General features: G+C 61.5%; 59 protein-coding genes and 1 tRNA gene (1 of these 60 running past the window's edge). 54 read left to right on the top strand and 6 right to left on the bottom strand.

The features are described from left to right. From rpoB to bfr, 36 genes are all read left to right on the top strand, one after another. Window positions 1–489, top strand: partial view of a DNA-directed RNA polymerase subunit beta gene (gene rpoB, locus ACIPG5_RS24490; RefSeq protein ID WP_401378619.1) — the final stretch only. 3585 nt of this gene lie to the left of the window's left edge; the window shows 489 of its 4074 coding nt (coding positions 3586–4074); its start codon lies beyond the left edge, outside the window; the stop codon is at window positions 487–489. Window positions 490–553: 64 nt separating this feature from the next. Further along, window positions 554–4753 carry a DNA-directed RNA polymerase subunit beta' gene (gene rpoC / locus ACIPG5_RS24485; protein WP_176518108.1) on the top strand — a complete coding sequence of 1400 codons (4200 nt, stop codon included), beginning with the start codon at window positions 554–556 and terminating at the stop codon, window positions 4751–4753. A gap of 211 nt (window positions 4754–4964) precedes the next feature. Continuing rightward, the gene (rpsL, locus tag ACIPG5_RS24480; RefSeq protein ID WP_003255492.1) at window positions 4965–5336 is read left to right on the top strand and encodes a 30S ribosomal protein S12; all 372 of its coding nucleotides are present in this window, start codon (window positions 4965–4967) and stop codon (window positions 5334–5336) included. A 106-nt stretch (window positions 5337–5442) separates the two neighbouring features. Beyond that, on the top strand, window positions 5443–5913 hold the full coding sequence (gene rpsG, locus ACIPG5_RS24475; protein WP_008089143.1) for a 30S ribosomal protein S7: 471 nt from the start codon (window positions 5443–5445) through the stop codon (window positions 5911–5913). Between the two features lie 30 nt (window positions 5914–5943). Next, window positions 5944–8091 carry an elongation factor G gene (gene fusA, locus ACIPG5_RS24470; protein WP_176518107.1) on the top strand — a complete coding sequence of 716 codons (2148 nt, stop codon included), beginning with the start codon at window positions 5944–5946 and terminating at the stop codon, window positions 8089–8091. Window positions 8092–8118: 27 nt separating this feature from the next. After that, window positions 8119–9312: an elongation factor Tu gene (gene tuf / locus ACIPG5_RS24465; protein ID WP_401378617.1), complete on the top strand. Its 1194-nt coding sequence runs from the start codon at window positions 8119–8121 to the stop codon at window positions 9310–9312. 141 nt (window positions 9313–9453) lie between these two features. Next, window positions 9454–9765 carry a 30S ribosomal protein S10 gene (rpsJ, locus tag ACIPG5_RS24460; RefSeq protein WP_003186070.1) on the top strand — a complete coding sequence of 104 codons (312 nt, stop codon included), beginning with the start codon at window positions 9454–9456 and terminating at the stop codon, window positions 9763–9765. An 80-nt stretch (window positions 9766–9845) separates the two neighbouring features. Continuing rightward, complete coding sequence (gene rplC / locus ACIPG5_RS24455) at window positions 9846–10481, top strand: 50S ribosomal protein L3 (protein ID WP_003257089.1); 636 nt, start codon at window positions 9846–9848, stop codon at window positions 10479–10481. A 12-nt stretch (window positions 10482–10493) separates the two neighbouring features. Then, window positions 10494–11096, top strand: a complete 603-nt coding sequence (gene rplD, locus ACIPG5_RS24450; RefSeq protein WP_003255485.1) for a 50S ribosomal protein L4 — start codon at window positions 10494–10496, stop codon at window positions 11094–11096. Next, entirely contained in the window at window positions 11093–11392 is a 300-nt protein-coding gene (gene rplW, locus ACIPG5_RS24445) for a 50S ribosomal protein L23 (RefSeq protein ID WP_003255484.1), read from the top strand. Before rplD ends, rplW begins: the two co-directional genes overlap by 4 nt. A 14-nt stretch (window positions 11393–11406) precedes the next feature. Further along, window positions 11407–12231 carry a 50S ribosomal protein L2 gene (rplB, locus tag ACIPG5_RS24440; RefSeq protein WP_016393391.1) on the top strand — a complete coding sequence of 275 codons (825 nt, stop codon included), beginning with the start codon at window positions 11407–11409 and terminating at the stop codon, window positions 12229–12231. Window positions 12232–12247: 16 nt separating this feature from the next. Next, entirely contained in the window at window positions 12248–12523 is a 276-nt protein-coding gene (rpsS, locus tag ACIPG5_RS24435) for a 30S ribosomal protein S19 (protein ID WP_003255482.1), read from the top strand. An 11-nt stretch (window positions 12524–12534) separates the two neighbouring features. Then, window positions 12535–12867, top strand: coding sequence for a 50S ribosomal protein L22 (rplV, locus tag ACIPG5_RS24430; protein WP_003103908.1), 333 nt, complete (start codon window positions 12535–12537; stop codon window positions 12865–12867). A 13-nt stretch (window positions 12868–12880) separates the two neighbouring features. Beyond that, window positions 12881–13567 (top strand): 30S ribosomal protein S3, encoded by a 687-nt coding sequence (gene rpsC / locus ACIPG5_RS24425; protein ID WP_003255481.1) that lies wholly within the window; start codon window positions 12881–12883, stop codon window positions 13565–13567. Window positions 13568–13579: 12 nt separating this feature from the next. Then, the gene (rplP, locus tag ACIPG5_RS24420; RefSeq protein WP_003255479.1) at window positions 13580–13993 is read left to right on the top strand and encodes a 50S ribosomal protein L16; all 414 of its coding nucleotides are present in this window, start codon (window positions 13580–13582) and stop codon (window positions 13991–13993) included. Continuing rightward, entirely contained in the window at window positions 13993–14184 is a 192-nt protein-coding gene (gene rpmC, locus ACIPG5_RS24415; RefSeq protein WP_002555481.1) for a 50S ribosomal protein L29, read from the top strand. The genes rplP and rpmC overlap by 1 nt, the downstream gene beginning before the upstream one ends. Before the next feature lie 2 nt (window positions 14185–14186). Then, entirely contained in the window at window positions 14187–14453 is a 267-nt protein-coding gene (gene rpsQ / locus ACIPG5_RS24410; protein WP_008089812.1) for a 30S ribosomal protein S17, read from the top strand. A 23-nt stretch (window positions 14454–14476) separates the two neighbouring features. Next, a complete protein-coding gene (gene rplN, locus ACIPG5_RS24405; protein ID WP_008089810.1) occupies window positions 14477–14845 on the top strand; it encodes a 50S ribosomal protein L14 in 369 nt (122 codons plus the stop codon). A gap of 11 nt (window positions 14846–14856) precedes the next feature. Beyond that, window positions 14857–15171, top strand: a complete 315-nt coding sequence (gene rplX, locus ACIPG5_RS24400; RefSeq protein ID WP_003255476.1) for a 50S ribosomal protein L24 — start codon at window positions 14857–14859, stop codon at window positions 15169–15171. A gap of 20 nt (window positions 15172–15191) precedes the next feature. Further along, window positions 15192–15731: a 50S ribosomal protein L5 gene (rplE, locus tag ACIPG5_RS24395; protein WP_012316517.1), complete on the top strand. Its 540-nt coding sequence runs from the start codon at window positions 15192–15194 to the stop codon at window positions 15729–15731. A 13-nt stretch (window positions 15732–15744) separates the two neighbouring features. After that, window positions 15745–16050, top strand: coding sequence for a 30S ribosomal protein S14 (gene rpsN / locus ACIPG5_RS24390; protein ID WP_012316516.1), 306 nt, complete (start codon window positions 15745–15747; stop codon window positions 16048–16050). 209 nt (window positions 16051–16259) lie between these two features. Next, on the top strand, window positions 16260–16652 hold the full coding sequence (gene rpsH / locus ACIPG5_RS24385; RefSeq protein ID WP_008089805.1) for a 30S ribosomal protein S8: 393 nt from the start codon (window positions 16260–16262) through the stop codon (window positions 16650–16652). Window positions 16653–16664: 12 nt separating this feature from the next. Beyond that, window positions 16665–17198: a 50S ribosomal protein L6 gene (gene rplF, locus ACIPG5_RS24380; RefSeq protein WP_009681972.1), complete on the top strand. Its 534-nt coding sequence runs from the start codon at window positions 16665–16667 to the stop codon at window positions 17196–17198. 10 nt (window positions 17199–17208) lie between these two features. Then, complete coding sequence (gene rplR / locus ACIPG5_RS24375) at window positions 17209–17559, top strand: 50S ribosomal protein L18 (protein ID WP_008089801.1); 351 nt, start codon at window positions 17209–17211, stop codon at window positions 17557–17559. Between the two features lie 3 nt (window positions 17560–17562). After that, window positions 17563–18063, top strand: a complete 501-nt coding sequence (gene rpsE, locus ACIPG5_RS24370; RefSeq protein ID WP_003255465.1) for a 30S ribosomal protein S5 — start codon at window positions 17563–17565, stop codon at window positions 18061–18063. A gap of 2 nt (window positions 18064–18065) precedes the next feature. Then, window positions 18066–18242, top strand: a complete 177-nt coding sequence (gene rpmD / locus ACIPG5_RS24365; protein ID WP_008089798.1) for a 50S ribosomal protein L30 — start codon at window positions 18066–18068, stop codon at window positions 18240–18242. 3 nt (window positions 18243–18245) lie between these two features. Further along, window positions 18246–18680, top strand: a complete 435-nt coding sequence (gene rplO / locus ACIPG5_RS24360) for a 50S ribosomal protein L15 (RefSeq protein ID WP_008089796.1) — start codon at window positions 18246–18248, stop codon at window positions 18678–18680. Continuing rightward, window positions 18681–20012 carry a preprotein translocase subunit SecY gene (gene secY, locus ACIPG5_RS24355; RefSeq protein ID WP_003255459.1) on the top strand — a complete coding sequence of 444 codons (1332 nt, stop codon included), beginning with the start codon at window positions 18681–18683 and terminating at the stop codon, window positions 20010–20012. Window positions 20013–20040: 28 nt separating this feature from the next. Continuing rightward, on the top strand, window positions 20041–20157 hold the full coding sequence (gene rpmJ, locus ACIPG5_RS24350; protein WP_002555468.1) for a 50S ribosomal protein L36: 117 nt from the start codon (window positions 20041–20043) through the stop codon (window positions 20155–20157). Between the two features lie 131 nt (window positions 20158–20288). Continuing rightward, a complete protein-coding gene (gene rpsM / locus ACIPG5_RS24345; protein ID WP_003255457.1) occupies window positions 20289–20645 on the top strand; it encodes a 30S ribosomal protein S13 in 357 nt (118 codons plus the stop codon). An 18-nt stretch (window positions 20646–20663) separates the two neighbouring features. Then, window positions 20664–21053 (top strand): 30S ribosomal protein S11, encoded by a 390-nt coding sequence (gene rpsK, locus ACIPG5_RS24340; protein ID WP_003255454.1) that lies wholly within the window; start codon window positions 20664–20666, stop codon window positions 21051–21053. Window positions 21054–21068: 15 nt separating this feature from the next. Continuing rightward, window positions 21069–21689, top strand: coding sequence for a 30S ribosomal protein S4 (rpsD, locus tag ACIPG5_RS24335; protein WP_008089778.1), 621 nt, complete (start codon window positions 21069–21071; stop codon window positions 21687–21689). Window positions 21690–21711: 22 nt separating this feature from the next. Continuing rightward, the gene (locus tag ACIPG5_RS24330) at window positions 21712–22713 is read left to right on the top strand and encodes a DNA-directed RNA polymerase subunit alpha (protein WP_003255452.1); all 1002 of its coding nucleotides are present in this window, start codon (window positions 21712–21714) and stop codon (window positions 22711–22713) included. Between the two features lie 42 nt (window positions 22714–22755). Then, the gene (rplQ, locus tag ACIPG5_RS24325; RefSeq protein WP_003255451.1) at window positions 22756–23142 is read left to right on the top strand and encodes a 50S ribosomal protein L17; all 387 of its coding nucleotides are present in this window, start codon (window positions 22756–22758) and stop codon (window positions 23140–23142) included. A gap of 171 nt (window positions 23143–23313) precedes the next feature. Continuing rightward, the gene (locus ACIPG5_RS24320; protein WP_401378615.1) at window positions 23314–24753 is read left to right on the top strand and encodes a catalase; all 1440 of its coding nucleotides are present in this window, start codon (window positions 23314–23316) and stop codon (window positions 24751–24753) included. Window positions 24754–24917: 164 nt separating this feature from the next. Then, window positions 24918–25382: a bacterioferritin gene (gene bfr / locus ACIPG5_RS24315; RefSeq protein WP_012316512.1), complete on the top strand. Its 465-nt coding sequence runs from the start codon at window positions 24918–24920 to the stop codon at window positions 25380–25382. 69 nt (window positions 25383–25451) lie between these two features. Here bfr and uvrA read toward each other — a convergent pair whose 3' ends face one another. Then, the gene (gene uvrA / locus ACIPG5_RS24310) at window positions 25452–28286 is read right to left on the bottom strand and encodes an excinuclease ABC subunit UvrA (RefSeq protein ID WP_176515237.1); all 2835 of its coding nucleotides are present in this window, start codon (window positions 28284–28286) and stop codon (window positions 25452–25454) included. Window positions 28287–28415: 129 nt separating this feature from the next. Between uvrA and ACIPG5_RS24305 the strand changes: the two genes are divergently transcribed. Together ACIPG5_RS24305 and ACIPG5_RS24300 are read left to right on the top strand one after the other, a co-directional pair. Further along, on the top strand, window positions 28416–29810 hold the full coding sequence (locus ACIPG5_RS24305; RefSeq protein WP_176515238.1) for an MFS transporter: 1395 nt from the start codon (window positions 28416–28418) through the stop codon (window positions 29808–29810). 9 nt (window positions 29811–29819) lie between these two features. Then, window positions 29820–30371, top strand: a complete 552-nt coding sequence (locus ACIPG5_RS24300) for a single-stranded DNA-binding protein (RefSeq protein WP_176515240.1) — start codon at window positions 29820–29822, stop codon at window positions 30369–30371. Between the two features lie 76 nt (window positions 30372–30447). Here the strand turns inward: ACIPG5_RS24300 and ACIPG5_RS24295 are convergent, their stop codons facing one another. Beyond that, window positions 30448–31845 (bottom strand): PLP-dependent aminotransferase family protein, encoded by a 1398-nt coding sequence (locus ACIPG5_RS24295; RefSeq protein ID WP_176515242.1) that lies wholly within the window; start codon window positions 31843–31845, stop codon window positions 30448–30450. Window positions 31846–32264: 419 nt separating this feature from the next. Here ACIPG5_RS24295 and ACIPG5_RS24290 point away from each other — a divergent pair, with 419 nt between their 5' ends. Genes ACIPG5_RS24290 through ACIPG5_RS24280 form a run of 3 tightly spaced genes read left to right on the top strand, consistent with a single transcriptional unit; the run spans window position 32265 to window position 34897 of the window. Beyond that, window positions 32265–33290, top strand: a complete 1026-nt coding sequence (locus tag ACIPG5_RS24290; RefSeq protein WP_176515244.1) for a TauD/TfdA family dioxygenase — start codon at window positions 32265–32267, stop codon at window positions 33288–33290. 29 nt (window positions 33291–33319) lie between these two features. Then, window positions 33320–34105: a TSUP family transporter gene (locus tag ACIPG5_RS24285; RefSeq protein WP_176515246.1), complete on the top strand. Its 786-nt coding sequence runs from the start codon at window positions 33320–33322 to the stop codon at window positions 34103–34105. A gap of 24 nt (window positions 34106–34129) precedes the next feature. Further along, window positions 34130–34897 carry an SDR family NAD(P)-dependent oxidoreductase gene (locus ACIPG5_RS24280; protein WP_176515248.1) on the top strand — a complete coding sequence of 256 codons (768 nt, stop codon included), beginning with the start codon at window positions 34130–34132 and terminating at the stop codon, window positions 34895–34897. A 12-nt stretch (window positions 34898–34909) separates the two neighbouring features. Here ACIPG5_RS24280 and ACIPG5_RS24275 read toward each other — a convergent pair whose 3' ends face one another. Further along, window positions 34910–35350: a heme-binding protein gene (locus ACIPG5_RS24275; RefSeq protein WP_401378611.1), complete on the bottom strand. Its 441-nt coding sequence runs from the start codon at window positions 35348–35350 to the stop codon at window positions 34910–34912. Between the two features lie 170 nt (window positions 35351–35520). After that, the gene (locus ACIPG5_RS24270) at window positions 35521–36417 is read right to left on the bottom strand and encodes a LysR substrate-binding domain-containing protein (protein WP_176515252.1); all 897 of its coding nucleotides are present in this window, start codon (window positions 36415–36417) and stop codon (window positions 35521–35523) included. Window positions 36418–36601: 184 nt separating this feature from the next. Between ACIPG5_RS24270 and ACIPG5_RS24265 the strand changes: the two genes are divergently transcribed. The 12 genes from ACIPG5_RS24265 (at window position 36602) to ACIPG5_RS24210 (ending at window position 52828) form a co-directional block, all read left to right on the top strand. Then, complete coding sequence (locus tag ACIPG5_RS24265; protein WP_401378609.1) at window positions 36602–37522, top strand: ABC transporter permease; 921 nt, start codon at window positions 36602–36604, stop codon at window positions 37520–37522. 10 nt (window positions 37523–37532) lie between these two features. Next, window positions 37533–38393 (top strand): ABC transporter permease, encoded by an 861-nt coding sequence (locus tag ACIPG5_RS24260; RefSeq protein ID WP_401378607.1) that lies wholly within the window; start codon window positions 37533–37535, stop codon window positions 38391–38393. A 60-nt stretch (window positions 38394–38453) separates the two neighbouring features. After that, window positions 38454–40025: an ABC transporter substrate-binding protein gene (locus ACIPG5_RS24255; protein ID WP_176515258.1), complete on the top strand. Its 1572-nt coding sequence runs from the start codon at window positions 38454–38456 to the stop codon at window positions 40023–40025. Window positions 40026–40039: 14 nt separating this feature from the next. Continuing rightward, the gene (argH, locus tag ACIPG5_RS24250; protein WP_401378605.1) at window positions 40040–41545 is read left to right on the top strand and encodes an argininosuccinate lyase; all 1506 of its coding nucleotides are present in this window, start codon (window positions 40040–40042) and stop codon (window positions 41543–41545) included. Window positions 41546–41559: 14 nt separating this feature from the next. Further along, window positions 41560–43389, top strand: a complete 1830-nt coding sequence (locus ACIPG5_RS24245) for an ABC transporter ATP-binding protein (protein ID WP_401378603.1) — start codon at window positions 41560–41562, stop codon at window positions 43387–43389. Between the two features lie 252 nt (window positions 43390–43641). Continuing rightward, on the top strand, window positions 43642–46710 hold the full coding sequence (gene fdnG, locus ACIPG5_RS24240; RefSeq protein WP_176515264.1) for a formate dehydrogenase-N subunit alpha: 3069 nt from the start codon (window positions 43642–43644) through the stop codon (window positions 46708–46710). Then, window positions 46710–47660, top strand: coding sequence for a formate dehydrogenase subunit beta (gene fdxH / locus ACIPG5_RS24235; RefSeq protein WP_313395278.1), 951 nt, complete (start codon window positions 46710–46712; stop codon window positions 47658–47660). The genes fdnG and fdxH overlap by 1 nt, the downstream gene beginning before the upstream one ends. After that, window positions 47657–48313 (top strand): formate dehydrogenase subunit gamma, encoded by a 657-nt coding sequence (locus ACIPG5_RS24230; protein WP_236237286.1) that lies wholly within the window; start codon window positions 47657–47659, stop codon window positions 48311–48313. Before fdxH ends, ACIPG5_RS24230 begins: the two co-directional genes overlap by 4 nt. Window positions 48314–48317: 4 nt before the next feature. Continuing rightward, window positions 48318–49244 (top strand): formate dehydrogenase accessory protein FdhE, encoded by a 927-nt coding sequence (gene fdhE / locus ACIPG5_RS24225; RefSeq protein WP_401378600.1) that lies wholly within the window; start codon window positions 48318–48320, stop codon window positions 49242–49244. A 135-nt stretch (window positions 49245–49379) separates the two neighbouring features. Continuing rightward, window positions 49380–50807, top strand: a complete 1428-nt coding sequence (gene selA / locus ACIPG5_RS24220) for an L-seryl-tRNA(Sec) selenium transferase (RefSeq protein ID WP_176515271.1) — start codon at window positions 49380–49382, stop codon at window positions 50805–50807. Beyond that, window positions 50804–52726: a selenocysteine-specific translation elongation factor gene (gene selB / locus ACIPG5_RS24215; RefSeq protein ID WP_401378598.1), complete on the top strand. Its 1923-nt coding sequence runs from the start codon at window positions 50804–50806 to the stop codon at window positions 52724–52726. The genes selA and selB overlap by 4 nt, the downstream gene beginning before the upstream one ends. Window positions 52727–52732: 6 nt before the next feature. Then, window positions 52733–52828, top strand: a tRNA-Sec gene (locus ACIPG5_RS24210). 6 nt (window positions 52829–52834) lie between these two features. Here the strand turns inward: ACIPG5_RS24210 and ACIPG5_RS24205 are convergent. Beyond that, a complete protein-coding gene (locus ACIPG5_RS24205) occupies window positions 52835–53821 on the bottom strand; it encodes an asparaginase (protein WP_401378596.1) in 987 nt (328 codons plus the stop codon). Between the two features lie 72 nt (window positions 53822–53893). Beyond that, on the bottom strand, window positions 53894–55336 hold the full coding sequence (locus ACIPG5_RS24200; protein ID WP_286912002.1) for a sodium:alanine symporter family protein: 1443 nt from the start codon (window positions 55334–55336) through the stop codon (window positions 53894–53896). Between the two features lie 178 nt (window positions 55337–55514). On the opposite strand from ACIPG5_RS24200, the gene ACIPG5_RS24195 reads away from it, so the two are divergent. Then, complete coding sequence (locus ACIPG5_RS24195) at window positions 55515–56324, top strand: helix-turn-helix domain-containing protein (RefSeq protein WP_401378594.1); 810 nt, start codon at window positions 55515–55517, stop codon at window positions 56322–56324. The last annotated feature ends 132 nt before the right edge of the window (window positions 56325–56456 follow it).

Below are 56456 nucleotides of genomic sequence, written 5' to 3'. Positions count from 1 at the left end.
CCAATGGCAACTCCGGTCTTCGACGGTGCCAAGGAGCGCGAGATCAAGGCCATGCTGAAACTGGCAGACCTGCCAGAAAGCGGCCAGATGGTGCTGTTCGATGGCCGTACCGGCAACAAGTTCGAGCGTCCTGTGACCGTTGGTTACATGTACATGCTCAAGCTGAACCACTTGGTGGACGACAAGATGCACGCGCGTTCCACTGGTTCCTACAGCCTGGTTACCCAGCAGCCGCTGGGTGGTAAGGCGCAGTTCGGTGGTCAGCGTTTCGGGGAGATGGAAGTGTGGGCGCTGGAAGCATATGGCGCGGCATACACCCTGCAAGAAATGCTCACAGTGAAGTCGGACGACGTGAACGGCCGTACCAAGATGTACAAGAACATCGTGGATGGCGATCACCGTATGGAGCCGGGCATGCCCGAGTCCTTCAACGTGTTGATCAAAGAGATCCGTTCGCTCGGTATCGATATCGATCTGGAAACCGAATAACACGTGACGCGAAGGGGAGTGGGGCAGGTAATGCCCGCTCCCTGCTCCGCCAGGAGGAAAGGCCTTGAAAGACCTACTGAATTTGCTGAAAAACCAGGGTCAAGTCGAAGAGTTCGACGCCATCCGCATCGGTCTGGCGTCGCCTGAAATGATCCGTTCGTGGTCGTTCGGTGAAGTTAAGAAGCCGGAAACCATCAACTACCGTACGTTCAAACCTGAGCGTGACGGCCTGTTCTGCGCCAAGATCTTTGGCCCAGTCAAGGACTACGAGTGCCTGTGCGGCAAGTACAAGCGCCTCAAGCACCGCGGCGTGATCTGCGAGAAGTGCGGCGTTGAAGTTGCCCTGGCCAAGGTTCGTCGTGAGCGCATGGCGCACATCGAACTGGCCTCGCCGGTTGCCCACATCTGGTTCCTGAAGTCGCTGCCGTCCCGTATCGGCCTGCTGATGGACATGACCCTGCGTGATATCGAGCGCGTGCTCTACTTCGAGAGCTACGTCGTTATCGACCCGGGCATGACCACCCTGGAAAAGGGCCAGCTGCTGAACGACGAGCAGTACTTCGAAGCGCTGGAAGAGTTCGGTGACGACTTCGACGCCCGCATGGGTGCCGAGGCTGTCCGCGAGCTGCTGCACGCTATCGACCTGGAGCACGAGATCGGCCGCCTGCGCGAAGAGATTCCGCAGACCAACTCGGAAACCAAGATCAAGAAGCTTTCCAAGCGCCTGAAGCTGATGGAAGCTTTCCAGGGCTCGGGCAACCTGCCTGAGTGGATGGTCCTGACCGTCCTGCCAGTACTGCCGCCGGACCTGCGTCCGCTGGTACCGCTGGATGGCGGCCGCTTCGCGACCTCCGACCTGAACGACCTGTATCGTCGGGTGATCAACCGTAACAACCGTCTGAAGCGCCTGCTCGATCTGTCGGCGCCGGACATCATCGTGCGCAACGAAAAGCGCATGCTGCAGGAAGCGGTCGACGCCCTGCTGGACAACGGCCGTCGCGGTCGCGCCATCACTGGCTCGAACAAGCGTCCGCTGAAGTCCCTGGCCGACATGATCAAAGGTAAGCAAGGTCGCTTCCGTCAGAACTTGCTCGGCAAGCGCGTGGACTACTCCGGCCGTTCGGTAATTACCGTAGGCCCGACCCTGCGTCTGCACCAGTGCGGTCTGCCGAAGAAGATGGCCCTCGAGCTGTTCAAGCCGTTCATTTTCGGCAAGCTGGAAATGCGTGGTCTGGCGACCACCATCAAGGCTGCCAAGAAGATGGTCGAGCGCGAGCTGCCAGAGGTGTGGGACGTTCTCGCCGAAGTGATTCGCGAACACCCCGTACTGCTCAACCGTGCGCCGACCCTGCACCGTCTGGGTATCCAGGCGTTCGAGCCGGTGCTGATCGAAGGCAAGGCCATCCAGCTGCACCCGCTGGTCTGTGCCGCGTACAACGCCGACTTCGACGGTGACCAGATGGCCGTTCACGTGCCGCTGACCCTGGAAGCTCAGCTCGAAGCGCGCGCGCTGATGATGTCGACCAACAACATTCTGTCGCCAGCCAACGGTGAGCCAATCATCGTTCCGTCGCAGGACGTTGTACTGGGTCTGTACTACATGACCCGTGAAGCCATCAACGCCAAGGGCGAAGGTCGCGTATTCGCCGACCTGCAGGAAGTCGACCGCGTATTCCGCGCCGGCGAAGCCGCCCTGCACGCGAAAATCAAGGTCCGTATCAACGAGACCGTGAACGACCGTGATGGCAGCGTCACCAAGAACACCCGTATCGTCGACACCACCGTCGGCCGTGCGCTGCTGTTCCAGGTTGTACCGGCAGGCCTGCCGTACGACGTGGTCAACCAGCCGATGAAGAAAAAGGCGATCTCCAAGCTGATCAACCAGTGCTACCGCGTGGTTGGTCTGAAAGAGACCGTCATCTTCGCCGACCAGTTGATGTACACCGGTTTCGCCTACTCCACCATCTCTGGCGTGTCCATTGGTGTGAACGACTTTGTCATCCCGGATGAGAAAGCGCGCATCATCAACAGCGCCACCGATGAAGTGAAGGAAATCGAGAGCCAGTACGCCTCCGGCCTGGTAACCCAGGGCGAGAAGTACAACAAGGTCATCGACTTGTGGTCCAAGGCGAACGACGAAGTGTCCAAGGCGATGATGGCCAACCTCTCGAAAGAGAAGGTCATCGACCGCGAGGGCAAGGAAGTCGAGCAAGAGTCCTTCAACTCGATGTACATGATGGCTGACTCGGGTGCGCGGGGTTCCGCAGCCCAGATCCGTCAGCTGGCCGGTATGCGTGGCCTGATGGCCAAGCCGGACGGCTCGATCATCGAGACGCCGATCACCGCGAACTTCCGTGAAGGTCTGAGCGTACTCCAGTACTTCATCTCGACCCACGGTGCTCGTAAAGGTCTGGCGGATACCGCACTGAAGACTGCGAACTCCGGTTACCTGACCCGTCGTCTGGTAGACGTTGCCCAGGATCTGGTCGTGACCGAGATCGACTGCGGCACCGACCAGGGCCTGGTCATGACCCCGCACATCGAAGGCGGCGACGTTGTAGAGCCGCTGGGTGAGCGTGTACTGGGTCGTGTCATCGCCCGTGACGTGTTCAAGCCAGGCACCGAGGACGTCATCGTTCCGGCCGGTACCCTGGTCGACGAGCAATGGGTCGAGTTCATCGAGCTGAACAGCATCGACGAAGTAGTCGTGCGTTCGCCGATCAACTGCGAAACCCGCTACGGTATCTGCGCCAAGTGCTACGGTCGTGACCTGGCGCGTGGTCACCAGGTGAACATCGGTGAAGCTGTTGGCGTTATCGCTGCACAGTCGATCGGTGAGCCGGGTACCCAGCTGACCATGCGTACGTTCCACATCGGTGGTGCTGCAAGCCGTACTTCGGCTGCCGACAGCGTCCAGGTGAAGAACGGCGGTATGGTACGTCTGCACAACCTGAAGCAGGTCGAGCGTGCCGATGGCAACCTGGTTGCTGTTTCGCGTTCCGGCGAGCTGGCCATTGCCGACGAGTTCGGCCGTGAGCGTGAGCGCTACAAGCTGCCTTACGGTGCGGTGATTTCGGTCAAGGAAGGTGACAAGGTCGAAGCTGGCGCAATCGTCGCCAAGTGGGACCCGCACACCCACCCGATCGTTACCGAGCTCAAAGGTACCGTGACCTTCGTGGGCATGGAAGAAAACATCACCATCAAGCGCCAGACCGACGAACTGACCGGTCTGACCAACATCGAGGTTCTGGACGTCAAGGATCGCCCTGCCGCAGGCAAGGAAATCCGTCCGGCAATCAAGATGGTCGACGCCAATGGCAAGGACCTGTACCTGCCAGGTACCGACGTACCTGCCCAGTACTTCCTGCCGGCGAACGCCTTGGTGGGTGTGGCTGACGGTGCACAGATCGGCGTTGGTGACGTTATCGCGCGTATCCCGCAAGAAACGTCGAAGACCCGTGACATCACCGGTGGTCTGCCACGCGTTGCCGACCTGTTCGAAGCGCGCCGTCCGAAAGAAGCCTCGATTCTGGCTGAAGTCAGCGGCACCATCGCGTTCGGTAAAGAGACCAAGGGCAAGCGTCGTCTGGTCATTACCCCGACCGACGGTAGCGATCCGTACGAAGAGCTGATTCCGAAGTGGCGCCACCTGAACGTCTTCGAAGGCGAACAGGTAAACCGCGGCGAAGTTATCTCCGACGGCCCGAGCGATCCGCACGACATCCTGCGTCTGCTGGGTGTGAGCGCGCTGGCGAAGTACATCGTCAACGAGATCCAGGACGTTTACCGTCTGCAAGGCGTTAAGATCAACGACAAGCACATCGAGACCATCCTGCGTCAGATGCTGCGCAAGGTCGAGATCTCCGAGTCGGGCGATTCCAGCTTCATCAAGGGCGACCAGATGGAACTGACCCACGTACTGGTAGAGAACGAGCGTCTCGCCGGCGAGGACAAGTTCATCTCCAAGTTCACCCGAGTGCTGCTGGGTATCACCAAGGCCTCGCTGTCGACCGAGTCGTTCATCTCCGCGGCTTCCTTCCAGGAAACCACCCGCGTACTGACCGAAGCGGCGGTAACCGGCAAGCGCGACTACCTGCGCGGCCTGAAGGAGAACGTGGTCGTGGGTCGTCTGATCCCGGCGGGTACCGGTCTGGCCTACCACAGCGAGCGCAAGCGTCGCCGTGATGCCGACAAGCCGCTGCGTGTGAGCGCCAGTGAGGTGGAAGCCGCACTGACCGAAGCGCTGAACTCCAGCGGTAACTAAGTACAGGGCAGGGCCCCGGCACGCCACGTGCGGTCATCGGTGACATCCAATGTTACCGATGATCGGACGGGGAGGGCCGGGGCCTTGTCTTGACTGGGTGCAAGATCCTCTTTAGACTTTTGTACCCTTAAATTTGGTGAGGCTCCGTCTCGCCAATTTTTGGCTTTCTTGCAAGACAATAGAGTCGCAAGACAATCAGTGGAGCTAGTAGATGGCAACTATCAACCAGCTGGTACGTCAGCCGCGTAAGCGTTCGGTCGAAAAGTCCGACGTTCCTGCGCTGCAGAACTGCCCGCAACGTCGTGGCGTGTGCACCCGCGTGTACACCACCACGCCGAAAAAACCTAACTCGGCACTGCGTAAAGTATGCCGTGTGCGTCTGACCAACGGTTTCGAGGTTTCCTCGTACATCGGCGGTGAAGGCCACAACCTGCAAGAGCACAGCGTCGTCCTGATCCGTGGCGGCCGTGTAAAAGACTTGCCAGGTGTTCGTTACCACACCGTTCGCGGCTCTCTGGATACTTCGGGCGTCAAAGGCCGTAACCAGGGTCGTTCGAAGTACGGTACCAAGCGTCCGAAGTAATCGGCCGTTTGCAGACATCCATTTTTTTGAGTCGATAAGAGTAAGGTCGGGCAGGGGTCGAAGACCCACGTCCCGGGCTAACCTGAAGACCGTTTGAGGGCTTATCATGCCAAGACGTCGTGTAGCAGCAAAACGTGAGATTCTGGACGATCCTAAATACGGATCCCAAATCCTCGCCAAGTTCATGAACCACGTGATGGAAAGCGGCAAAAAGGCCGTGGCCGAGCGCATCGTTTACGGTGCACTGGACAAGGTCAAAGAGCGCAAGAACAGCGACCCCCTGGAAATCTTCGAGAAAGCTCTCGACGCCATCGCTCCGCTGGTCGAAGTAAAGTCCCGCCGTGTAGGCGGTGCCACTTACCAGGTCCCGGTTGAAGTTCGTCCATCCCGTCGTAACGCTCTGGCAATGCGCTGGCTCGTAGACTACGCCCGCAAGCGCGGCGAGAAGTCGATGGCCCTGCGCCTGGCTGGCGAGCTGCTGGATGCTGCCGAAGGCAAAGGTGCTGCAGTCAAGAAGCGTGAAGACGTTCACCGTATGGCTGAAGCCAACAAAGCGTTCTCGCACTACCGCTTCTAATTCAAGCATCAATCATTTTGCGAGGGCTTTATGGCTCGTACTACAGCAATTAACCGCTACCGTAACATTGGTATCTGTGCCCACGTTGACGCGGGCAAGACCACCACTACCGAGCGGATCCTGTTCTACACAGGTCTGAGCCACAAGATGGGCGAGGTGCATGACGGCGCCGCGACCACCGACTGGATGGTGCAGGAGCAGGAGCGCGGTATCACCATTACCTCCGCTGCCGTTACCACCTTCTGGAAAGGTTCCCGTGGTCAGTACGACAACTACCGCGTAAACGTCATCGATACCCCCGGCCACGTTGACTTCACCATTGAAGTAGAGCGTTCGCTGCGTGTACTCGACGGCGCGGTCGTTGTGTTCTGCGGTACCTCCGGCGTTGAGCCGCAGTCCGAAACCGTATGGCGTCAGGCCAACAAGTACGGCGTTCCACGTGTTGTCTACGTGAACAAGATGGACCGTGCCGGTGCAAACTTCCTGCGCGTCGTAGGTCAGATCAAGAACCGTCTGGGTCACACCCCGGTTCCTGTTCAGCTGGCCATCGGTTCGGAAGATAACTTCCAGGGTCAGGTCGACCTGATCAAGATGAAGGCTATCTACTGGAACGACGACGACAAAGGCACCACCTACCGCGAGGAAGAAATTCCTGCGGACATGCTCGAGCTGGCCGAAGAATGGCACGCGAACATGGTGGAAGCTGCTGCCGAAGCCAACGAAGAGCTGATGAACAAGTACCTTGAAGAAGGTGAGCTGACCGTCGAAGAGATCAAGGCAGGCCTGCGCGCGCGCACCCTGGCCAGCGAGATCGTTCCGGCTGTCTGCGGTTCGTCGTTCAAGAACAAGGGCGTTCCCCTGGTTCTCGACGCCGTCATCGACTTCCTGCCTGCTCCGACCGAGATCCCGGCGATCAAGGGTATCCACCCTGACCTGATCGACGTGCCGAAGGACGAAGTCAAGCCAGAACAGTACGACGAGCGTCCTGCTGACGACAACGAGCCGTTCTCGGCTCTGGCGTTCAAGATTGCCACCGACCCGTTCGTTGGTACTCTGACCTTCGTCCGCGTCTACTCGGGCTTCCTGAGTTCCGGTGACTCCGTCATCAACTCGGTCAAGGGCAAGAAAGAGCGCGTTGGTCGTATGGTGCAGATGCACGCCAACCAGCGTGAAGAAATCAAGGAAGTACGTGCAGGCGACATCGCTGCTCTGATCGGCATGAAGGACGTCACCACCGGTGACACCCTGTGCAACGCCGACAAGCCGATCATCCTCGAGCGTATGGACTTCCCGGAGCCTGTGATTTCGCTCTCCGTAGAGCCGAAAACCAAGGCTGACCAGGAGAAGATGGGTATCGCACTGGGCAAGCTGGCCCAGGAAGACCCGTCGTTCCGCGTCAAGACCGACGAAGAAACCGGCCAGACCATCATCTCCGGTATGGGCGAGCTGCACCTGGACATCCTCGTTGACCGCATGAAGCGCGAGTTCAACGTCGAAGCCAACGTCGGCAAGCCGCAGGTTTCGTACCGCGAGAAGATCACCAAGTCCAACGTCGAGATCGAAGGCAAGTTCGTTCGTCAGTCGGGCGGTCGTGGTCAGTTCGGTCACTGCTGGATCCGTTTCTCGGAGCCGGAAGTCGACGAGAAGGGCAACATCACCGAAGGTCTGGTGTTCACCAACGAAGTCGTTGGTGGCGTGATTCCTAAGGAATTCATCGCCCCGATCCAGAAGGGTATCGAAGAGCAGATGAAGAACGGCGTTGTCGCCGGCTATCCGCTGATCGGCCTGAAGGCTACCGTATTCGACGGTTCGTACCACGACGTCGACTCGAACGAAATGGCGTTCAAAATCGCTGCTTCGATGGCAACCAAGCAACTGGCCCAGAAGGGTGGTGGCGTGGTCCTCGAACCGATCATGAAGGTCGAAGTTGTAACCCCGGAAGAATACCTGGGTGACGTGATGGGTGACCTGAGCCGTCGTCGTGGGATGATCCAGGGTAATGAAGACTCGGTGTCCGGCAAGGTAATCACTGCTGAGGTGCCGCTCGGAGAGATGTTCGGTTACGCAACCGACGTTCGTTCCATGTCTCAGGGTCGCGCAAGCTACTCCATGGAATTCTCCAAATACGCCGAAGCTCCGTCGAACATCGTCGAAGCACTCGTTAAAAAACAAGGCTAATCCCCTTTAGGCAAGAGGTTCACTGTCGTGGCTAAAGAAAAATTTGATCGTTCCCTTCCCCACGTTAACGTCGGCACTATCGGCCACGTTGACCACGGTAAGACCACTCTGACCGCAGCTCTGACTCGCGTCTGCTCCGAAGTTTTCGGTTCGGCAGTCGTTGAGTTCGACAAGATCGACTCGGCTCCGGAAGAAAAAGCGCGCGGTATCACCATCAACACCGCTCACGTCGAGTACAACTCGAACATTCGTCACTACGCTCACGTTGACTGCCCAGGTCACGCTGACTACGTGAAGAACATGATCACCGGTGCTGCCCAGATGGACGGCGCGATCCTTGTTTGCTCGGCCGCCGATGGTCCGATGGCACAAAGCCGTGAGCACATCCTGCTGTCCCGTCAGGTTGGCGTTCCGTACATCGTGGTCTTCCTGAACAAGGCTGACCTGGTAGATGACGCTGAGCTGCTGGAACTGGTCGAGATGGAAGTTCGCGACCTGCTGTCCACCTACGACTTCCCAGGCGACGACACTCCGATCATCATCGGTTCCGCTCGTATGGCCCTGGAAGGCAAAGACGACAACGAAATGGGCACCACCGCTGTCAAGCGTCTGGTTGAAACTCTGGACAGCTACATCCCAGAGCCAGAGCGTGCTATCGACAAGCCGTTCCTGATGCCGATCGAAGACGTATTCTCGATCTCGGGTCGTGGTACCGTTGTTACCGGCCGTATCGAGCGTGGTATCGTCCGCGTTCAAGACCCGCTGGAAATCGTTGGTCTGCGTGACACCACCACCACCACCTGCACCGGCGTTGAGATGTTCCGCAAGCTGCTGGACGAAGGTCGTGCTGGCGAGAACTGCGGCGTGCTGCTGCGCGGCACCAAGCGTGACGACGTTGAGCGTGGCCAGGTTCTGGTCAAGCCAGGTTCGGTCAAGCCGCACACCAAGTTCACCGCAGAAGTCTACGTCCTGTCGAAGGAAGAAGGCGGCCGTCACACTCCGTTCTTCAAAGGCTACCGTCCTCAGTTCTACTTCCGTACCACTGACGTGACCGGTAACTGCGAACTGCCGGAAGGCGTTGAAATGGTAATGCCAGGTGACAACATTCAGATGACTGTCACCCTGATCAAGACCATCGCAATGGAAGACGGTCTGCGCTTCGCTATCCGTGAAGGCGGTCGTACCGTCGGCGCCGGCGTCGTAGCCAAAATCATCGAGTAATCACTCGACCGATTGAAAAAACCCCCGCTCAGCGGGGGTTTTTTTTATTGGGTTGACACTAAATTGGGGCGTCTATAGAATCACGCCTCCTTTTAGCGGGCGTAGTGCGTCCGTTGGGAACAGCCTGGAGTCTGAAATCCAATGCAAAATCAGCAAATCCGTATCAGGTTGAAGGCTTTCGACCATCGCCTGATCGACCAATCCACCCAGGAAATCGTGGAAACCGCGAAACGTACTGGTGCACAAGTGCGTGGTCCTATTCCACTGCCTACCCGCAAAGAGCGTTTCACCGTTCTGGTCTCCCCGCACGTCAACAAAGACGCGCGTGACCAGTACGAGATTCGCACTCATAAGCGTGTTCTGGACATCGTCCAGCCAACGGATAAAACCGTTGACGCGCTGATGAAGCTTGATCTGGCGGCAGGTGTGGAAGTACAGATCAGCCTCGGCTAAGACTTCGGTCTAGTCGTGTAACGCTCTGAAATGGGCGGCCATAGCGGGTGAAAGCCCCGTACACTCATGAGGTTTACAACATGACTATTGGTGTAATCGGTCGCAAATGCGGTATGACCCGCATTTTCACCGAAGAAGGTGTCTCCATTCCGGTCACGGTCATTGAGATCGAGCCGAATCGCGTCACCCAGTTCAAAACTGAAGAAACCGATGGCTACCGTGCAGTGCAAGTCACTGTCGGCGAGCGTCGTGCTTCGCGTGTGACTGCCGCTCAGGCAGGCCACTTCGCCAAGGCCAACGTTGCCGCTGGTCGCGGTGTCTGGGAGTTCCGTCTTGAAGAAGGCGATTTCCAGGCTGGCGATCTGATCAAAGCTGAACTCTTCACTGCAGGCCAGCTGGTAGACGTAACCGGTCAGTCCAAAGGTAAAGGCTTTGCCGGTACCATCAAGCGCTGGAACTTCCGTGGCCAGGACAACACCCACGGTAACTCCGTGTCGCACCGTGTCCCAGGTTCCATCGGCCAGTGCCAGACTCCTGGTCGTGTGTTCAAGGGCAAGAAAATGTCCGGTCACATGGGCGCCGAGCGCGTGACTGTTCAGTCCCTGGAAGTAGTTCGCGTAGACGCTGAACGCAACCTGCTGCTGGTCAAGGGTGCCGTTCCTGGCGCTACTGGCGGCGACGTGGTTGTACGTCCAGCTGTCAAGGCTCGCGGTTAAGGGGAAACTGACATGCAACTTAATGTAAATGACGCTCAGGCGATCGAAGTTTCCGAACTGACCTTCGGTGGCGAATTCAACGAGACGCTGGTACACCAAGCAGTCGTGGCCTACATGGCCGGCGGTCGTCAGGGCACCAAGCAGCAGAAGACCCGTTCCGACGTGGCTGGTGGCGGTAAGCGCCCATGGCGTCAGAAGGGTACTGGCCGTGCTCGTGCTGGTACCACTCGTGGTCCGATCTGGCGTGGCGGTGGTGTAACCTTCGCAGCTCGCCCTCAAGATCACTCGCAGAAGCTCAACAAGAAGATGTACCGCGCAGCCCTGCGCTCCATCCTCGCTGAGCTGGTGCGTAGCGACCGTCTGGTCGTGGTTCAGGACTTCGCTGTTGAAGCGCCGAAAACCAAAGATCTGCTGAACAAGCTGAACGGCATGGGTCTGAGCGATGTTCTCATCGTTTCCGACGCTGTTGATCAGAACCTGTACCTGGCTGCTCGTAACCTGCCGCACGTCGACGTACGTGACGTACAAGGTTCCGACCCGGTCAGTCTGATCGCATACGAGAAAGTGTTGATCACTGTCTCGGCCGTGAAGAAATTCGAGGAGCTGCTGGGATGAACCAGGAACGCGTATTCAAAGTCCTCCTTGGCCCGCACGTTTCCGAGAAGGCTACCGTTCTGGCTGAGAAAAAAGGCCAGTTCGTATTCAAGGTTGCTACTGACGCAACCAAGCTGGAAATCAAGAAAGCTGTCGAAGGCCTGTTCAACGTAAAAGTTGAAAACGTGTCGACTGTTAACGTTCTGGGTAAAACCAAGCGTACCGCACGTGGTCTGGGCAAGCGTAATGACTGGAAGAAGGCGATCGTCTCCCTTCAGCCAGGCCAAGATCTCGATTTCAGCAGCAGTGCTGAGTAAGGAAGGGGTGCATCATGGCAATCGTTAAATGCAAACCGACTTCCCCTGGCCGCCGTTTCGTGGTCAAGGTGGTCAACAAGGAGCTGCACAAAGGCGCTCCTCACGCACCGCTGCTCGAGAAGAAATCGAAGTCTGGTGGTCGTAACAACAATGGCCGCATTACCACTCGTCACGTTGGTGGTGGTCATAAGCAGCATTACCGTCTGGTCGACTTCCGTCGCAACGACAAAGATGGCATCCCAGCCACTGTCGAGCGTATCGAATACGATCCAAACCGTACTGCTCACATCGCCCTGCTGTGCTACGCAGACGGTGAGCGTCGCTACATCATCGCCCCTAAAGGCGTGAGCGCTGGCGACCAGCTGATCGCAGGTGCCCTGGCCCCAATCAAGGCCGGTAACTCCCTGCAACTGCGCAACATCCCAGTAGGTAGCACCATTCACGGCATCGAACTGAAGCCGGGTAAAGGTGCTCAGATCGCTCGTTCCGCTGGCGCTTCGGCTCAGCTGATCGCTCGTGACGGCGTATACGTGACCCTGCGTCTGCGCTCCGGTGAGATGCGTAAAGTACTGGCTGAGTGCCGTGCGACCCTGGGCGAAGTCTCGAACTCCGAGCACAGCCTGCGTTCGCTGGGCAAAGCGGGTGCCAAACGCTGGCGCGGCGTTCGCCCAACCGTTCGTGGTGTTGCCATGAACCCGGTTGACCACCCACATGGTGGTGGTGAAGGTCGTACCTCCGGTGGTCGTCATCCGGTATCGCCATGGGGCTTCCCAACCAAGGGTGCTAAAACCCGCGGTAATAAGCGTACCGACAACATGATCGTCCGTCGTCGCAAGTAACTAGAGGGATACGACAGTGCCACGTTCTCTGAAAAAAGGTCCTTTTATCGATCTTCACCTGTTGAAGAAGGTCGAAGTGGCGGTGGAGAAGAACGATCGCAAGCCAGTTAAAACCTGGTCGCGTCGTTCGATGATCCTGCCACAAATGGTCGGTCTGACCATCGCGGTTCACAACGGTCGCCAGCATGTCCCAGTTCTCGTGAACGAAGACATGGTCGGCCACAAACTGGGCGAGTTCGCCGGTACCCGCACCTATCGCGGGCACGTGGCTGACAAGAAAGCCAAGCGTTAAGGGGTAAGGAAATGGAAGTAGCCGCTAAGTTGTCGGGCGCTCGCATCTCCGCCCAGAAAGCCCGCTTGGTCGCCGACCAGATCCGCGGGAAGAAGGTGGGCGAAGCGCTCAACCTGTTGGCCTTCAGCAGCAAAAAAGCCGCTGAAATCATGAAGAAAGTCCTCGAGTCGGCCGTTGCCAACGCCGAACACAACGAAGGCGCAGACGTTGATGACCTGAAGGTCTCCACCGTCTTCGTCAACGAAGGGCGTTCGCTGAAGCGCATCATGCCACGTGCCAAAGGCCGTGCTGATCGCATCGTCAAGCGGTCTTGCCATATCACTGTCAAGGTTGCGGACAAGTAACGGAGTCGATCAGATGGGTCAGAAAGTACATCCCACTGGCATTCGCCTGGGAATCGTCAAGGAGCACACCTCCGTCTGGTACGCAGACGGTGCTACTTACGCAGATTACCTGTTGAAGGATCTGAAAACGCGTGAGTACCTCCAAGACAAACTAAAAAGCGCGTCCGTAAGCCGTATCGATATTCATCGTCCGGCTCAAACTGCACGCATCACCATCCACACCGCTCGTCCCGGTATCGTTATCGGCAAGAAAGGTGAAGATGTTGAGAAGCTGCGTCAGGACCTGACCAAGCAGATGGGTGTGCCTGTGCACATCAACATCGAAGAGATCCGCAAGCCGGAACTCGACGCTATGCTGGTTGCGCAGAGCGTAGCTCAGCAGCTGGAACGCCGCGTAATGTTCCGTCGCGCCATGAAGCGCGCCGTACAGAACGCCATGCGTATTGGTGCCAAGGGCATCAAGATCCAGGTGAGCGGTCGTCTCGGCGGTGCTGAGATTGCTCGTACCGAGTGGTATCGCGAAGGTCGTGTGCCTCTGCACACCCTGCGTGCCGATATCGACTACAACACCTACGAAGCTCACACCACTTACGGTGTGATCGGTGTGAAGGTTTGGATCTTCAAAGGCGAAGTTATTGGTGGTCGCCAAGAAGAACTGAAACCACAAGCACCAGCGCCTCGTAAAAAAGCTGCTAAGTAAGGGGTACGCCAAATGTTGCAACCAAAGCGTACAAAATTCCGCAAGCAGATGACTGGCCACAACCGTGGTCTGGCACTGCGCGGTAGCAAAGTCAGCTTCGGCGAATTCGCCCTGAAAGCTGTTGCTCGCGGTCGCCTCACCGCTCGCCAGATCGAGTCCGCACGTCGTGCGCTGACCCGTCACGTAAAACGTGGCGGCAAGATCTGGATCCGTGTGTTCCCGGACAAGCCGATCTCCAAGAAGCCTCTCGAGGTTCGTATGGGTAAAGGTAAGGGTTCCGTGGAATACTGGGTTGCCCAGATCCAGCCAGGCAAAGTCCTGTACGAGATCGAGGGTGTTTCTGAAGAGCTGGCGCGCGAAGCTTTCGCCCTGGCTGCTGCAAAGCTGCCTCTCGCCACCTCCTTTGTTAAGCGGACGGTGATGTGATGAAAGCGAATGAACTTCGTGAAAAATCTGCACAGCAACTGAATGAGCAACTGCTCGGCTTGCTGCGCGACCAGTTCAATCTGCGTATGCAGAAAGCAACTGGCCAGTTGGGTCAGTCGCACCTGCTCTCGCAAGTTAAGCGTGACATCGCTCGCGTGAAAACTGTGCTCAACCAGCAGGCAGGTAAGTGATCATGGCTGAAGCTGAAAAAACCGTCCGTACGCTGACTGGCCGTGTCGTCAGCGACAAAATGGACAAGACCATCACCGTTCTGATCGAGCGTCGCGTAAAGCACCCGATCTACGGTAAATACGTTAAGCGTTCGACTAAGCTGCACGCGCACGACGAATCCAACCAGTGCAAGATCGGCGACAAGGTTTCCATCCGTGAAACCCGTCCGCTGGCCAAGACCAAGTCCTGGGCACTGGTTGAAGTCCTCGAACGCGCTGTTGAAGTCTAAGGGCTAGGGGTCGGAGAAATTTTATGATTCAGACTCAATCCATGCTCGATGTGGCCGATAACAGCGGCGCTCGTCGCGTCATGTGCATCAAGGTGCTCGGCGGTTCCCACCGCCGTTACGCCGGCATCGGTGACATCATCAAGGTAACCGTCAAGGAAGCAATTCCGCGCGGTAAGGTCAAAAAAGGCCAAGTGATGACCGCTGTTGTCGTCCGTACCCGTCACGGTGTACGTCGCGCTGACGGTTCCATCATTCGTTTCGACGGCAACGCTGCTGTTCTGCTGAACACCAAGCAAGAGCCGATCGGCACTCGCATCTTCGGGCCAGTGACCCGTGAACTTCGTACTGAGAAGTTCATGAAGATCGTCTCGCTCGCCCCTGAAGTGCTGTAAGGAGATCCGACATGCAAAAGATTCGTCGTGACGACGAGATCATCGTGATCGCCGGCAAAGACAAAGGTAAGCGCGGTAAGGTGCTGAAGGTTCTCGCTGATGACCGTCTGGTCATCGGTGGTGTGAACCTGGTCAAGCGTCATACCAAGCCTAACCCGATGGCGGGCGTTCAGGGCGGTATCGTCGAAAAAGAAGCGCCTCTGCACGCTTCCAACGTTGCCATCTTCAACGGCGAAACCAACAAGGCTGACCGCGTTGGTTTCAAAGTAGAAGACGGTAAGAAAATTCGTGTCTTCAAGTCGACCCAAAAAGCGGTTGATGCTTGAACACTGCTAGGTAGAAGACCATGGCACGACTGAAAGAGATTTACCGGAACGAAATCGCTCCTAAGCTTAAGGAAGAACTTAAGCTGTCGAACGTGATGGAAGTTCCGCGCGTTACCAAGATCACCCTGAACATGGGTCTGGGCGAAGCGATCGGCGACAAGAAAGTCATCGAGCACGCTGTTGCCGACCTGGAAAAGATCACCGGTCAAAAGCCGGTTGTGACTTTCGCTCGTAAATCCATCGCGGGCTTCAAAGTCCGTGAAGGATGGCCGATCGGTGTCAAGGTGACCCTGCGTCGCGAAAAAATGTACGAATTCCTGGACCGCCTGCTGGCGATCTCCCTGCCTCGGGTTCGCGACTTCCGCGGCCTGAATGCCAAGTCCTTCGATGGTCGTGGCAACTACAGCATGGGCGTGAAAGAGCAGATCATCTTCCCGGAAATCGATTACGACAAGATCGATGCTCTGCGCGGTTTGGACATCACCCTGACCACCACTGCTCGTTCGGACGACGAAGGCCGCGCTCTGCTGCGTGCTTTCAAGTTCCCGTTCCGCAACTGATTGGAGTAGGAAAATGGCCAAGAAGAGCATGAAAAACCGCGAGCTGAAGCGTCAGCTCACGGTAGCCAAGTTCGCCAAAAAGCGTGCTGAGCTGAAAGCGACCATCGTCAACCTGAACGCCTCTCCAGAAGAGCGTTTCGCTGCCGTTGTCGCTCTGCAGAAGCAGCCACGTGATGCCAGCGCTGCGCGCCTGCGCAACCGTTGCCGCCTGACCGGTCGTCCTCACGGTGTATACCGTAAGTTCGGCCTGGGCCGTAACATGCTGCGTCAAGCTGCAATGCGTGGCGACGTACCAGGTCTGGTCAAGGCCTCCTGGTAATCGCTGCAGGTGTGATCCCGACGGACGGGGAGCAATCTTCCGACCGTCGGTGACCTCGCCAACAAACAAGCCCCTATATGGGGCTTGTTTCGTTTCTGCCTTGTGTCTAGAATGACCGGCTCACCCGAGCCTGGGTTTTTTACCCTGCCCGTTCGGGTGGTTGTGATAGCCGCAAGGCTAATAATTCTTGTATCAGGAGCATCTAGCCCATGAGTATGCAGGACCCGTTAGCGGACATGCTAACTCGCATCCGTAATGCCCAGATGGCTGAAAAGTCCGTCGTAAGCATGCCTTCCTCCACCCTGAAGGTCGCGGTTGCCAAAGTTCTGAAAGACGAAGGTTACATCGCTGGCTACCAGGTTACTGGTGAGGCCAAGCCGTCCCTGTCGATCGAACTCAAGTACTTCGAAGGCCGTCCGGTCATCGAGGAACTGAAGCGTTCCAGCCGTCCTGGCCTGCGCCAGTACAAGTCCGTCACAGACCTGCCGAAAGTTCGTGGCGGCCTGGGCGTGTCTATCGTCTCCACCAACAAAGGTGTGATGACTGACCGCGCTGCGCGCGCTGCCGGTGTCGGCGGCGAAGTTCTGTGCACAGTGTTCTAAGGGGAGATAGGCATGTCTCGCGTCGCTAAGAACCCCGTTAAGCTGCCAGCAGGCGTCGAAGTCAAATTCGCCGGCCAGCAGCTTTCGGTGAAGGGTGCCAAAGGCACTCTCGAACTGAACGTTCACTCGTCTGTTGAAGTTACCGAAGAGTCCGGCGAACTGCGTTTCGTCGCTCGCAACGGTGACCAGCAAGCTCGCGCCATGGCCGGTACTACCCGTGCTCTGGTCAACAACATGGTCCAAGGCGTAAGCCAAGGCTTCGAGCGCAAGCTCCAGCTGGTCGGTGTTGGTTACAAGGCACAGGCAAAAGGCACCGTCCTGAACCTGGCTCTGGGCTTCTCGCATCCAGTGGACTACGAACTGCCAGCCGGTATCACCGCTGAAACTCCTAGCCAGACCGACATCCTGATCAAGGGTATCGACAAGCAGCTGGTAGGTCAGGTGGCCGCTGAAATCCGCGACTTCCGTCCGCCAGAGCCGTACAAAGGCAAAGGTGTGCGTTACGCGGACGAAGTAGTCCGTCGTAAAGAAGCCAAGAAGAAGTAGGGCCTAGCAAATGACCGACAAAAAAGTTACTCGACTGCGTCGCGCTCGCAAAGCACGTCTCAAGATGCACGAACTCGAAGTCGTGCGCCTGTGCGTGTTCCGCTCCTCGCAGCACATCTATGCCCAGGTCATTTCGGCCGACGGCAGCAAGGTTCTGGCAAGCGCCTCGACCTTGGACAAAGACCTGCGTGATGGCGCCACTGGCAACATCGACGCGGCCACTAAGGTTGGCAAGCTGGTAGCTGAGCGCGCGAAAGCCGCCGGTGTATCTCAAGTTGCCTTTGACCGTTCCGGCTTCAAGTACCATGGCCGCGTCAAAGCGCTGGCTGATGCTGCTCGTGAAGGCGGGCTGGAGTTCTAAGTTATGGCAAATAACGATCAAAAGCGCGACGAAGGCTACATCGAGAAGCTGGTTCAAGTTAACCGCGTAGCCAAAACCGTTAAAGGCGGCCGTATCTTCACCTTCACCGCGCTGACCGTGGTGGGTGATGGCAAGGGTCGCGTTGGTTTCGGCCGTGGCAAATCGCGCGAAGTACCTGCTGCGATCCAGAAAGCCATGGAAGCTGCTCGTCGCAACATGATCCAGGTTGACCTGAAAGGCACCACCCTGCAGTACGCCACCAAGGCCGCCCATGGCGCCTCGAAGGTTTACATGCAGCCTGCCTCGGAAGGTACCGGTATCATCGCCGGCGGCGCCATGCGTGCTGTCCTGGAAGTTGCTGGTGTTCAGAACGTCCTGGCCAAGTGCTACGGTTCGACCAACCCAGTGAACGTGGTTTACGCCACCTTCAAGGGTCTGAAAGCCATGCAATCTCCTGAGTCCATTGCTGCCAAGCGCGGCAAGAGCGTTGAGGAGATCTTCTGATCATGGCTACCGTAAAAGTAACGCTGATCAAGAGCGTCTCGGGCCGTATCCCTAACCACAAACTGTGCGTTAAGGGTCTGGGTCTGCGTCGCATCGGTCACACTGTAGAAGTCCAGGATACTCCCGAGAACCGCGGGATGATCAACAAGGCTTACTACATGCTGCGCGTCGAGGGTTAATCGATGAAACTCAATGATCTGAGTCCAGCGCCGGGTTCCCGTCGCGAAAAGCATCGTCCGGGTCGTGGTATCGGTAGCGGTCTGGGTAAGACCGGCGGCCGTGGCCACAAAGGTCAGACCTCCCGTTCGGGTGGTTCGATCGCTCCGGGCTTCGAAGGCGGTCAACAGCCGCTGCACCGTCGCCTGCCGAAGTTCGGCTTCGTTTCCCTGAAAGCCATGGACCGCGCAGAAGTGCGTCTGTCCGAGCTGGCCAAAGTGGAAGGCGACGTGATCTCCGTGCAATCCTTGAAGGATGCCAACGTGATCAACCAGAACGTACAGCGTGTGAAAATCATGCTGTCTGGCGAAGTCACTCGCGCAGTCACCATCAAGGGCATCGCAGCCACCAAGGGTGCGCGTGCGGCTATCGAAGCAGCTGGCGGCAAGTTCGAGGAATAAATGGCTAAGCAAGGTGCTCTCTCTTCGCTCGGTAAGGGCGGGATGTCGGAACTCTGGGCTCGTCTGCGCTTTCTGTTCATGGCGATCATCGTCTATCGGATAGGTGCGCATATCCCGGTTCCCGGCATCAATCCGGACCGTCTGGCGGATCTGTTTCGGCAGAATGAGGGGACCATTCTTAGCTTGTTCAACATGTTTTCCGGTGGCGCGCTCGAGCGCATGAGCATCTTTGCACTGGGGATCATGCCGTACATCTCGGCATCGATCATCATGCAGCTGATGACGGCGGTCAGCCCGCAACTGGAGCAGTTGAAGAAGGAAGGTGAAGCTGGCCGTCGTAAGATCAGCCAGTACACCCGCTACGGCACCGTTATCCTGGCACTGGTTCAAGCCATTGGCATGTCCATTGGCTTGGCCAACCAGGGCGTGGCGTTTTCTGCGGGCCTGGGCTTCCATGTCGTTGCCGTCTCCACGTTCGTGGCAGGCGCAATGTTCATGATGTGGCTGGGCGAGCAGATCACCGAGCGCGGTGTGGGCAACGGTATCTCGATGTTGATCTTCGCAGGTATCGTTGCCGGTCTTCCGAGAGCAATCGGGCAGTCTTTCGAGTCTGCACGCACAGGCGATATCAACATTTTCGCCCTGGTCGCAATCGGTTTGCTGGCAGTAGCGATCATCGGTTTCGTGGTGTTCATTGAGCGTGGTCAGCGTCGTATCGCCGTTCACTACGCCAAGCGTCAGCAGGGCCGCAAGGTCTTCGCTGCGCAGACCAGCCACTTGCCGCTGAAGGTGAACATGGCGGGGGTTATCCCGGCCATTTTCGCGAGCAGCATCTTGCTGTTCCCGGCTTCGCTGGGTGCCTGGTTCGGTCAGTCCGAAGGTATGGGCTGGCTGCAGGACATCTCGCAGTCGATCGCTCCTGGTCAGCCGTTGAACATTCTGCTGTTTAGTGCAGGGATCATTTTCTTCTGCTTCTTCTACACAGCGCTGATGTTCAACCCGAAAGACGTAGCGGAAAACCTGAAGAAGTCCGGTGCCTTTATTCCGGGTATCCGTCCTGGTGAGCAGTCGGCGCGCTACATTGATGGCGTTCTGACCCGTTTGACCATGTTCGGTGCTCTTTACATGATGGCCGTCTGCCTTCTGCCCCAGTTCCTGGTGGTGGCAGCAAATGTGCCGTTCTACCTTGGCGGGACCTCGTTGCTGATTGTGGTAGTGGTTGTGATGGACTTCATGTCCCAAGTACAATCGCACCTCGTTTCGCACCAGTACGAATCCCTGATGAAGAAAGCCAACCTGAAAGGCTACGGTGGCAGCGGTCTGCTGCGCTGATACGCCCCTAAGGTTCGAGGAGTCGGTAATGAAAGTTCGTGCATCGGTGAAAAAGCTGTGCCGTAACTGCAAGATCATCCGTCGCGAAGGCGTCGTACGAGTGATCTGCAGCGCGGAACCGCGTCACAAACAGCGCCAAGGCTGAGTGTGATCTGCGCTTCAAACCCAGCAGCTAGTGTGCTGCTGGGTTGATTATTCGTTTCTACAGCGATATTATCTCGCGCCCTATTTCTTGGCTTCCGGGGCGTAGGTAGCTGTCAATTGGAGTCCCACTGAATGGCCCGTATTGCAGGCGTCAACATTCCAGATAACAAGCATACTGTTATCTCGCTGACCTACATCTATGGTGTCGGTCGCACAACTGCACAGAAGATTTGTGCAGACGCTGGTGTCAACCCAGCCGCAAAGATCAAGGATCTGAGCGACGAGCAAATCGAAACCCTGCGTGGCGAAGTCGCGAAGTTCACCACTGAAGGTGACCTGCGTCGTGACATCAACATGAAGATCAAGCGCTTGATGGACCTGGGTTGCTACCGCGGCCTGCGCCATCGTAAAGGTCTGCCGGTTCGCGGTCAGCGCACCAAGACCAACGCACGCACCCGTAAGGGCCCGCGTAAGCCGATCCGCAAGTAATCGCCCAGGAATATAGACATGGCAAAACCTGCTGCTCGTCCTCGTAAGAAAGTCAAAAAGACAGTGGTTGATGGCATCGCCCACATCCACGCTTCTTTCAACAACACCATCGTGACCATCACCGACCGTCAGGGCAATGCTTTGTCCTGGGCGACCTCCGGTGGTTCGGGTTTCCGTGGTTCGCGCAAATCCACCCCGTTCGCAGCCCAGATCGCTGCTGAGCGTGCTGGTCAAGCTGCGCTGGAATACGGTCTGAAGAACCTCGACGTTAACGTCAAGGGTCCAGGTCCAGGTCGTGAGTCCGCCGTTCGTGCACTGAACAGCTGTGGCTACAAGATCGCCAGCATCACCGACGTGACGCCAATCCCGCACAACGGGTGCCGTCCGCCGAAGAAGCGCCGCGTGTAATCAGGAGACAGAAGAATGGCACGTTACATTGGTCCAAAATGCAAACTGTCTCGTCGTGAAGGCACCGATCTGTTCCTGAAGAGCGGCGTTCGCGCTCTGGAATCGAAGTGCAACATCGAAGCAGCCCCAGGTATCCACGGCCAGCGCCGTGGCCGTCAGTCCGACTACGGTACCCAGCTGCGCGAGAAACAAAAAGTCCGTCGTATCTACGGTGTTCTGGAGCGTCAGTTCCGCGGTTACTACCAAGCTGCTGCCTCGAAAAAAGGCGCAACCGGTGAGAACCTGCTGCAACTGCTCGAGTGCCGTCTGGATAACGTCGTTTACCGTATGGGCTTCGGCTCGACTCGTTCCGAGTCCCGTCAGCTGGTTTCGCACAAAGCGATCAGCGTCAACGGTAAGACTGTAAACATTCCATCCTACCAAGTTCGTCCGGGTGACGTGGTCGCGGTTCGCGAGAAGTCGTCGAACCAGCTGCGCATTGTTCAAGCCCTTGAACTGTGCGCCCAGCGTGGCCGCGTTGAGTGGGTAGACGTAGATGCTGCTAAAAAGTCGGGCGTTTTCAAGAACGTTCCTGCTCGCGGCGACCTGTCTGCCGACATCAACGAAAACCTGATTGTCGAGCTCTACTCCAAGTAAGGGCTAGAAAATAGGTGCATCCATGCAGATTTCGGTAAATGAGTTCCTGACTCCCCGCCACATTGATGTGCAGGTAGTCAGTCCGACCCGCGCCAAGATTACGCTCGAGCCTCTCGAGCGTGGTTTCGGCCATACCCTGGGCAACGCGCTGCGCCGCATCCTGTTGTCCTCCATGCCTGGCTGTGCAGTAGTCGAGGCCGAGATCGATGGCGTACTCCATGAGTACTCCGCGATCGAAGGTGTACAGGAAGACGTCATTGAAATCCTGTTGAACCTGAAAGGCCTGGCTATCAAGCTGCACGGTCGTGACGAAGTTACGCTGACCTTGTCGAAAAAGGGTTCGGGGGTGGTTACCGCTGCCGATATTCAGCTGGATCACGATGTCGAGATCGTCAACCCCGATCACGTAATCGCGAACCTGGCGTCGAATGGCGCCCTGAACATGAAGCTCACTGTAGCTCGTGGTCGCGGTTACGAGCCGGCCGACTCCCGTCAAACCGACGAAGACGAAAGCCGTAGCATTGGCCGTCTGCAGTTGGACGCTTCGTTCAGCCCGGTGCGTCGTATCGCCTATGTGGTCGAAAACGCCCGTGTTGAACAGCGTACCAACTTGGACAAGCTGGTCATTGATCTGGAAACCAACGGCACCCTGGATCCTGAAGAGGCTATCCGCCGCGCTGCGACCATCCTGCAACAGCAGCTGGCCGCGTTCGTCGACCTCAAAGGTGACAGCGAGCCTGTCGTAGTCGAGCAGGAAGACGAGATCGATCCGATCCTGCTGCGTCCGGTTGACGACCTGGAACTGACTGTACGTTCGGCCAACTGCCTCAAGGCGGAGAACATCTACTACATCGGCGACCTGATTCAGCGTACCGAAGTAGAGCTGTTGAAGACTCCTAACCTGGGCAAGAAGTCCCTGACTGAAATCAAGGACGTCCTGGCCTCTCGTGGTCTGTCTCTCGGCATGCGCCTCGACAACTGGCCGCCTGCAAGTCTTAAGAAAGACGACAAGGCGACCGCCTGATCGTCGTAATCACCGAACGTAGTGTTTGGTAAGGAATGAATCATGCGTCATCGTAAAAGTGGACGTCACCTGAGCCGTACCAGCTCTCACCGCAAGGCTATGTTCCAGAACATGGCAGTGTCGTTGATCGAGCACGAGCTGATCAAAACCACCCTGCCGAAAGCCAAGGAACTGCGCCGCGTTGCCGAGCCGCTGATCACCCTGGCCAAGGAAGACAGCGTTGCTAACCGTCGTCTGGCCTTCGACCGTACCCGTTCGAAGTCCGCTGTTGGCAAACTGTTCAACGACCTGGGCAAGCGTTACGCCACCCGTCAGGGCGGCTACCTGCGCATCCTGAAGTGCGGTTTCCGCGCTGGCGACAACGCGCCTATGGCGTACGTCGAGCTGGTTGATCGTCCGGTCGGCGGTGCTGTAGAAGCTGCTGAGTAAGACGTTCTGTCTGCTACAAAGAACCGGGCCTAGTGCCCGGTTTTTTGTGCGCGCATGTATTGTTTGTTTCTATTGATGCAAGTCAATCAATGAATTTGTTTGTGTAACCTTGCTCGACGATACTCCTCTTCAAGCCGATAGCCGGCACCTGAAGACCGATAAGGAGAGCCCATGAGCAAGATACTCACCACCGCCAGCGGTGCACCTGTAGCTGACAACCAGAACTCCCGTTCCGCCGGCCCTCGCGGCCCGCTGCTGCTCGACGACTTTCACCTGATCGAGAAACTCGCGCACTTCAACCGCGAGAACATCCCCGAGCGCCGTGTGCACGCCAAGGGTTCAGGTGCCTACGGAAGCTTCACCGTCACCCGCGACATTACCGAATACACCAGCGCCAAGCTGTTCGAACAGATTGGCAAGCAGACCGAAACCTTCCTGCGCTTCTCCACCGTGGGTGGCGAACGCGGTTCGGCAGACACCGAGCGCGACCCGCGCGGCTTCGCCGTGAAGTTCTACACCGAGGAAGGCAACTGGGACATCGTTGGCAACAACACTCCAGTGTTCTTCATCCGTGACCCGCTCAAATTCCCTGACTTTATCCACACCCAGAAGCGTCACCCGCAAAGCAACCTGAAAAATGCCCAGATGATGTGGGACTTCTGGTCGCACTCCCCCGAGGCGCTGCACCAGGTCACCATCCTGTTCTCTGATCGCGGTATTCCGGATGGCTACCGCCACATGCACGGCTTTGGCAGCCACACCTACAGCCTGATCAACGCACAGGGCGAACGCACCTGGGTCAAGTGGCACTTCAAGACCCAGCAAGGCATCAAGAACCTTGCTCCGGCCGAGGCTGCGCGCCTGGCAGGCACTGACCCGGACTACGCTCAGCGCGACCTGTTCGAAGCCATCGAGCGCGGTGACTTCCCGCGCTGGACCGTGTGCATCCAGGTCATGAGCGAAGCCGAAGCGGCCAGCCGCAACGAGAACCCGTTCGACGTGACCAAGACCTGGTCGCAGAAGGACTACCCGCTGATCGAAGTGGGTGTGCTGGAGCTCAACCGCAACCCGCTCAACTACTTCGCCGAAGTCGAGCAAGCTGCATTCGGCCCGAGCAACATGGTGCCCGGCGTCGGCCTGTCGCCTGACCGTATGCTGCAAGGCCGTGTATTCGCCTATGCCGATGCGCACCGCTACCGCGTGGGTACCAACCACCAGCAACTGCCCGTCAACGCCCCGCGTTGCCCGGTCAACAGCTACCAGCGTGATGGTTCCATGGCGGCCGGCAGCTACGGCAGCGCGCCTAACTACGAGCCCAACAGCTTCGCCGATGCGCCGAAGCAGTCGCCGCGCCACGCCGAGCCCGCCTTGGCGCTCAACGGTTCGGCCGACCGCTACGACCACCGCGAGGATGATGACTACTACAGCCATGCCGGCGCACTGTTCCGCCTGATGAGCGATGAGCAGAAAGCACTGTTGATCAGCAACATCGCAGGCACCATGGCCGGCGTCAGCGAAGATGTGATCCAGCGGCAGCTGCAGTACTTCTTCAAGGCCGACCCGGCCTATGGCGAAGGCATCGCCAAAGCGTTGGGGTTGAATCTCGCCTAAGTCGAAGTGATAAGAAGAACCGCCCTCATTTGGGCGGTTTTTCAATGAATATCACTACTGTTTAACCGATTTTTTGCTTCTAATTGCGCGTTTTTCAGTGACCGCGACGAAAACCTGGTTCACACTATGCGGTATTGAAGTTATTCACAGGGAGAAGCAGGGCGATGCAAGGTCACCCGGACGTAATCAACTACCTCGTCACGTTGCTGAAGGGCGAACTGGCAGCACGCGACCAGTACTTCATTCACTCGCGCATGTATGAAGACTGGGGCCTGTCCAAGCTCTACGAGCGTATCAACCACGAGATGGAAGAAGAGACGCAGCACGCCGATGCACTGATGCGCCGTATCCTGATGCTCGAAGGCACCCCGGACATGCGTGCCGATGACCTCGAAGTGGGCAGCACCGTACCGGAAATGATCGAGGCCGACCTCAAGCTCGAGTACAAGGTGCGCGCCGCGCTGTGCAAAGGCATCGAACTGTGCGAACTGCACAAGGACTACATCAGCCGCGACATCCTGCGCGCGCAATTGGCCGATACCGAAGAAGATCACACCTACTGGCTGGAAAAGCAGCAGGGCCTGATCAAAGCCATCGGCCTGGAAAACTACCTGCAGTCGCAGATGTAAGTTATCCACACGCAATAAAAAAGCCCCTGGCACCGTCTGTACCAGGGGCTTTTTTTATCCACAGGCCAATCAGGCCCGGTCACGCTCAAGCAATGGCTTGAGGTAATGCCCGGTGTAGGACTGCTTCATCTTGGTCAGCTCCTCCGGCGTGCCGCTGGCAATGATCTGCCCACCTTTGGAACCACCCTCCGGCCCCAGGTCCACCAGCCAGTCGGCGGTCTTGATCACGTCCAGGTTGTGCTCGATGACCACCACCGTGTTGCCGTGGTCGCGCAGGCGATGCAGCACGTCGAGCAGTTGCTGGATGTCGGCGAAGTGCAGGCCGGTGGTGGGTTCGTCGAGGATGTACAGGGTCTTGCCGGTGTCGCGCTTGGACAGCTCGCGAGACAGCTTGACCCGCTGCGCCTCGCCCCCTGACAGGGTGGTCGCCGACTGCCCCAGCTTGATGTACGACAGGCCCACGTCCATCAGGGTCTGCAGCTTGCGCGCCAGGGCCGGCACCGCGTCGAAGAACTCGCGGGCATCCTCGATGGTCATTTCCAGCACCTCGTGGATGTTCTTGCCCTTGTACTTGATCTCCAGGGTTTCGCGGTTGTAGCGCTTGCTCTTGCACACGTCGCACGGCACGTAGATGTCCGGCAGGAAGTGCATCTCGACCTTGATCAGGCCATCGCCCTGGCACGCCTCGCAGCGGCCACCCTTGACGTTGAAGGAGAAACGCCCTGGGCCATAGCCACGGGAGCGCGACTCCGGCACGCCGGAGAACAGTTCGCGGATCGGCGTGAAGATGCCGGTGTAGGTGGCGGGGTTCGAGCGCGGCGTGCGGCCGATCGGGCTCTGGTCGATATCGACCACCTTGTCCAGGTGCTGCAGGCCGTCCATGCTGCTGTGCGGCGCTGCTTCCAGGCTGCTTGCGCCGTTCAGCGCGGTGGCGGCGAGCGGGAACAAGGTGTTGTTGATCAGCGTCGACTTGCCCGAGCCGGACACGCCAGTCACGCAGGTGAGCAGGCCGATCGGGATCTCCAGGTCGACGTTCTGCAGGTTGTTGCCCCGCGCGCCCTTGAGCTTGAGCTGCAGCTTCTTGTCACGCGGGGTGCGCTTGGCCGGCACGACGATCTTCTTGCGCCCAGACAGGTACTTGCCGGTCAGCGAGTCCGGGTGGTCCATGACCTCCTGCGGCGTGCCCTCGGCCACGATCTGGCCACCGTGCACACCGGCGCCCGGGCCGATGTCGACAACGTAGTCGGCCAGGCGGATGGCGTCCTCGTCGTGCTCGACCACGATCACCGTGTTGCCCAGGTCGCGCAGGTGGTTGAGGGTGGCCAGCAAGCGGTCGTTGTCCCGTTGATGAAGACCGATGGACGGTTCATCGAGGATGTACATCACCCCCACCAGGCCCGCGCCAATCTGGCTGGCCAGGCGGATACGCTGGGCTTCACCACCCGAAAGGGTGTCGGCGCTGCGGTCGAGGGTGAGGTAGTCGAGGCCGACGTTGACCAAAAACTGCAGGCGTTCGCAGATTTCCTTGAGGATCTTCGCGGCGATCTCGCCACGCCGGCCGGTCAGGGTCAGCTCACCGAAATAGCTGCTGGCTTCGCCGATCGGCAGGTTGGTGACCGCCGGCAGGGTCTTCTCGCCCACCCACACGTGCCGCGCCTCACGGCGCAGGCGGGTGCCGCGGCAGTCGGGGCAGGGCTGGGTGCCAAGGAACTTGGCCAGCTCCTCGCGCACGGTGGCCGATTCGGTCTCGCGGTAGCGCCGTTCCAGGTTCGGGACGATGCCCTCGAACGGGTGCGAGCGCTTGACGATGTCGCCGCGGTCGTTGAGGTACTTGAAGTCGACGCTCTGCTTGCCGCTGCCCTGCAGGATCACCTTCTGGTGCTCGGCTGACAGCTCGCCGAACGGCTCCTCCAGGCTGAAGCCATAGTGCGCCGCGAGCGAGCCAAGCATCTGGAAGTAATAGACGTTGCGCCGGTCCCAGCCGCGGATCGCGCCTTCGGCCAGGGTCAGCTCGCTGTTGACCAGGCGCTTGGTGTCGAAGAACTGCTTCACCCCCAGGCCATCACAGGTCGGGCAGGCGCCGGCCGGGTTGTTGAAGGAGAACAGCTTGGGCTCCAGCTCGCTGATCGCATGGCCGCAGATCGGGCAGGCGAAGCGCGCGGAGAAGATCGTCTCTTCGCCTTCTTCGTCGTCCATCGGCGCCACCAGGGCGATGCCGTCGGCCAGTTTGAGCGCGGTCTCGAACGATTCGGCCAGGCGCTGCTGCAAATCGGCGCGCACCTTGAAGCGGTCTACCACCACGTCGATGCTGTGCTTTTTCTGCTTGTCCAGCTTGGGCAGTTCGTCCAGCTCGTAGAGCTTGCCGTTGACCCGCGCCCGCACGAAGCCCTGGGCACGCAGTTCGTCGAACACCGCCAGGTGCTCGCCCTTGCGCTCGCGGATGACCGGCGCCAGCAGCATCAGCTTGCTGCCTTCCGGGCGCTCCAGCACGAGGTCGACCATCTGGCTGATCGTTTGCGCTTCCAGCGGAATGTCGTGGTCCGGGCAGCGCGGCGTGCCGACGCGGGCATACAGCAGGCGCAGGTAGTCGTAAATCTCGGTGATGGTGCCGACCGTCGAGCGCGGGTTGTGCGAGGTCGACTTCTGCTCGATGGAAATGGCCGGCGACAAGCCTTCGATGGTGTCGACGTCGGGCTTTTCCATCATCGACAGGAACTGCCGGGCATAGGCCGACAGCGACTCCACATAGCGTCGCTGGCCTTCGGCGTACAGCGTGTCGAACGCCAGCGACGACTTGCCGGACCCGGACAGGCCGGTGATCACGATCAACTTGTCGCGCGGCAGGGTCAGGTCGATGTTCTTAAGGTTGTGGGTACGTGCCCCACGAATCAGGATCTTGTCCACTGCGGCCTCGCTCGGCGGGCATAAACAAGGAAGTATACGGCGCGCTGCCAGTACGCGGCAAAGCGTCGCGTAGATGCCGTCAAGCTGTCGGACTGATAGAATCGCCGCCGGTTCACACGAGGTTAATCCATGCACGACACCCACAACGAGCGCATGAGTGGCAGCGAAACCCGCGCCGCTGGCGGCCTGGCCCTGGTCTTTGCCTTTCGTATGCTGGGCATGTTCATGGTCTTGCCGGTGCTGGCCACCTACGGCATGGACCTGGCCGGCGCCAGCCCTGCACTGATCGGCCTGGCCATTGGCGCCTATGGCCTGACCCAGGCAGTATTGCAGATCCCGTTCGGGATGATTTCCGACCGCATCGGCCGTCGCCCGGTCATCTACCTGGGGCTGGTGATCTTTGCCCTGGGCAGCGTGCTGGCGGCCCAGGCCGATTCCATCTGGGGCGTGATCGCCGGGCGTGTCCTGCAGGGCGCCGGGGCGATCTCCGCGGCAGTCATGGCACTGCTTTCCGACCTGACCCGCGAACAGCACCGGACCAAGGCCATGGCCATGATCGGCATGAGCATCGGCCTGTCGTTCGCGGTGGCGATGGTGGTCGGGCCATTGCTGACGCGGGCATTCGGCTTGTCAGGATTGTTCCTTGCCACTGCAGGACTTGCCCTGGTCGGCATCGCCCTGATCGCCTTCGTCGTGCCCAACACGCACAGCACCCTGCAGCACCGCGAATCGGGCGTGGCGCGCCAGGCCCTAGGCCCGACCCTGCGCCACCCGGACCTTCTGCGCCTGGATGTGGGTATCTTCATCCTCCACGCCATCCTCATGGCCAGCTTCGTCGCGCTGCCACTGGCGTTCGTCGAGCGCGGCGGCCTGCCCAAGGAGCAGCACTGGTGGGTGTACCTGACCGCGCTGTTCATCTCATTTTTTGCAATGGTCCCCTTCATCATCTACGGCGAAAAAAAGCGCAAGATGAAACGTGTGTTGGCCGGTGCGGTCAGTGTGCTGCTACTGACGGAGATATACTTCTGGGAGTGGGCTGACGGTTTGCGCGGACTGGTGATTGGCACCGTGGTATTCTTTACCGCATTCAACCTGCTGGAGGCGTCGCTGCCTTCGCTGGTGAGCAAGGTGTCACCTGCCGGTGGCAAGGGCACGGCGATGGGGGTGTACTCCACCAGCCAGTTCCTCGGCGCCGCGCTGGGCGGAATTCTCGGTGGCTGGTTGTTCCAGCATGGTGGGCTGAGCACCGTGTTCCTCGGTTGCGCGGTGTTGTGTGCCATCTGGTTGGTCGTGGCCTTGCGCATGAACGAGCCGCCGTATGTGACCAGCCTGCGCATGCCGCTGACGCCTGAAGCCGTCCGGGAAGCCGGGCTGGTCGAACGACTGATGGCTGTGCCGGGTGTGACCGACGCTGTGGTGGTGGCAGAAGAGGCCGCCATCTATATCAAACTGGATACGAAAATTTTGGACCGTGCGACCCTCGAGCGTCTGGTAAACCCAGCCTCTTCGGCGTGCGAAGCCTAGGAGAACGTTATGGCCCGTGGGGTTAACAAAGTCATTCTGGTCGGCACCTGTGGCCAGGATCCCGAAGTCCGCTACCTGCCCAACGGTAACGCCGTGACCAACCTGAGCCTGGCTACCAGCGAGCAGTGGACCGACAAGCAGTCGGGCCAGAAGGTCGAGCGTACCGAGTGGCACCGTGTGTCGATGTTCGGCAAGGTTGCCGAAATCGCCGGCGAATACCTGCGCAAGGGTTCGCAGGTGTACATCGAAGGCAAGCTGCAGACCCGCGAGTGGGAAAAAGACGGCATCAAGCGCTACACCACCGAAATCATCGTCGACATGCAGGGCACCATGCAGCTGCTCGGCGGCCGTCCGCAGAACCAGCAAGGTGGCGGCGACCAGTACAACCAGGGTGGTGGCAACAACTACAACCAGGGTGGCCAGCAGCAACAGTACAACCAGGCCCCTCAGCGCCAGCAGGCCCCGCGCCCGCAACAGGCCCAGCAGCGCCCAGCGCCGCAGCAGCCTGCGCCACAGCCGGCGGCTGACTTCGACAGCTTCGATGACGACATTCCGTTCTGATTCAGCGCGAAGCCTGTAGTAAAAAAGCCCAAGGCGATTGCCTTGGGCTTTTTTTATGGCGCAGGGCTAAGCCCTTTCAATAGAACAGCCGCGGCTCCGGCGAGTCCAGCAGGCTGGCAAGCTTGGTCAAGGCAAAGCCCAGCTCCGCACGGCTCGGGGTCATCAGCGCAATGCGCACGCCGCAGGCGGCAGGGCTGCGTTCGGGCAGGAACTGGCTGCCACTGACCACCGTCACCCCATTGTTGCGCGCCAGGTTGGCGAATTCATCGCTGGTCCAGGGCTCGGGCAGCTCCAGCCACAGATGGAAGCTGTTGGGCTGGCTGCGAATCTTGTATTTGCCGAGGATTTCCCGGGCCATCTGCTGGCGCGCGGCCGCTTCGTCCTGCTGCACCTTCACCAACTGGTCGGCCATGCCGCTGTTGATCAGGTTGCTGGCCAGCTGCGCCATCAGCGGCGAAGGCATCCAGACACTGCTGCGCACCATCGACGATAGCCGCGACAGGGTTTGCGGCGGGGCATACAGGTAGCCGATGCGCAGCGCCGGCAGCACGCTCTTGGACAGGCTGGTCAGGTATACCGAACGTTCCGGCGCATAGGCCGCCAGCGGCTGGTAGTCCGGTGCCGGCTCAAGGAACCCGTAGATATCGTCGTCGACGATGAACAGGTCGAATTCGCGGGCAATCGCGGCGATGGCTTCGCGGCGTTCGTGGGGCATGATCGAGTTGGTCGGGTTCTGATGCGTGGTCACGCACACCAGCAGGGAAGGGCGGTGCTCCTCGCAGGCCGCGCGCAACGCTTCGGGAATCAGCCCGTGTTCATCCATGGCCACGCCACGCAGCCGGCGGCCCATGCTGTGGGCGAGGGAAATGATGCCGGGGTAGCAGAACGATTCGCAGAGGATCACGTCATCGCTCTTCGACAGGCTGCTGATGGCAACCAGCAGGCCGTGCTGCGCACCTGACGTCAGCACCACCTGCTGCCAGCGGGCTTCGGGCAGCCACCGTTGAATCCAGGCGGCGCCTGCCTGCTTGTGCGTCGCGTGGCCGCCTTCGGTGACGTAGTCGAGCACCTGAACCAGGTCGGGCGAGGCCGCCAGCTCGGTGATGGCGCCCCGCAGCCAGTCGGTCATGTGGGCATCGTTGGGCTTGATGATCGACAGGTCGATCTGCCCGCTTTCGTGCTGGCGCGGGCCAGGCGCAGGCGGGGTGGCTGGCGCCGGCGTGGGTGCAGCCGGCCGCTGCTGAAGCACGAAAGTACCCCGGCCAACCTCACCGACCACCAACCCGCGCTTGGCGGCTTCGTCATAGGCCCGGCCGATGGTGCCAGGCGTCACGTTCAATGATTCGGCCAGGTCCTTGAGCGTCGGCAGGCGATCGCCTGCTGCCAGCCGGCCGCTGCCGATGTCCTGCTCGAGGGCGTCGGCAATCATCAGGTAGACCGGCTGCGCCAGGTCGCTGTAGTGAGGAACCCACATAGAAATGGCACCAGAAGCTGCGAGAACGCGGAAGCCTAGCACGAAAGGTCAGATGGAAGTAATTGTGTTTTCCTACAGGTAAATTGCATCGATTGATTCGTTCTTGAGCACCCTCGAATGGCTGTTTCGTCCTGTACCTCGAGCCGTGAAGATCGCCAGTCTCAGTGGCTTGATTAGGAAATCTTTTGAAATCAATAAGTTGATTGAGTCGATTCAATCGTGCGTGCAATCGCTCATAGAAATCAATTGAATCGACTTTATTTTTGTAATTACAATGATTGAGTCGATGCAATTCAAAGGGGGCGTGAGCAGCTCCCCAGCCAGCAATCGACCAGATGTGAATGGCTTCAAAAAGACAATGTCTGCCGCCTCTGCCCGGCAAAGCACGACACCGAATGGCCAATGGAATATCACCCGAAATGGAAAGCGCACACCTGCAACAAGCAGCCGAGGCCCGGACCTCGCTGGAGATTCGCCTGCCCTGGGTCGTCTCGAGCGCCTGGCAAACGTTACTGCACAACACCCCTCTGGACTTCGAGACCAGCAAAGAGCTCTACCCCCAACTGAAGGACCAGGCCCAGGAGGTGCTGGGCAAGGCCCTGTGCCAGCAGATCCGCGGGTTCGTCGAAGACCCGCAGTTGACCAGCATGATCGTGCGCAACTGCCCGCGTGACCGGGATGTGCCACCCACGCCGTACTCGGGGGTACTCAGCCCGCGCAGCACGCCAGTCGCCTGTCTGGTCAGCCTGACCATGCAATGCCTGATGGGCATCAACCCGATCGTCTATGAAGGTGAAAACGACGGCCGCTTGTTCCGTCATGTCATCCCGGCGCGCACCTCGTCCAGCCACAAGAGCTCGCACGGTTCGCGCCTGCGATTCTCCTACCACGTCGACAACCCGGACCTGCCATTGTCCAGCGAGCCGCTGGGCACTGCGTCCTGCTGCCCGGAATACCTGTCCTTCTTCGGCATGCGCTGCGACCCGCGCATCAGCACCACCCTGGTCAACCTCGACGCCGTGGTGGCGGCGCTGCCCCTGGCCACCGTGCGCGAACTGAGCCTGGCGCAGTTCGAAATCCGCCGCCCGGACTCGTTCACCGGCAACCGCCGCTGCACCGCCGAACTGCCGGTGCTGGTGCGCGGCCATGCCGGCGAGTGGCTGTGCCGTTTCGACAGCGAAAACACCCACGGCCTGAACCTGCGCGCCGAGCAAGCCCTGGCCAGCCTGCGCAGCCTGCTGGAAACCCGCCGTTTCGATGAGCCGCACCTGTTGCTGCCGGGCGACTTCATGATCTTCAAGAACCAGCGCGTGCTGCATGCCCGCGATGGTTTCGAACCCCAGAACGATGGTGCCGACCGCTGGCTGCTGCGCCTGTTCGCGGTCAACGACCTGAACCGGGTGCACTTCGCCCGCGCCGATCACCTCTACGAAGTGCTCTCCTGAGCCATCGCCACACTCAAGGAACAACTGCTATGGAACTGTTAGGCGCCTTCTGGGCGGAACATTGGCTGCTGGCGATTCTGCTGCTGGGCACCATCGCCTTCATCGCTGGCTTCGTCGACAGCATCGCCGGGGGCGGCGGGCTGTTTCTGGTACCGGGTTTCCTGCTGGTGGGCATGCCGCCCCAGGTCGCCCTGGGCCAGGAAAAACTGGTCAGCACCCTGGGCACGCTGGCGGCCATCCGCAATTTCCTGGCCAACAGCAAGATGGTGTGGAAGGTTGCCCTGGTCGGCGTGCCGTTCTCGCTGCTCGGTGCCTACCTTGGGGCGCACCTGATCGTGTCGATCTCCCAGGAAACCGTGGGCAAGATCATCCTGGCGCTGATCCCGTTCGGCATCCTGATCTTTCTCACCCCCAAGGACCGCCCGGTGCAGGAGCGCGAGCTGTCGCCGCGGGTGCTCTACACCGTGGTGCCGCTGACTTGCCTGGCCATCGGCTTCTATGACGGCTTCTTCGGCCCCGGCACCGGCAGCATGTTCATCATCGCCTTCCACTACCTGCTGCGCATGGACCTGGTGTCCAGCTCGGCCAACTCCAAGACCTTCAACTTCGCCTCGAACATCGGCGCCCTGGTGGCCTTCATCATGGCGGGCAAAGTCGTCTACCTGCTGGCCTTGCCGCTGGTGGCCTGCAACATCCTCGGCAACCACATGGGCAGCGCTCTGGCCTTGCGCAAAGGCAACGAAGTGGTCCGCAAGGCGCTGGTGTTCTCGATGCTGTGCCTGTTCACCAGCCTGGGCGTGAAGTACCTGGCCTGACATTTCTGGAAAGGAGACAACCTGATGAAAACCGCATTCGTAACCGGCGCCTCCTCGGGCTTTGGCCGGGCCATCTGCCGCACCCTGGTCAGCAAGGGCTACCGCGTGATCGGCGGCGCCCGGCGCATGGACAAGCTGCAGGCACTGGAGCGTGAACTGGGCGTCAACTTCATCCCGCTGGCGCTGGATGTGACCGATGCTGCATCGCTGGAAGCGGCGGTGGAGCAGATTCGCGACGCCTCGCTGCAGATCGACCTGCTGGTGAACAATGCCGGGCTGGCGCTGGGCGTCGAGCGCGCCCAGGTGTCCAGCGCCGAGAACTGGCAGCGGATGATCGACACCAACATCACCGGCCTGGCCATGGTGACCCACAAGATCTTGCCGCAGATGGTGGAAGCCGACCGCGGGATGATCATCAACATTGGCTCGATTGCCGGCACCTACCCGTACCCGGGCGGCAACGTCTATGGCGCCAGCAAGGCCTTCGTGCGCCAGTTCAGCCTCAACCTGCGCGCCGACCTGGCAGGCACGCGGGTAAGGGTGAGCAACATCGAGCCGGGCCTGTGCTCGGGCACCGATTTCTCGGTGGTGCGCCTGAACGGCGACCTCAATGCCGTAGAGGCTCTGTACCGCGATGTGGAAGCCATCCTGCCAGAGGACATCGCCGCCACAGTCGCCTGGATCGCCGAGCAGCCTGCGCACGTGAACATCAACACCATCGAAATCATGCCGGTGGCGCAAAGCAGTGCCGCGCTCAACATCGCCCGCGACCTGCCGCTGGGCGCCGCCTGATTGCCCGCTTGCTCAGGCGTCGGCATCCAGCGCCGCCTGGGCGAACTGCGCGTCCAGTTCCGGGGTTGCACCGCTGATGCCGATGCCGCCGATGTGCTGGCCGTTGGCATCCATGATCGGCAAACCGCCGCCGAGCAGTGTGAAACCCGGCAAGGAGGCGTAGGGGTTGGCTGGCAATGCGGCGCTGCGTTCGCCGAGCGCGCGTGAGGACAAGGGGAAGCGGGCAGACGTCGACGCCTTGAGCTGCGCAACCTGGATGCTGCCGCTGCTGGTGCCGTCCATGCGGTGGAAGTGCTTCAGGTTGCCATGGTTGTCGACGATGCTGATGACGATGGCATGACCCTGGGCGCGGGCCGCGTGTTCGGCCGCGGCGGCCATGTTGCGGGCTGCTTCGGCGGTGATGGGGGAAGGGGCGTCTGCCAGTGAGGTTGCTGCGAAAAGCGCAGCGCACATGAAAAGACTGAAACGGCCATGGTTCGAAGGCATGCGAGCGTTACCCCTGAGGACTGTTCGGCCGGGCAACCTAGCAGGCAGTTGTCGCTTGCGGATGTAGGCCATTTCCGAGACTGATGTCCGGTAAGCGTGTTGCCACTCTGGGCCAGGCAGTTCAATGGCGCTGGTCGTTACACGGGCGCTTTGAAGATCTTCTCCATGATTCCCATGAAGTCCCACGCCAGCTTCGAGCGCTGCTGATGCCCGGGGAAAACCATCGACACTTCGAAAGGAATGGACTGCTCAAGCTTGCGATAGGTAATCCCTGGGTACTTGGAATACGACGCGGTGAACGGGTCGCACACCGTCATGCCGAAGCCGCCGGAAACCATGTTGCAGGCAAAATGTGCCGAGGTGGTGTCTACCGAGCTCAAGCCCACGACCTTGAGTGCTTCCAGCGCAGCATCGAGGCGCCGCTGCAGGGGATTGTTGGGGTTCAGCGAGATCAGCCGCTGGCCTTGCAGGTCTTCGAGGCTGACGACCTGCTTTTCGGCAAGCGCATCATCGCTGCGCATCACGCACACCGCGTCCACCTTGGGCATCTGCACCAGCTGCAGGCCAGGGTATTCGCCGGCCGGCACCTGCACGAAGCCGATATCGAGCTGATTGGCCGAAGTCAGTTCGAGGACGCTCATCGAGTTGCGCACATCCAGGGAGGTCCGTACACCCGGGCGCTCCTGCACGAAACGGCGCACCCCTTCGGCCACCACGGTCAGGCCCAGCGCACTCATCGAGCCGATGCGCAGGGTGCCGGTGCGCAGGGTCATCAGGTCTTCGGCAACGCGCTCGATACGCTCGATACCCTGATAGAACTTGTCCACCTCGGCATACAGAAATTGCGCCTCGGTGCTGGGGATCAAGCGATTGCCTTCGCGGCGGAACAACCGCAGCGAGAGCGCGACTTCCAGGTCGCGAATCAGCCGGCTGATGGCGGGTTGGGAAACCCGCAAGGTCTCGGCGGCGATGGTCATGCTGCCGGTGAGCATGACGGTGCGAAAGGCTTCCAACTGGCGCGGGTTGAGTTTCATGTACGGTCTCGGCAGGGAGCAGTGGCGGCGGCCAGGTCAGCATAACATTTCATTATGTGCGTCCAACCCGCTGGCGTATTGCGCTGTTTTGGTGACGTGCGATTATTTGCTCAGGTGTTTGCAGGTTAACAGCTTGCCAATACTTGCAGATGATTGCCGTTAATTAAAACAATAGGGGCTGATCGTGCTTAATTATGCAATTCGCAGGCTATTGCTCCTGCTGCCCATGTTGTTGGGTGTATCGATCGTGGTCTTTCTGGTCTTGCATTTCATTCCGGGCGACCCGGCCAGGTTGGCCGCGGGGCCAGATGCAACGGATGCGGACGTCGAGCAGATAAGGCAGAACTACGGGTTGGACAAGCCCCTGCTGAACCAATACCTGATCTACATAAAGAACGTCGCCAGCGGTGATCTGGGCGAGTCCTTCCAGACCTTCACCCCGGTCCTCGAAGGTATCGCCAGGACATTGCCAGCAACGCTGGAGCTGACCGCAGCAGGGATGCTGCTGGCAGTCATCATTGGCGTCCCGCTGGGCATCATCGCGGCATTGCGCCCGCGAGGCGTGCTCGACAGCACATTGACGACGCTGGCGGTAGTGGGCATCTCGATGCCGGGGTTCCTGCTCGGCCTGGTCCTGATGTCGGTGTTCTCCGCCAGCCTGGGATGGCTGCCGCCTACCGGCCGTGGTGGCTTGCAGCACCTGATACTGCCCGCGGTGACGCTCGGCTTGCCCTATGTCGCAACGTTTTCCAGGTTGGCCCGCTCAACCCTGATGGATGTATTGAAGGAAGACTATATAAGGACGGCCTACGCCAAAGGCGTGCCTAATTATAAAGTTGTTCTCAAACATGCACTTTCCAATGCCGCCATTCCATTGGTCACGGTATTTGGCATGGACTTCGGACGCTTGCTCGGCGGCGCGGTAATTGTTGAAACCGTATTTGCCTGGCCCGGCATGGGACGCTTCCTGATAGATGCAATCATGGCCCGTGATATCTATGTGGTTCAAGGAACCGTATTGGTCTTCGCCGCCTTGGTCGTTGTCGTCAACCTCATTGTGGATCTTGCATATGGCTTCCTCGACCCTCGCATCACCTACAACTGAGGCCCGCCCCTTGCCTCGGACACTGCGGCGCATGAACTTCATCGGCTTTCTCATCGCCCGAAAGCGCTGGTTCGCCCTCGCGGCGACCGCGGTGATCGTGATGATGGTGACCGCAGCCATCTTCGCCCCCCTGTTCTTCGACTGGGATGCCGTCACCCGGATCAACTTGTCGCAATCGCTGGTCACGCCCGGCTCCGAATTCTGGCTAGGCACCGACCAGTTGGGGCGCGACCTGCTCGGGCGTGTGCTGTGGGGCGCACGCATCACCCTGATCGTCGCGGTGGCCAGCGTCGGCATCGCCATGCTGGTGGGCGTTGCAGTGGGGGCGGGCTGCGGTTACTACAACGGGCCGATCTCCGGGCTGGTCATGCGGGTCATGGACTCGATGATCGCCTTCCCCCGCACCCTGGTGGCAATCCTGGTAATCACCGTGGCCGGCAACAGCATCCTCAGCCTGACGTTGGCCATCGCCATTTCCAGCATTCCCATCTACGTGCGGTTCTTCGCCGGGCCGGTGATGGCCCTGGCCAAGCGCGAGTTCGTGCTGGCGTCGAAGTCCATCGGGGTGAGCGATGTGCGATTGCTGCGGGTGCATATCCTGCCCAACATCGGCTCGCTGGTGATCATTCAGGCCACGGTGTCGCTCGCAGAGGCCATCCTGATCGGCTCGGGGTTGAGCTTCCTCGGGCTTGGGCCACCCCCGCCCATACCGGAGTGGGGCGCGATGATCGCCGAGTCGCGGCCGTTGCTGACCACCCACCCCTATGTGCTGATCGCCCCGGGATGCGCGCTGGTGCTGACCATCCTGAGCTTCAACATCGTGGGCGATGCGCTACGCGACTTCATCGACCCGAAATCGCGCAGAGCCTGACACTCCGGCGTGGCCTGGCCGCGCCGGATGCCGACAAACCTTATCAAGCGAGAAAAGATCATGGAGCGTACAGGCTTCAAGGCAACGCTCATCCGTGGTTTGCTGCTGGGCGCCCTCGGATGCTCGGCACTCGGCCCAGCCGCGGTCAGCGCGCAGGGCTTGCAGACGCTGACCTTCGTCCAAGGCTCAGACATCGACACACTCGACCCCGCGGTATCGCGCAGCGTGCCGTCGTACAACGTGCTGGACCACCTGTTCAACCGCCTGGTGAACTGGCAAGGGCAGGACCGCGAGCAGGTCGTCCCCGACCTGGCGCTGTCCTGGGTCCGCTCCGATGATGGTCGGCAATGGACCTTCGCCCTGCGCAAGGGCGTGAAGTTTCACGACGGCACCGACTTCGACGCCCAGGCGGTGAAGTTCAACCTGGACCGCATACGCGATGCCAAGCTGGGCTCGCCACACCGCTCCTACTACACCGACATCGTCTCGGTCGAGGTGCTGGCGCCCGACCAGTTGCGCATCACCACCGCCAACCCTTCGCCGACCCTGCTCGAGCTGCTGGCCAAGCCATCCTCGTCCATCAGCAGCCCGGCGGCGGTGGCCAAGTACGGGCGGGCCTACGGGCATCATCCGGTGGGCACCGGGCCTTACAAGTTCGTGCGCTGGCTGCCCAACGACCACACCGTGATCGACAGCAATCCCAGCTACTTCGGTGTCGCCGGCAAGCCGCAAAAGATCGTCTTCCGCCCCGTGCGGGAGGACTCCTCGCGGGTCATCGAGCTGCGCACGCGCAATGCCGATGTGGCCGCCGACCTGTCCCCGGAAGCCGCCATCGAACTCAAGGCCCTGAACAAGTCGGACCTGTTGCGGGTGCCCAGCACCTTCCAGGTGTTCTTCGAACTCAACCTCACCCGGCCACCGTTCGATGACGTGCGCATGCGCCAGGCGGTGAACATGGCGATCGACCGCGATGCCCTGGTCAACAAGGTGCTGCTGGGCTACGGCAAGGTGCCGGTCAGCCCCTTCCCGGCAGGTACCCAGGCGCGTCGCACCTTCGCCCCGGTGAAATACGACCCGGCGGCTGCGCGACGCTTGATCGAGCAAGTCTACCCCGGTGGTTTCCCCGGCACCGTGGTGATGTGGACCCCGGCCGGGCGCTATACCAAGGACCGCCAGGTGGCCGAAGTGGTCCAGGGCTACCTCAACGCGGTGGGCCTTAAGACCGAGTTCAAGGTCTGGGAGTGGGCCACCTACCAGAAGAGCCTGTACCGCCCCGAACCGGGCAAGGGCACGGGCAAGGGGTCCAACGATGCCGACATGTGGCTGCTCGGCACCGGCATCTCCGACGCGGACATCCGCCTGCGCCGCAAGCTGGTGACGGGCGATCCGCAGAACCTGACCGGCTACAGCAACCCCGAGGTGGACAACCTGCTGCAACGGGCCGCCCGTGAACTGGATGAGCACAAGCGCATGGCTTACTACGGGCAGATCCAGCAAATCCTCTGGGAGCAGGACCCCAACAGCCTGCCGCTGTTCGACCAGGAGCAGATCATCGGGCTTCGCAAAGGTTTGAAAGGCCTCGTCGTGGATTACGAAGGGACCATCGATTTCCAGCATGCACAACTGAATTGAACGGTGAAACGACCATGTCCAAAGCACACGCACACGAAACCTTGCTCACCGATGCCCGCCTGAGTGCACCGGCTGCCGAGCGGATGGTGAAATACCATGACATCCCGGCCCTGGATACCGAGATCCGGCAGTTCCACGAGTTCATCGAGGTCGACCTGGCGCACACGGTGATGCTCGTCGAGCAGCAGATCCTCGCCCGCGCCGTCGGCCAGGCGATCCTTGCCGAACTGCGCAAGATCCGCGCGCTGGCCACCTCCGACTTCCCGTTCGACGTCAGAAAGGGCAGCTTCCTGCTGCAGGTCGAATCCTACCTGTTCGCCCGCATCGGCGAAGACAACGCCGGCCAGATGCACACCGGGCGCAGCCGCATCGACCAGGGCGCCACGGTGCGCCGGCTGTACGACCGCAAGCGCATCCTGGCGGTGCTGGCGCGTATCAATGGCTTCCAGCAAGCGCTGATCGAGCAGGCCGCGCGCCATGCCGACACCATCATGCCGGGCTACACCCACATGCAGCATGCCCAGCCGTGGGTGTTCGGCCATTACCTGCTGAGTTTCAGCACCCGCCTGCACGACAGCTTCAGCCGCCTGGCCCAGGCCTATGCCCGGGTCAACCGCAACCCGCTGGGCGCGGTAGGGCTGGCCGGGACCTCCTGGCCGCTGGACCGCAAGCGCACCACCGAGCTGCTGGGCTTCGACAGCCTGGTGGAAAACTCCAAGCTGGGCCGCGAGGCGTGGTACGCGGCTGAGGCGATCGGTGCGCTGTCGTTCATCATGGCCGACCTCAACGACCTGGCCACCGACCTGCACATCTGGTCCAGCGTCGAGTTCGCCACGGTCGAGAGCGATGACAGCTATTGCGGCACCAGCAGCATCTTCCCGCAGAAGAAGAACCCCTCGGGCCTGGAGACCATCAAGAAGGCCGCGGGCGAGTCGGTCACCTGGCTGAGCACGGCGCTGGCCACCTTCCGCGCCGAAGGCACGGGCGATCAGGCCATGCGCGACCTGCCCTTGATCCAGCGGGCGCTGGAAGTCACCGAGGGCATGCTCGATTTGTTCACCGGCATCGTCGAGACCCTCAAGGTGCATGAGGCGCGCATGAGCGAACTGCTGTCGGGCAGCTGGTGCACCGCCAGCAACCTGGCCGATGTCATCGTGCGCGAGCGTGGCATCAGCTTCCGCCAGGTGCATCATGTGGTCGCTCGGCTGGTGCGCAACAGCCTGGCCTCGGGGGTGATGCCACAACAGGTCACCGGTGCGGCGCTGGACCAGGCCGCCGTGGAGACCATCGGCTCGACCCTGGGCTACAGCGACGCGCAGGTGCGTGACGCCCTCAACCCGCGTACGTTCGTGGAAACCCGTATCTCCATCGGTGGCGTCGGGCCCGCCGAGGTGCGCCGCCTGCTGGCGGTTGCCCAGGACGAGCTGGTGCAAGACCGCCTGTGGGTGGCTGCCAGCCAGGGCAAGGTCGCCGGTGCCCGGGCCGCGCTGGATGCCGCCGTGGCGCGGATAGTGGATTGAAGGGGGTCACTCTGATGAACGAGAACCTGGTCGCTCGGGTCGAGAACTTGAGCGTGGCATTCGGCAGTGATGGCGAGGCCCCAGTGGTACGTGACGTGTCCTTCGAAGTCGGCCGTGGCCAGACGCTGGCCATCGTCGGTGAGTCAGGCTCTGGCAAATCGGTGACCTCAATGGCCATGATGGGCCTGATCGGGCGTGCCGGTGGGCGGGTGGTGTCCGGCTCGATGCACCTGCGTACCGGCGACGGTGCGCGGATCGACCTGGTGGCAGCGCCCGAAGCGCTGCTGCGCCGGCTGCGTGGCTCGGCGATGTCGATGATCTTCCAGGAGCCGATGACCTCGCTGAACCCGGTGTTCAAGGTCGGCGCCCAGCTGGTCGAGGCGATCACCCTGCACAAGCGCTGCAACCGCACCAGTGCCGAGGCCCAGGCCCTGCGCATGCTCGACCTGGTGCGCATTCCCGATGCACGGCAGGTGATGGGGCGCTTCCCTCATGAACTGTCCGGCGGCATGCGCCAGCGGATCATGATCGCCATGTCGCTGGTGTGCGAGCCGACCTTGCTGATCGCCGACGAGCCGACCACCGCGCTGGACGTCACCGTGCAAGCGCAGATCCTGCGCATCATCAAGGAGCTGCAGGACAGCCTGCGCATGGGCGTCATCTTCATCACCCATGACATGGGCGTGGTCGCGGAAGTGGCCGACGAGGTGATGGTCATGAAGCGCGGAGAGACCGTCGAGCACGGTACGGCCAAGGACGTGCTGCTGCACCCGCGCCAGCCCTACACCCAGGCGCTGCTGGCAGCGGTGCCGAAAATCGGCTCGATGCGTGGTAGCGACCTGCCGGCCAAGTTCGCCCTGGTCGACGAGCCGCTGGCGCAGGGGCAGCAGGAGGCGGCGCGGGCGCCGGATTACCAGGGTGCGCCGATCCTCAGCGTCGAGTCGCTGTCGATCCGTTATGACCTGCGTGGCGGCATCCTTGGCAAGGTGCAGCGGCGCGTGCACGCGGTGGAGTCGATCGACTTCCAGATCTACCCAGGCGAGACCCTGGCGCTGGTGGGCGAGTCGGGCTGCGGCAAGTCCACCAGCGCCAGGGCCGTGGCCGGGCTGATGCCGATCCAGGGCGGCAACATCCTGTTCCAGGGCAGGAATGTCGGTGCCTTGGGCAGGGCCGAGCAGAAGGCACTGCGGCGTGATATCCAGATGGTGTTCCAGGATCCGTATGCCTCGCTCAACCCGCGCCTGACCATCGAGCAGAGCCTGATGGAGCCGCTGCTGGTGCATGGGCTTGCGCAGGGTGAGGCTGCGCGCCGGCAGGTTGGCGAGTTGCTCGAACGGGTAGGGCTTGGCGCCGAGCACGCGCAACGCTACCCCCACGAGTTCTCCGGCGGCCAACGGCAACGGATCTGCATCGCCCGCGCCCTGGCCCTGTCGCCCAAGCTGATCATTGCCGATGAGGCGGTGTCGGCGCTGGATGTGTCGATTCAGGCCCAGGTCATCAACCTGCTGCAGGACCTGCAGCGGGAGCGGGGGATCGCGTTCTTGTTCATCTCGCACGACATGGCGGTGGTCGAGCGGGTCAGCCATCGGGTGGGGGTGATGTACCACGGGCGGATCGTCGAGATCGGCCCACGGCGTAGCGTGTTCGAGAACCCGGGGCATGCGTATACGCAGCGGTTGCTCAGTGCAGTGCCCTCGGCGGATCTGAATGTGCAGAGAAAACCCTTCAACCTGATGAGCGAGGCGGTGCCCAGCCGCATACATGACATCGGGCATCAGGCGGCGGCCATGCAGTATCGGGAGGTTGCACCGGGGCATTTCGTGGCCATTTCAGCGGTGGCGTGAGGGTTCGTTTTCACTGCTGGCCTCTTCGCGGGGCCAGCCCGCTCTCACAGGTGCAGCGCAACCTTCATGCCTGCGCTGAACTCGTGGGAGCGGGCTTGCCCCGCGAAAGGGCCATAACTGCTGACCCATGTCATCGCACCTTCTCGATTCTTGACTAGTCTTATCTATTGGCGGCCGTCAAAACCGCCCCCCGTGACTACCAAGAGGCGCCGGCCATGTTCCGTGCGTCCACCACCTGATCAGGAGTGCACGATGGACCTCAACCGTCGGCAGTTCTTCAAGGTCGCCGCCGTCGGCCTTGGAGGCTCGAGCCTGGCAGCGTTGGGCATGGCCCCGACGCCTGCGTTTGCCGAGCAGGTGCGTCACTTCAAGCTGGCGCATACGAAAGAAACCCGCAACACCTGCCCCTACTGTTCGGTCGGCTGCGGCCTGATCCTGTACAGCCAGGGCGATGCGGGCAAGAACGTCAAACAGAACATCATCCACATCGAAGGCGACGCCGACCACCCGGTCAACCGCGGCACTCTGTGCCCCAAAGGCGCCGGCCTGCTCGACTTCATCCACAGCGCCAGCCGCCTGCAGTACCCCGAGGTGCGCAAGCCAGGCAGCAAGGAGTGGGTGCGGGTCGAATGGGACGAAGCGCTCGACCGCATCGCCGACCTGATGAAGCAGGACCGCGACGCCAATTTCATCGAGAAGAATGCCCAGGGCCAGACGGTCAACCGTTGGCTCACCACCGGTTTTCTCGCCGCCTCCGCTGCCTCCAGCGAAGCCGGCTACCTGACCCACAAGGTCATCCGCGCAACAGGCATGCTGGGGTTCGATAACCAGGCGCGTGTCTGACACGGCCCGACGGTGGCAAGTCTTGCCCCGACGTACGGCCGTGGCGCCATGACCAACCACTGGTCCGATATCGCCAACGCGAATCTGGTCCTGGTGATGGGTGGCAACGCAGCAGAAGCGCATCCGTGCGGCTTCAAGTGGGTGACCGAGGCCAAGGCGCACAACAAGGCGCGGCTGATCGTGGTCGACCCGCGGTTTACCCGTACCGCTTCGGTGGCGGACTACTACGCGCCGATCCGTACCGGTACCGACATCGCCTTCATGGGCGGGCTGATCAATTACCTGCTGAGCAACGACAAGATCCAGCACGAATACGTGCGCAACTACACCGACGTGTCGTTCATCGTCAAAGAGAACTATGGCTTCGAGGACGGGCTGTTCAGCGGCTACGACGAGGCCAAGCGCGTGTATGCCGACAAGTCGGGCTGGGGCTACGAGCTGGGCGAGGACGGTTTCGCCAAGGTCGACCCGAGCCTGCAGCACCCGCGCTGCGTGTACCAGCTGATGAAGCAGCACTACAGCCGCTACACCCCGGAAATCGCCAGCATGACCTGCGGCATGCCGCAGGACGCCATGCTCAAGATCTGGGAAGAGATCGCCACCTGCTCGGCACCGGGCAAGACCATGACGATTCTCTACGCCCTGGGTTGGACGCAGCACTCGATCGGCGCGCAGATCATCCGCAGTGCGGCGATGGTGCAGTTGCTGCTGGGCAACGTCGGCATGCCGGGCGGTGGCGTCAACGCCCTGCGCGGGCACTCCAACATCCAGGGCCTGACCGACCTGGGCCTGCTGTCGAATTCGCTGCCGGGTTACCTGACCCTGGCCGGCGACGCCGAGCAGGACTACGCCACCTACATCGACAAGCGCGCCTCCAAACCGCTGCGCCCGGGGCAACTGTCGTACTGGCAGAACTACGGCAAGTTCCACGTCAGCCTGATGAAGGCCTGGTACGGCGCCAATGCCACGGCGCAAAACAACTGGGGCTACGACTGGCTGCCGAAACTCGACGTGCCGGCCTACGACGTGCTGCGCATGTTCGAGATGATGAGCCAGGGCAAGGTCAACGGCTACATGTGCCAAGGCTTCAACCCGATCGCCGCGCTGCCGGACAAGAACCGCGTCACGGCCGCGCTTGGCAAGTTGAAGTGGCTGGTGATCATGGACCCGCTGGCCACCGAAACCTCCGAGTTCTGGCGCAACGCCGGGCCGTTCAACGATGTCGACACGGCCAACATCCAGACCGAGGTGATCCGCCTGCCCACCACCTGTTTCGCCGAGGAGGATGGCTCGCTGGTCAACAGCAGCCGCTGGCTGCAATGGCACTGGAAAGGCGCCGACGGCCCGGGCGAAACCCGCACCGACGTGCAGATCATGAGCGAGCTGTTCCTGCGCCTGCGCCAGCGCTACCAGGCCGAGGGCGGGGCCTACCCGGACCCGCTGATGAACATCAGCTGGCCGTACAAGATCCCCGATGAGCCTTCACCCGAAGAGCTGGCCAAGGAAATGAACGGCTGGGCCGTGTCCGACCTCAGCGACGCCACCGGTGTGGTGCTCAAGAGCGGGCAGCAGCTGTCGGGCTTCGCCCAGCTCAAGGACGACGGCAGCACGGCTTCTGGCTGCTGGATCTTCGCCGGCTGCTGGACCGAGCAGGGCAACCAGATGGCGCGCCGTGACAACAGCGACCCGTTCGGCATGCACCAGGTGCAGAACTGGGCCTGGGCCTGGCCGGCCAACCGGCGCATCCTCTACAACCGCGCCTCCAGCGACACGCAAGGCAAGCCATGGGACCCGGAGAAAAAGCGCCTGGTGTGGTGGAACGGCAAAACCTGGACCGGCACCGACGTGCCCGACTTCAAGGTCGACTCGCCGCCGGACGCGGGGATGAACCCGTTCATCATGAACCCCGAGGGCGTGGCGCGGTTCTTTGCCATCGACAAGATGGCCGAAGGCCCGTTCCCCGAGCACTACGAGCCGTTCGAGACGCCCATCGGCATCAACCCGCTGCACCCGCAGAACAAGAAGGCCACCAGCAATCCGGCCGGGCGGATCTTCGATTCGGTGTGGGACACCCTCGGCACGCACGACGAGTTCCCCTACGCGGCGACCACCTACCGGCTGACCGAGCACTTCCACTTCTGGAGCAAGCACTGCCGCCTCAACGCCATCGCCCAGCCCGAGCAGTTCGTCGAAATCGGCGAGGTGCTGGCCAACGAGAAAGGCATCAAGGCCGGCGACCGGGTGCGGGTGTCGAGCAAGCGTGGGCATATCGAGGCGGTGGCGGTGGTGACCAAGCGGATTCGCCCGCTGCAGGTCAACAACCAGACCGTGCACCAGATCGGCATCCCGCTGCACTGGGGCTTCACCGGCGCGACGCGGCACGGCTACTTGACCAACACCCTGGTGCCGTTCCTCGGTGATGGCAACACGCAGACGCCGGAGTCCAAGTCGTTCCTCGTCAAAGTGGAGAAAATCTGATGGCCAGCCAAGACATCATCGCCCGCTCGGCCACCACCACCGTACCGCCCTCGGTACGCCAGCAGCAGGAAGTCGCCAAGCTGATCGACACCACCAAGTGCATCGGCTGCAAGGCCTGCCAGGTGGCGTGTTCGGAGTGGAACGAGCTGCGTGACGAGGTCGGCCACAACCACGGCACCTACGACAACCCCCAGGACCTCACCGCCGAGACCTGGACCTTGATGCGCTTCACCGAGCACGAGCGCGACGACGGCAACCTGGAGTGGCTGATCCGCAAGGACGGCTGCATGCACTGCGCCGACCCAGGTTGCCTGAAGGCCTGCCCGAGCCCGGGGGCGATCATCAAGCACGCCAACGGCATCGTCGACTTCAACCAGGACCACTGCATTGGCTGCGGCTACTGCATCACCGGCTGCCCGTTCAACATCCCGCGCATCTCGCAGAAGGACCACAAGGCGTACAAGTGCACCCTGTGTTCGGACCGTGTGACCGTGGGCCTGGAGCCGGCCTGCGTGAAAACCTGCCCGACCGGGGCGATCGTGTTCGGCAGCAAGGATGAGATGAAGGTGCATGCCGCCGAGCGCATCGTCGACCTCAAGTCGCGCGGTTACGACAACGCCGGGCTGTACGACCCCGACGGCGTCGGCGGCACCCACGTGATGTATGTGCTGCACCATGCCGACACCCCCAGGCTGTATGCCGGCCTGCCGGACCAGCCGGTGATCAGCCCGCTGGTGGGCTTGTGGAAGGGCTTCACCAAGCCGCTGGCGCTGCTGGCCATGGGCGCGGCGGTGCTGGCCGGGTTCTTCCACTATGTGCGCGTCGGCCCGCAGCGGGTGGAGGAGGACGAGCAGCCAACGCCTGCGGACGACAGCGTGCACCAGGTGGACCCGTCGGTCCATGTCTATGACCCGAACCGGCCCGGCGGGCAAGGGGAGCAGCGGCCATGAACGACAACAAACCCATCCTGCGCTACAACGCCAACGAGCGGACCAACCACTGGATCGTCGCCATCCTGTTCTTCATGGCCGGGCTGTCCGGGCTGGCGCTGTTCCACCCGGCGCTGTTCTGGCTCAGCCACCTGTTCGGCGGCGGGCCGTGGACGCGCATCCTGCACCCGTTCATGGGCGTGGCGATGTTCGTGTTCTTCCTCGGCCTGGTGCTGCGCTTCTGGCGCGCCAACTTCATCACCGCCAACGACCGCCTGTGGCTGCGCCGCATCGACCGGGTGATGGTCAACCGCGAAGACGGCGTGCCCCCCATCGGCAAGTACAACGCCGGGCAGAAGCTGCTGTTCTGGACGCTGCTGGTGTGCATGCTGGTGTTGCTGCTCAGCGGAGTGGTGATCTGGCGCCAGTACTTCAGCCACTTCTTCGACATCGGCTCGATCCGCCTGGCGGCACTGGCCCATGCGCTGGCGGGCTTCGTGCTGATCCTCAGCATCATCGTGCACATCTACGCCGGCATCTGGATCAAGGGCTCGATCGGCGCCATGCTGCATGGCTGGGTCAGCCGCGCCTGGGCGCGCAAACACCATGAACTGTGGTACCGCGAAGTGACCGGCGACAAGACGCCGAGCAATCACGGACGTAAAGAAGGATGAGCGCTTGAGCACGATACTCGAACCCGGGCAGATCGAAGCGTCGGCAGTGATGCCGCCGTTTCTGCACCTGCCACCCGCCAACCTGTTCACCCTGCGCGCCGAGCGCCTGGCGCACCTGGCCGAGGGCAACGCCTTGGTGCGCTACCTGAAACTGGTCGCGCGCTTGTGCCACGTTCAGCAGCAGCTTGTGGATAACCCGCCTGGCGCCTTGCCGGTAGCCGAGGAGCGCCAGCGCCTGTGCATAAGTCATGGGCTGCCGCCGCTGGCTGCTGACAGCCTGGTGCGTGAAGGCGCGTGGCTGGCCTGGTTGCAGGCATTGCTCGGGCACTTCGACGATGAGCCCGACGGCCCGCTCGGCGAAGCCCTGAAAATGCTGCGCGCAAGTGACGACAGCCAGCGCAAGGGTTGGGGCATCGCCTTGCTGGCTGGCCAGTACGATGCGGTTCCGGCGGCGCTGGTGCCGTTCATTGGCGCCGCCTTGCAAGCGGCCTGGTCGAGCTGGCTGCTGGCGCTGCCTGCGCCTGAACTGAAGCCCGCCGGCAGCCTGGCCCAGTGCCCCGCCTGCGGCTCGCCGGCGATGGCCGGGGTGGTGCGCAACCGGGGCAAGCACAATGGCCTGCGTTACCTGGCCTGTTCGCTGTGTGCCTGCGAATGGCATGTGGTGCGGGTGAAGTGCGTGTATTGCGAGTCGAGCAAGGATTTGCGCTACACCAGTCTCGAAGACGATCGCCATGCGCCGGGCAAGGCGCCGTTGCGGGCCGAGTGCTGCCCGGCGTGCAACAGTTACCTGAAACAGAACTACTTGGAGAACGACGCCGCCGCCGAACCACTGGCCGATGACCTGGCCAGCCTTGCCCTGGATATCCGCCTGGACGAGGAGGGCTTCCACCGCCTGGCACCGAACCTGATGCTCGCGCCCGGTGGTGGCTGAGTGTCTACACTGCAACACCGAGTCGCCTCTATCGCCGGCAAGCCGGCTCCCACAGGGTCAGTGCTATCCCCGTGGGAGCCGGCTTGCCGGCGATAGGGCCAGAACAGACAACGGCCCCGCCCAAGGTAGTACTGCATGCCTCAAACCCCCGCCAGCGAAACCCCACGCCTGCCCTCCATCGACACCCTGCTGCGCCACCCGGCCTGCCTCCCGCTGATCGACCGCCACGGCCGCGACGCCGTGCTCGCCACCCTGCGCCAACTGCTCGACGACCTGCGCGACCCGGCCCGCAGCGGCCAGCTCAGCGCCGCCGAACTGGCCGCCGAAGTCCTCCTGGGCCGCACCGGCGAGCGCCTGGCCATCCAGCAACGCAGCCAGGTACGCCGGGTGTTCAACCTCACCGGCACCGTGCTGCACACCAACCTCGGCCGCGCCCTGCTGCCCGAGGAAGCCGTCGAAGCCATGCAGACCGCCGCGCGCTACCCGCTCAACCTGGAATTCGACCTGGCCACCGGCAAGCGCGGCGATCGTGACGACCTGATCGAAGGCCTGATCCGCGAGCTCACCGGCGCCGAAGCCGTCACCGTGGTCAACAACAACGCCGCCGCCGTGCTGCTGGCGCTCAACAGCCTCGGCGCGCGCAAGGAAGGCATCATCTCCCGCGGCGAGCTGATCGAGATCGGCGGGGCGTTTCGCATCCCCGACATCATGGCCCGCGCCGGCGTGAAGCTGCACGAGATCGGCACCACCAACCGCACCCACGCCCGCGACTATGAAGCGGCCATCAACCCGCGCACCGGCCTGCTGATGCGCGTGCATTGCAGCAACTACAGCATCCAGGGCTTCACCACCCAGGTGGCGACCGCCGAGCTTGCGCGCATCGCCCACCAGCATGAGCTGCCACTGCTCGAAGACCTCGGCAGCGGCAGCCTGCTCGACCTGACCCGCTGGGGCCTGCCCGCCGAACCAACGGTGCGCCAGGCCCTGGCCGACGGCGCCGACATCGTTACCTTCAGCGGCGACAAACTGCTAGGCGGCCCGCAAGCCGGGATCATCGTCGGGCGCAAGGACCTGATCGCCAAGATCAAGAAGAACCCGCTCAAGCGCGCTCTGCGCGTCGACAAGATCACCCTCGCCGCACTCGAGGCGGTGCTGGCGCTGTACCGCAACCCCGACCGCCTGGCCGAGCGCCTGCCCAGCCTGCGCCTGCTGACCCGCAGCCAGGCCGAGATCCAGGCCCAGGCCGAGCGCCTGGCCCCTGAGCTTGCGGCGCACCTTGGCGAACCCTGGCAAGTCAGCGTGGAGCCTGCGCTGGGCATGATCGGCAGCGGCAGCCAGCCGGTGGCGCGCCTGCCGAGCGCGGCGTTGTGCCTGCGCCCGCAGGTGTCGAAGAAACTGCGCGGGCGCAGCCTGCACGTGCTGGAGCGGGCCTTGCGCGGCTTGCCGGTGCCGGTGCTCGGGCGCATCGATGACGACGCCTTGTGGCTCGACCTGCGCCAGCTCGACGACGAAGCCCAGTGGCTGGCGCAACTGCCGGCCCTGCAACTGGGGCCGGTGCAGTGATCGTGGGTACCGCGGGCCATATCGACCACGGCAAGACCGCACTGCTCAAGGCCCTGACCGGCCAGGCCGGCGACCAGCGCCAGGAAGAACGTGAGCGCGGCATGACCATCGACCTCGGTTACCGCTATGCCGCGCTCAGCGAAGGCGCGCCGCTGACCGGTTTCATCGATGTGCCGGGCCATGAGCGTTTTATCCACAACATGCTCGCCGGTGCCCATGGCATCGACCTGGTGCTGCTGGTGGTGGCGGCCGACGATGGGGTGATGCCGCAGACCCGCGAGCACCTGGCGATCATCGAGTTGCTGGGCATTCCCCAGGCGCTGGTGGCCATCAGCAAGTGCGACCGGGTAGCGCCGGCGCGCCTGGCCGAGGTGCAGGCGCAAGTGGCCGAGCTGCTGGCGCCAGGCCCCTATGCAGGGGCGCGGCAGTTTGCGTTGTCGAGTGTTACGGGGGAGGGCATCGAGGCATTGCGCCAGGCCTTGCTGGAGGCTGAGGCACGGGTTCGCCAGCGCAGCGCGCGCGGCGGCTTGCGCCTGGCGGTAGACCGCGCCTTTGCAGTGACCGGTGCCGGCGTGGTGGTAACCGGCACGGCCCTGGCCGGGCGCGTGAGTGCCGGCGATACCTTGCTGTTGGGCAAGGCCGGCAAGGCGGTGCGGGTGCGTGGCCTGCATGCGCAAAACCAGGCCGCTTTGGTCGCCGAGGCCGGCCAGCGGGTGGCGCTGAACATCGCCGCCGAACGCCTGGCGGTGGAGCAGGTGCATCGTGGCGACTGGCTGGTGCCCGAATGGCTGCATGCGCCCAGCGTGCGCGTGGATATCGACCTGCACCTGTTGCCAAGCGAGCTGCGCGCCTTCGAACATTTCAGCGCCGTGCACGTGCACCTCGGCACCCAGGATGTGACGGCCCGGGTGGCGTTGCTCGAAGGCGAAACCCTGGCCGCCGGCCAGCGCATGTTCGCCCAGTTGCTGCTCAACGCGCCGCTGCAGGCGGTGCACGGCGACCGCCTGGTGCTGCGCGACCAGCGTGCCCAGCGCACGCTGGGTGGCGGCAGGGTGCTCGACCCCTTTGCCCCGAGCCGCCAGCGCCGCAGCGAAGAACGCCTGCGCCAGTTGCAGGTGCTGCGCGATGCCCAAGAGCTGGAGCAGGCCCTGCCGGCACTGCTTGCCAACGCGCCGGGTGGGCTCGACCCGCAGCGCCTGGAGCGCCAGTTCAATCGCCTGCGCGACACCTGGCAGCTGCCCGAGGGCGTGTTGGTGGTGGCCACGCGGCAGGGCCAGTTGCTGTTTGCCCACAGCCAGTGGCAGGCGCTCAAGCGCCAGGTGCTTGAGCATCTGGCGCGTTTCCACGAACAGGAGCCCGACCAGCTCGGCCCCGACCGTGACCGCTTGCGCCGCTTTGCCGCCTTGCCACTGGAGCGCCCGGCGTTCGTCAGCTTGCTCGATGAGTTACTTGGCGAAGCGCTGATCGCCAGCAGCGGGCCGTGGCTGCACCTGCCCGATCACAAGGTGCAGTTGAGCGAGGCCGACAACGCCTTGTGGGCGCGCCTGCAGTCAAGCTTGCTGGAAGGGCAATACGATCCGCCCTGGGTCAGGACCTTGGCGGCGCAAGCGCAATGCGCCGAAGCCGATGTGCGCCTGTTGTTGCGCAAGCTGGCGCGGCTGGGCCTGGTGCACCAGGTGGTGCGCGACCTGTTCTACCCTGAAGCGACGCTACAGCGCATGGCAGAGCTGTTGCTGGCCCAGGCCAGTGCAACGCCGATAGTGCAGGTGGCGGCGTTTCGCGATATGTTGGGCATCGGTCGCAAGCGCAGTGTGCAGATTCTCGAATACTTCGACCGCATCGGCCTGACCCGCAGGGTTGCCGATCAGCGTTACATCCGTGCCGACAGCGCACTGGCCCAGCAGCAGGCCAGGCACTGAGTACAAGGAAGGCAATCGCGCCCGGTGGCGCGGCCGGGCTTCAAACCCGGTTGGGGACGGCAGCCGTTCCCGGGCAGGTTCGACTCCCGCTGCCTTCCGCCATTTCAGTCAGGCGCGTTCGCCACACAAATCCAGGGCAAACCACTGCTCTGCGGTTTCGACATCCAGCCCCGCGCCCAGCAATGCAAACAGCTTGGCCAAGGCCGCCTCACGGGTCATGCCGCCGCCGCTGACCAACCCTGCCTGGCGCAGCCGATTGCCTGCCGCATAGGTATCGAACACCACCGACCCTTCCGGGCACTGGCTGATGGCAACCAGCATCACCCCGCGCTGACGCGCCGCGCGCAGCACCTCGAGCAAGGCCTGGTCATCCGAGGGGCCGGTGCCGCTGCCATAACACTCCAGCAGCAAACCTTGCACGCCGGTGTCGAGCACGCCGCGCAGGTGCGCTGCCTGCAAGCCTGGGTACACCGGCATCACCGCCAGGTTGACCGGCTGGCGCTGCTGGCGATAACCCAGTGCCTCTGGCACTTGGCTCGCGCGCTCGCCTTCCCGGTGGCGCGGCAGCGCGGCGAAGGCGTCGAACGCTTCGCTGCGCAGTTTCGAGGCGCGGCAGCCATGCAGCAGCTGGCCGTGGAAGTACAGCTGCACGCCCTCTTCCAGGCCAGCCTCGAACTGCCCGAGGGCGCCGCACAGGTTGCCCCAGGCATCGCTGCCCGGCGCGCCGGCCGGCAGCATCGAGCCGGTCAGCAGCACCGGCACCGGCAGGCCCAGCAACAGGAACGACAGGGCCGCCGCGCTGTGCGCCAGGCTGTCGGTGCCGTGCAGCACCAGCACGCCGTCATGGCCGGCATCCACCGCCGCGACGATGGCATCGCGCATGGCCAGCCAGTTGTGCTGCTGCATGTTGGCGCTGTCCAGCAGCGGGTTCAGCTCCTGCAGCGTCCACGGCACCTTCGGTGCATCGCTCAGCTGGGCCAGGTGCTCGCGCATGCGCGCATCGAAACCACCGGCGGGCGCCAGGCCCTCGGCGGTTTCGAGCATGCCGATGGTGCCCCCGGTGTAGAGGACGAGAAGATTCTTGACTGCACGCATGGAAAGCATCCGTAGCGGTGAGCGAAAGAGAAGCAGCCGCCCGCGGACGGGGCGGCTGGGCAAGGCAGGATATCAGCGTTGCGGCTGGGCTTGGCCGGTGGTGTTGGCTGCGGCAGGTTCAACCTGTGCATTGGCAGGCCAGGCATTGCGGTCCAGGTCCAGGTCGGTGAACTTGGCCGAGTCGAACACGGGCTGGGCGACGCCTGCCTTGCGCTGGTCGTCGTAGTCGCGCATCACTCGCAGGCCGACCTTGAACAGCATGGCCAGGGCGATCAGGTTGACGAACGCCAGGCAGGTCATGGTGATGTCGGCGAAGGCGAACACGGTCGACAGGTCCTGCATCGAGCCCCATACCACCAGCGCCAGTACCAGGCCGCGGAACACCATCAGCACCACGCGGTTGCGGCTGAGGAACTGCAGGCTGTTTTCGCCCAGGTAGTAGTTGTAGAGGATGCAGGTGAACACGAACAGCGACAGCGCCACGCTGACGAACAGGCGGCCCCAGTCACCGACCACGGCGGCCAGCGAGTTCTGGGTCAGGACGATGCCGTCGCCTTCGAAGCCTGGGGTGTAGAAGCCCGACAGCAAAATCAGCAGCGCGGTGCAGGTGCAGATCACGAAGGTGTCGAGGAACACGCTGAAGGCCTGCACCACGCCCTGGGCACCCGGGTGCTTCACGGCGGCCACGGCGGCGACGTTGGGTGCACTGCCAAGGCCGGCTTCGTTGGCGAACACGCCACGCTTCACGCCCATGACGATGGCGCTGCCGAGCAGGCCGCCGAATGCTGGGTCGAGGCCGAAGGCGCTCTTGAAGATGGTTTCGAGCATGGCCGGCACGTGCTCGATCTGGGTGCCGATCACGTACAGGGTCACGCCGATGTAGGCCAGGGTCTTGACCGGCACCAGCAGGTCCGACACTGCGGCGATGCGCTTGATGCCGCCGAGGAAGGTGATGGCCAGCAGCACTGCCAGCACGATACCGGTGTGGCTTGGGTCGAAGTCGAAGGCGTTTTGCAGCGAGTGGGTCACGGTGTACGACTGCAGGCCGATGAAGGCGAAGCCGTAGGTGACCAGCAGCAGGATCGAGAACACGATCGCCATGTTCTTGCGCTTGAGGCCGTGCTGGATGTAGTACGCCGGGCCGCCGCGGTACAGGCCATCGCCATCGGCGCGCTTGTAGACCTGGGCCAGGGTGCATTCGAAGAAGCTGCTGGCCATGCCGACCAGGGCCGTGACCCACATCCAGAACACCGCACCCGGGCCACCCAGGGTCACGGCAATGCCGACACCGGCGATGTTACCGGCACCCACGCGGCCGGCAAGGCTCAGCATCAGGGCCTGGAAGGAGCTCAGCTGGCCTGCCTGGCCACGCAGCGACTCTTTGAACACGGCGAACATGTGGCCGAAATGGCGGAACTGAACGAACCGCGAGCGGATGGTGAAGTAACCGCCGAGACCGACGATCAGCACGATGAGGAGTTTCCCCGAGAGGAAATCGTTGAGTGCTTCGAGCATTGGAAAATGACCTCGATTCTTATTCTTCGCATGGAAAGACCAGCGGACGGCAGGCGCACCGCTATTCGTTGGGGCGCATGGTTGGCCATGACAAGAGTGGTTACAATTTCGCGGGTTGCTCTGACTTGATGCGACTTGATGCTAGAATGGCGCCATTCGCGTCACCAGGATTTTGCCCATGAGCGACCATTTCGCTACCAATCTGAAATTGGCCTGCAGCCACTACCGCTCTATTTCCGAAGTTTGCCGGCAGCTGTCGATCAACCGCGCGCAGTTCAACAAGTACCTCAGCGGGCAGAGCCGCCCGACGGCTTTCAACCTCAAGCGCATCGGCGATTTCTTCGGCGTCGAGGATTACGAGCTGAACCTGCCGCCCGAGCAGTTCTCCCGTTTGATCGGGGCACGGGTGTCGAGCGTGAACGACCAGCCCAGCGACCCGATCAGCGACTTGTTCCGGCCGTTGCACGAACACGCCGGCAACCTGTCGCGCTACTGTGGCTACTACTTCGAGTATTCCAACTGCATGTCGGTACCCGGCACCATCCTGGTGTCGCTGGTGCACCTGCGGGAAGAACGCGGCAGCTTCCTGTTCGAGCGCCAGGAACGCCAGGAGCGCTCCAGCGCCACCGACCAGCACGCCGAGGTGCGCTGCCGCTACTTGGGCGCCGCCTTCCAGCTGCAGGACCGGATGTTCCTGATCGACTACGAGTCGCTGACCCTCAACGAGATGAGCCAGACCATCCTCATCCCCAGCTTCAAGAGCCGCATCACCCGCTTGAACGGCCTCAAGACCGGGGTTTCCAGCGGCGACCGGCGCAACCCGGCCTGTACCCGGGTGGTGTGGGAGTACCTGGGCGAGGAGATCAACCGCATCAACGCCTACCGGCAGGTGAAGCTGTACCGGCCGGATGATCCGCGGATCGATGATGATGTGCGTGAGCGGTTGAGTGTGGGGCCGTTGAGCAATGGGTTGTTCGAAATCGAGTAGCTCTGGGTAGGGGCCGCCTCAAGAGTTTTGCGGGGATTGAGATCGCGCGCCGCCCGCGCGGCGCATCGCGGATAAATCCGCTCCTACATTTGTTGCAACGTGCCACGGTCTGTCAGGCCATGGTTGTCCGCC

Origin of the sequence: Pseudomonas sp. NPDC087029 (genome assembly GCF_044745345.1) — a bacterium.
In the GTDB taxonomy this organism is placed as follows: Bacteria; Pseudomonadota; Gammaproteobacteria; order Pseudomonadales; family Pseudomonadaceae; genus Aquipseudomonas; species Aquipseudomonas faucium.
The sequence above is the reverse complement of the archived record's forward strand: the minus strand, read 5'-3'. Positions and strand labels throughout refer to the sequence as shown.

Excerpts from the sequence above, each read along its gene's own strand:
- rpsL (WP_003255492.1), top strand. The coding sequence starts at position 4,965 with ATGGCAACTATCAACCAGCTGGTACGTCAGCCGCGTAAGCGTTCGGTC.
- rpsG (WP_008089143.1), top strand. The coding sequence starts at position 5,443 with ATGCCAAGACGTCGTGTAGCAGCAAAACGTGAGATTCTGGACGATCCT.
- fusA (WP_176518107.1), top strand. The coding sequence starts at position 5,944 with ATGGCTCGTACTACAGCAATTAACCGCTACCGTAACATTGGTATCTGT.
- rpsJ (WP_003186070.1), top strand. The coding sequence starts at position 9,454 with ATGCAAAATCAGCAAATCCGTATCAGGTTGAAGGCTTTCGACCATCGC.
- rplC (WP_003257089.1), top strand. The coding sequence starts at position 9,846 with ATGACTATTGGTGTAATCGGTCGCAAATGCGGTATGACCCGCATTTTC.
- rplD (WP_003255485.1), top strand. The coding sequence starts at position 10,494 with ATGCAACTTAATGTAAATGACGCTCAGGCGATCGAAGTTTCCGAACTG.
- rplW (WP_003255484.1), top strand. The coding sequence starts at position 11,093 with ATGAACCAGGAACGCGTATTCAAAGTCCTCCTTGGCCCGCACGTTTCC.
- rplB (WP_016393391.1), top strand. The coding sequence starts at position 11,407 with ATGGCAATCGTTAAATGCAAACCGACTTCCCCTGGCCGCCGTTTCGTG.
- rplV (WP_003103908.1), top strand. The coding sequence starts at position 12,535 with ATGGAAGTAGCCGCTAAGTTGTCGGGCGCTCGCATCTCCGCCCAGAAA.
- rpsC (WP_003255481.1), top strand. The coding sequence starts at position 12,881 with ATGGGTCAGAAAGTACATCCCACTGGCATTCGCCTGGGAATCGTCAAG.
- rplP (WP_003255479.1), top strand. The coding sequence starts at position 13,580 with ATGTTGCAACCAAAGCGTACAAAATTCCGCAAGCAGATGACTGGCCAC.
- rpmC (WP_002555481.1), top strand. The coding sequence starts at position 13,993 with ATGAAAGCGAATGAACTTCGTGAAAAATCTGCACAGCAACTGAATGAG.
- rpsQ (WP_008089812.1), top strand. The coding sequence starts at position 14,187 with ATGGCTGAAGCTGAAAAAACCGTCCGTACGCTGACTGGCCGTGTCGTC.
- rplN (WP_008089810.1), top strand. The coding sequence starts at position 14,477 with ATGATTCAGACTCAATCCATGCTCGATGTGGCCGATAACAGCGGCGCT.
- rplX (WP_003255476.1), top strand. The coding sequence starts at position 14,857 with ATGCAAAAGATTCGTCGTGACGACGAGATCATCGTGATCGCCGGCAAA.
- rplE (WP_012316517.1), top strand. The coding sequence starts at position 15,192 with ATGGCACGACTGAAAGAGATTTACCGGAACGAAATCGCTCCTAAGCTT.
- rpsN (WP_012316516.1), top strand. The coding sequence starts at position 15,745 with ATGGCCAAGAAGAGCATGAAAAACCGCGAGCTGAAGCGTCAGCTCACG.
- rpsH (WP_008089805.1), top strand. The coding sequence starts at position 16,260 with ATGAGTATGCAGGACCCGTTAGCGGACATGCTAACTCGCATCCGTAAT.
- rplF (WP_009681972.1), top strand. The coding sequence starts at position 16,665 with ATGTCTCGCGTCGCTAAGAACCCCGTTAAGCTGCCAGCAGGCGTCGAA.
- rplR (WP_008089801.1), top strand. The coding sequence starts at position 17,209 with ATGACCGACAAAAAAGTTACTCGACTGCGTCGCGCTCGCAAAGCACGT.
- rpsE (WP_003255465.1), top strand. The coding sequence starts at position 17,563 with ATGGCAAATAACGATCAAAAGCGCGACGAAGGCTACATCGAGAAGCTG.
- rpmD (WP_008089798.1), top strand. The coding sequence starts at position 18,066 with ATGGCTACCGTAAAAGTAACGCTGATCAAGAGCGTCTCGGGCCGTATC.
- rplO (WP_008089796.1), top strand. The coding sequence starts at position 18,246 with ATGAAACTCAATGATCTGAGTCCAGCGCCGGGTTCCCGTCGCGAAAAG.
- secY (WP_003255459.1), top strand. The coding sequence starts at position 18,681 with ATGGCTAAGCAAGGTGCTCTCTCTTCGCTCGGTAAGGGCGGGATGTCG.
- rpmJ (WP_002555468.1), top strand. The coding sequence starts at position 20,041 with ATGAAAGTTCGTGCATCGGTGAAAAAGCTGTGCCGTAACTGCAAGATC.
- rpsM (WP_003255457.1), top strand. The coding sequence starts at position 20,289 with ATGGCCCGTATTGCAGGCGTCAACATTCCAGATAACAAGCATACTGTT.
- rpsK (WP_003255454.1), top strand. The coding sequence starts at position 20,664 with ATGGCAAAACCTGCTGCTCGTCCTCGTAAGAAAGTCAAAAAGACAGTG.
- rpsD (WP_008089778.1), top strand. The coding sequence starts at position 21,069 with ATGGCACGTTACATTGGTCCAAAATGCAAACTGTCTCGTCGTGAAGGC.
- ACIPG5_RS24330 (WP_003255452.1), top strand. The coding sequence starts at position 21,712 with ATGCAGATTTCGGTAAATGAGTTCCTGACTCCCCGCCACATTGATGTG.
- rplQ (WP_003255451.1), top strand. The coding sequence starts at position 22,756 with ATGCGTCATCGTAAAAGTGGACGTCACCTGAGCCGTACCAGCTCTCAC.
- ACIPG5_RS24320 (WP_401378615.1), top strand. The coding sequence starts at position 23,314 with ATGAGCAAGATACTCACCACCGCCAGCGGTGCACCTGTAGCTGACAAC.
- bfr (WP_012316512.1), top strand. The coding sequence starts at position 24,918 with ATGCAAGGTCACCCGGACGTAATCAACTACCTCGTCACGTTGCTGAAG.
- ACIPG5_RS24305 (WP_176515238.1), top strand. The coding sequence starts at position 28,416 with ATGCACGACACCCACAACGAGCGCATGAGTGGCAGCGAAACCCGCGCC.
- ACIPG5_RS24300 (WP_176515240.1), top strand. The coding sequence starts at position 29,820 with ATGGCCCGTGGGGTTAACAAAGTCATTCTGGTCGGCACCTGTGGCCAG.
- ACIPG5_RS24295 (WP_176515242.1), bottom strand. The coding sequence starts at position 31,845 with ATGTGGGTTCCTCACTACAGCGACCTGGCGCAGCCGGTCTACCTGATG.
- ACIPG5_RS24290 (WP_176515244.1), top strand. The coding sequence starts at position 32,265 with ATGGAAAGCGCACACCTGCAACAAGCAGCCGAGGCCCGGACCTCGCTG.
- ACIPG5_RS24285 (WP_176515246.1), top strand. The coding sequence starts at position 33,320 with ATGGAACTGTTAGGCGCCTTCTGGGCGGAACATTGGCTGCTGGCGATT.
- ACIPG5_RS24280 (WP_176515248.1), top strand. The coding sequence starts at position 34,130 with ATGAAAACCGCATTCGTAACCGGCGCCTCCTCGGGCTTTGGCCGGGCC.
- ACIPG5_RS24275 (WP_401378611.1), bottom strand. The coding sequence starts at position 35,350 with ATGTGCGCTGCGCTTTTCGCAGCAACCTCACTGGCAGACGCCCCTTCC.
- ACIPG5_RS24270 (WP_176515252.1), bottom strand. The coding sequence starts at position 36,417 with ATGAAACTCAACCCGCGCCAGTTGGAAGCCTTTCGCACCGTCATGCTC.
- ACIPG5_RS24255 (WP_176515258.1), top strand. The coding sequence starts at position 38,454 with ATGGAGCGTACAGGCTTCAAGGCAACGCTCATCCGTGGTTTGCTGCTG.
- argH (WP_401378605.1), top strand. The coding sequence starts at position 40,040 with ATGTCCAAAGCACACGCACACGAAACCTTGCTCACCGATGCCCGCCTG.
- ACIPG5_RS24245 (WP_401378603.1), top strand. The coding sequence starts at position 41,560 with ATGAACGAGAACCTGGTCGCTCGGGTCGAGAACTTGAGCGTGGCATTC.
- fdxH (WP_313395278.1), top strand. The coding sequence starts at position 46,710 with ATGGCCAGCCAAGACATCATCGCCCGCTCGGCCACCACCACCGTACCG.
- ACIPG5_RS24230 (WP_236237286.1), top strand. The coding sequence starts at position 47,657 with ATGAACGACAACAAACCCATCCTGCGCTACAACGCCAACGAGCGGACC.
- selA (WP_176515271.1), top strand. The coding sequence starts at position 49,380 with ATGCCTCAAACCCCCGCCAGCGAAACCCCACGCCTGCCCTCCATCGAC.
- ACIPG5_RS24205 (WP_401378596.1), bottom strand. The coding sequence starts at position 53,821 with ATGCGTGCAGTCAAGAATCTTCTCGTCCTCTACACCGGGGGCACCATC.
- ACIPG5_RS24200 (WP_286912002.1), bottom strand. The coding sequence starts at position 55,336 with ATGCTCGAAGCACTCAACGATTTCCTCTCGGGGAAACTCCTCATCGTG.
- ACIPG5_RS24195 (WP_401378594.1), top strand. The coding sequence starts at position 55,515 with ATGAGCGACCATTTCGCTACCAATCTGAAATTGGCCTGCAGCCACTAC.